The organism is Actinomyces qiguomingii (assembly GCF_004102025.1).
GTDB lineage: Bacteria > Actinomycetota > Actinomycetes > Actinomycetales > Actinomycetaceae > Actinomyces > Actinomyces qiguomingii.
This window is the reverse complement of sequence record NZ_CP025228.1, coordinates 980,416-1,037,565: the sequence shown is the minus strand read 5'-3', so window position 1 is coordinate 1,037,565 and position 57,150 is coordinate 980,416. Positions and strand designations below refer to the sequence as shown.

General features: G+C 67.3%; 52 protein-coding genes and 2 pseudogenes (2 of these 54 cut by a window edge). 19 read left to right on the top strand and 35 right to left on the bottom strand.

Going from position 1 to position 57,150, the window contains the following annotated elements:
• Positions 1-197, top strand: partial view of a DUF4256 domain-containing protein gene (locus CWT10_RS04220; protein WP_199176349.1) — the final stretch only. It extends 325 nt beyond the left edge of the window; the window shows 197 of its 522 coding nt (coding positions 326-522); the start codon falls outside the window, past its left edge; the stop codon is at positions 195-197.
• Between the two features lie 21 nt (positions 198-218).
• Here the strand turns inward: CWT10_RS04220 and CWT10_RS04215 are convergent, their stop codons facing one another.
• From CWT10_RS04215 to CWT10_RS04205, 3 genes are all read right to left on the bottom strand, one after another.
• Positions 219-509 carry a type II toxin-antitoxin system RelE/ParE family toxin gene (locus CWT10_RS04215; RefSeq protein WP_103063423.1) on the bottom strand — a complete coding sequence of 97 codons (291 nt, stop codon included), beginning with the start codon at positions 507-509 and terminating at the stop codon, positions 219-221.
• Entirely contained in the window at positions 506-748 is a 243-nt protein-coding gene (locus CWT10_RS04210) for a type II toxin-antitoxin system ParD family antitoxin (RefSeq protein WP_103063422.1), read from the bottom strand. The genes CWT10_RS04215 and CWT10_RS04210 overlap by 4 nt, the downstream gene beginning before the upstream one ends.
• A 65-nt stretch (positions 749-813) precedes the next feature.
• Positions 814-1,740 carry a hypothetical protein gene (locus tag CWT10_RS04205; protein ID WP_128683284.1) on the bottom strand — a complete coding sequence of 309 codons (927 nt, stop codon included), beginning with the start codon at positions 1,738-1,740 and terminating at the stop codon, positions 814-816.
• 33 nt (positions 1,741-1,773) lie between these two features.
• Here CWT10_RS04205 and arfB point away from each other — a divergent pair, with 33 nt between their 5' ends.
• Positions 1,774-2,214, top strand: coding sequence for an alternative ribosome rescue aminoacyl-tRNA hydrolase ArfB (gene arfB, locus CWT10_RS04200; protein WP_103063420.1), 441 nt, complete (start codon positions 1,774-1,776; stop codon positions 2,212-2,214).
• A gap of 41 nt (positions 2,215-2,255) precedes the next feature.
• On the opposite strand, the gene CWT10_RS04195 is transcribed toward arfB, so the two are convergent.
• From CWT10_RS04195 to CWT10_RS04170, 6 genes are all read right to left on the bottom strand, one after another.
• Positions 2,256-2,690, bottom strand: coding sequence for a GNAT family N-acetyltransferase (locus CWT10_RS04195; protein WP_103063419.1), 435 nt, complete (start codon positions 2,688-2,690; stop codon positions 2,256-2,258).
• A gap of 144 nt (positions 2,691-2,834) precedes the next feature.
• Positions 2,835-3,572, bottom strand: a complete 738-nt coding sequence (locus tag CWT10_RS04190; RefSeq protein ID WP_103063418.1) for a B3/B4 domain-containing protein — start codon at positions 3,570-3,572, stop codon at positions 2,835-2,837.
• 599 nt (positions 3,573-4,171) lie between these two features.
• Positions 4,172-4,486, bottom strand: coding sequence for a GyrI-like domain-containing protein (locus CWT10_RS17765; protein ID WP_332881191.1), 315 nt, complete (start codon positions 4,484-4,486; stop codon positions 4,172-4,174).
• A gap of 131 nt (positions 4,487-4,617) precedes the next feature.
• Positions 4,618-5,427, bottom strand: coding sequence for a PH domain-containing protein (locus CWT10_RS04180; RefSeq protein WP_158247662.1), 810 nt, complete (start codon positions 5,425-5,427; stop codon positions 4,618-4,620).
• Positions 5,428-5,584: 157 nt separating this feature from the next.
• Entirely contained in the window at positions 5,585-6,433 is an 849-nt protein-coding gene (locus tag CWT10_RS04175; RefSeq protein WP_103063415.1) for an alpha/beta fold hydrolase, read from the bottom strand.
• On the bottom strand, positions 6,430-7,434 hold the full coding sequence (locus CWT10_RS04170) for an NADP-dependent oxidoreductase (RefSeq protein ID WP_103063414.1): 1,005 nt from the start codon (positions 7,432-7,434) through the stop codon (positions 6,430-6,432). The genes CWT10_RS04175 and CWT10_RS04170 overlap by 4 nt, the downstream gene beginning before the upstream one ends.
• A 398-nt stretch (positions 7,435-7,832) precedes the next feature.
• On the opposite strand from CWT10_RS04170, the gene CWT10_RS04165 reads away from it, so the two are divergent.
• The gene (locus tag CWT10_RS04165; protein WP_103063554.1) at positions 7,833-8,333 is read left to right on the top strand and encodes a winged helix-turn-helix transcriptional regulator; all 501 of its coding nucleotides are present in this window, start codon (positions 7,833-7,835) and stop codon (positions 8,331-8,333) included.
• On the opposite strand, the gene CWT10_RS04160 is transcribed toward CWT10_RS04165, so the two are convergent.
• The 4 genes from CWT10_RS04160 to ychF form a co-directional block, all read right to left on the bottom strand.
• A complete protein-coding gene (locus tag CWT10_RS04160) occupies positions 8,320-8,772 on the bottom strand; it encodes a GNAT family N-acetyltransferase (RefSeq protein WP_103063413.1) in 453 nt (150 codons plus the stop codon). The two genes, CWT10_RS04165 and CWT10_RS04160, sit on opposite strands and share 14 nt — an antisense overlap.
• Positions 8,773-8,996: 224 nt before the next feature.
• A complete protein-coding gene (locus CWT10_RS04155; protein ID WP_128683283.1) occupies positions 8,997-9,377 on the bottom strand; it encodes a restriction endonuclease subunit S domain-containing protein in 381 nt (126 codons plus the stop codon).
• Between the two features lie 70 nt (positions 9,378-9,447).
• The gene (locus CWT10_RS04150) at positions 9,448-11,553 is read right to left on the bottom strand and encodes a type I restriction-modification system subunit M (RefSeq protein WP_103063411.1); all 2,106 of its coding nucleotides are present in this window, start codon (positions 11,551-11,553) and stop codon (positions 9,448-9,450) included.
• Entirely contained in the window at positions 11,550-12,653 is a 1,104-nt protein-coding gene (ychF, locus tag CWT10_RS04145; protein ID WP_103063553.1) for a redox-regulated ATPase YchF, read from the bottom strand. The genes CWT10_RS04150 and ychF overlap by 4 nt, the downstream gene beginning before the upstream one ends.
• Positions 12,654-12,765: 112 nt before the next feature.
• Here ychF and CWT10_RS04140 point away from each other — a divergent pair, with 112 nt between their 5' ends.
• A complete protein-coding gene (locus tag CWT10_RS04140) occupies positions 12,766-14,001 on the top strand; it encodes a DNA recombination protein RmuC (protein ID WP_103063410.1) in 1,236 nt (411 codons plus the stop codon).
• A 194-nt stretch (positions 14,002-14,195) separates the two neighbouring features.
• Positions 14,196-14,873, top strand: a complete 678-nt coding sequence (locus tag CWT10_RS04135) for a hypothetical protein (RefSeq protein ID WP_174721932.1) — start codon at positions 14,196-14,198, stop codon at positions 14,871-14,873.
• A 49-nt stretch (positions 14,874-14,922) separates the two neighbouring features.
• On the opposite strand, the gene CWT10_RS04130 is transcribed toward CWT10_RS04135, so the two are convergent.
• Positions 14,923-15,975, bottom strand: a complete 1,053-nt coding sequence (locus CWT10_RS04130) for a 4-hydroxy-3-methylbut-2-enyl diphosphate reductase (protein ID WP_103063552.1) — start codon at positions 15,973-15,975, stop codon at positions 14,923-14,925.
• Between the two features lie 73 nt (positions 15,976-16,048).
• On the opposite strand from CWT10_RS04130, the gene xseA reads away from it, so the two are divergent.
• On the top strand, positions 16,049-17,392 hold the full coding sequence (gene xseA, locus CWT10_RS04125) for an exodeoxyribonuclease VII large subunit (protein WP_103063551.1): 1,344 nt from the start codon (positions 16,049-16,051) through the stop codon (positions 17,390-17,392).
• Positions 17,393-17,472: 80 nt separating this feature from the next.
• Here xseA and CWT10_RS04120 read toward each other — a convergent pair whose 3' ends face one another.
• The 5 genes from CWT10_RS04120 to CWT10_RS04100 all read right to left on the bottom strand — a co-directional run bounded on the left by CWT10_RS04120 (position 17,473) and on the right by CWT10_RS04100 (position 23,969).
• Positions 17,473-18,498 (bottom strand): LacI family DNA-binding transcriptional regulator, encoded by a 1,026-nt coding sequence (locus tag CWT10_RS04120; protein WP_158247661.1) that lies wholly within the window; start codon positions 18,496-18,498, stop codon positions 17,473-17,475.
• Between the two features lie 151 nt (positions 18,499-18,649).
• Positions 18,650-20,293, bottom strand: a complete 1,644-nt coding sequence (locus CWT10_RS04115; RefSeq protein WP_103063408.1) for a glycoside hydrolase family 32 protein — start codon at positions 20,291-20,293, stop codon at positions 18,650-18,652.
• Positions 20,290-22,032 carry an extracellular solute-binding protein gene (locus CWT10_RS04110; RefSeq protein WP_233188189.1) on the bottom strand — a complete coding sequence of 581 codons (1,743 nt, stop codon included), beginning with the start codon at positions 22,030-22,032 and terminating at the stop codon, positions 20,290-20,292. Before CWT10_RS04110 ends, CWT10_RS04115 begins: the two co-directional genes overlap by 4 nt.
• Before the next feature lie 11 nt (positions 22,033-22,043).
• Positions 22,044-22,997 carry a carbohydrate ABC transporter permease gene (locus tag CWT10_RS04105; protein WP_103063407.1) on the bottom strand — a complete coding sequence of 318 codons (954 nt, stop codon included), beginning with the start codon at positions 22,995-22,997 and terminating at the stop codon, positions 22,044-22,046.
• 30 nt (positions 22,998-23,027) lie between these two features.
• Complete coding sequence (locus CWT10_RS04100; protein WP_233188188.1) at positions 23,028-23,969, bottom strand: ABC transporter permease; 942 nt, start codon at positions 23,967-23,969, stop codon at positions 23,028-23,030.
• Positions 23,970-24,168: 199 nt separating this feature from the next.
• Here CWT10_RS04100 and CWT10_RS04095 point away from each other — a divergent pair, with 199 nt between their 5' ends.
• Positions 24,169-24,462, top strand: a complete 294-nt coding sequence (locus tag CWT10_RS04095) for an exodeoxyribonuclease VII small subunit (protein WP_103063406.1) — start codon at positions 24,169-24,171, stop codon at positions 24,460-24,462.
• 62 nt (positions 24,463-24,524) lie between these two features.
• Positions 24,525-25,487, top strand: a complete 963-nt coding sequence (locus CWT10_RS04090; RefSeq protein WP_103063405.1) for a carbohydrate kinase family protein — start codon at positions 24,525-24,527, stop codon at positions 25,485-25,487.
• Positions 25,488-25,596: 109 nt separating this feature from the next.
• On the opposite strand, the gene CWT10_RS04085 is transcribed toward CWT10_RS04090, so the two are convergent.
• On the bottom strand, positions 25,597-26,928 hold the full coding sequence (locus CWT10_RS04085) for a PhoH family protein (protein ID WP_103063404.1): 1,332 nt from the start codon (positions 26,926-26,928) through the stop codon (positions 25,597-25,599).
• A gap of 213 nt (positions 26,929-27,141) precedes the next feature.
• Positions 27,142-27,972: an isoprenyl transferase gene (locus CWT10_RS04080; protein WP_103063403.1), complete on the bottom strand. Its 831-nt coding sequence runs from the start codon at positions 27,970-27,972 to the stop codon at positions 27,142-27,144.
• 194 nt (positions 27,973-28,166) lie between these two features.
• Between CWT10_RS04080 and trhA the strand changes: the two genes are divergently transcribed.
• The 3 genes from trhA (at position 28,167) to msrA (ending at position 30,563) form a co-directional block, all read left to right on the top strand.
• Positions 28,167-28,862 (top strand): PAQR family membrane homeostasis protein TrhA, encoded by a 696-nt coding sequence (gene trhA / locus CWT10_RS04075; RefSeq protein ID WP_233188201.1) that lies wholly within the window; start codon positions 28,167-28,169, stop codon positions 28,860-28,862.
• Between the two features lie 287 nt (positions 28,863-29,149).
• The gene (locus CWT10_RS04070; protein WP_103063401.1) at positions 29,150-29,644 is read left to right on the top strand and encodes a GreA/GreB family elongation factor; all 495 of its coding nucleotides are present in this window, start codon (positions 29,150-29,152) and stop codon (positions 29,642-29,644) included.
• A 196-nt stretch (positions 29,645-29,840) separates the two neighbouring features.
• Entirely contained in the window at positions 29,841-30,563 is a 723-nt protein-coding gene (gene msrA, locus CWT10_RS04065) for a peptide-methionine (S)-S-oxide reductase MsrA (RefSeq protein WP_128683649.1), read from the top strand.
• A 125-nt stretch (positions 30,564-30,688) separates the two neighbouring features.
• Here the strand turns inward: msrA and CWT10_RS04060 are convergent, their stop codons facing one another.
• Positions 30,689-31,336 (bottom strand): LysE/ArgO family amino acid transporter, encoded by a 648-nt coding sequence (locus tag CWT10_RS04060; RefSeq protein ID WP_103063400.1) that lies wholly within the window; start codon positions 31,334-31,336, stop codon positions 30,689-30,691.
• Here CWT10_RS04060 and CWT10_RS17885 point away from each other — a divergent pair.
• A pseudogene (locus CWT10_RS17885) lies at positions 31,230-32,363 on the top strand (ABC-ATPase domain-containing protein); the annotation flags it as partial. The gene CWT10_RS04060 and the pseudogene CWT10_RS17885 overlap by 107 nt on opposite strands.
• A 123-nt stretch (positions 32,364-32,486) precedes the next feature.
• Positions 32,487-34,127: a P-loop domain-containing protein gene (locus CWT10_RS17880; RefSeq protein WP_416171715.1), complete on the top strand. Its 1,641-nt coding sequence runs from the start codon at positions 32,487-32,489 to the stop codon at positions 34,125-34,127.
• A gap of 287 nt (positions 34,128-34,414) precedes the next feature.
• Here CWT10_RS17880 and CWT10_RS04045 read toward each other — a convergent pair whose 3' ends face one another.
• Complete coding sequence (locus CWT10_RS04045; protein WP_103063399.1) at positions 34,415-34,972, bottom strand: NADPH-dependent FMN reductase; 558 nt, start codon at positions 34,970-34,972, stop codon at positions 34,415-34,417.
• A gap of 164 nt (positions 34,973-35,136) precedes the next feature.
• On the opposite strand from CWT10_RS04045, the gene ilvA reads away from it, so the two are divergent.
• A complete protein-coding gene (ilvA, locus tag CWT10_RS04040; protein ID WP_103063398.1) occupies positions 35,137-36,711 on the top strand; it encodes a threonine ammonia-lyase, biosynthetic in 1,575 nt (524 codons plus the stop codon).
• 9 nt (positions 36,712-36,720) lie between these two features.
• Here the strand turns inward: ilvA and ilvD are convergent, their stop codons facing one another.
• Positions 36,721-38,616, bottom strand: coding sequence for a dihydroxy-acid dehydratase (gene ilvD, locus CWT10_RS04035; protein ID WP_103063397.1), 1,896 nt, complete (start codon positions 38,614-38,616; stop codon positions 36,721-36,723).
• A gap of 224 nt (positions 38,617-38,840) precedes the next feature.
• On the opposite strand from ilvD, the gene CWT10_RS04030 reads away from it, so the two are divergent.
• The gene (locus CWT10_RS04030) at positions 38,841-40,208 is read left to right on the top strand and encodes an amidase (RefSeq protein ID WP_158247660.1); all 1,368 of its coding nucleotides are present in this window, start codon (positions 38,841-38,843) and stop codon (positions 40,206-40,208) included.
• Positions 40,209-40,300: 92 nt separating this feature from the next.
• Here CWT10_RS04030 and CWT10_RS04025 read toward each other — a convergent pair whose 3' ends face one another.
• Both CWT10_RS04025 and CWT10_RS04020 read right to left on the bottom strand, forming a co-directional pair.
• Positions 40,301-40,708 (bottom strand): FKBP-type peptidyl-prolyl cis-trans isomerase, encoded by a 408-nt coding sequence (locus tag CWT10_RS04025; protein WP_103063395.1) that lies wholly within the window; start codon positions 40,706-40,708, stop codon positions 40,301-40,303.
• 236 nt (positions 40,709-40,944) lie between these two features.
• Positions 40,945-41,904, bottom strand: a complete 960-nt coding sequence (locus CWT10_RS04020; protein WP_103063394.1) for a Bax inhibitor-1/YccA family protein — start codon at positions 41,902-41,904, stop codon at positions 40,945-40,947.
• Between the two features lie 387 nt (positions 41,905-42,291).
• Between CWT10_RS04020 and CWT10_RS04015 the strand changes: the two genes are divergently transcribed.
• The 4 genes from CWT10_RS04015 to CWT10_RS04000 all read left to right on the top strand — a co-directional run bounded on the left by CWT10_RS04015 (position 42,292) and on the right by CWT10_RS04000 (position 46,555).
• Positions 42,292-43,215 (top strand): ABC transporter ATP-binding protein, encoded by a 924-nt coding sequence (locus tag CWT10_RS04015; protein WP_103063393.1) that lies wholly within the window; start codon positions 42,292-42,294, stop codon positions 43,213-43,215.
• A 60-nt stretch (positions 43,216-43,275) separates the two neighbouring features.
• Positions 43,276-44,199 (top strand): ABC transporter permease subunit, encoded by a 924-nt coding sequence (locus CWT10_RS04010; protein ID WP_103063392.1) that lies wholly within the window; start codon positions 43,276-43,278, stop codon positions 44,197-44,199.
• 80 nt (positions 44,200-44,279) lie between these two features.
• Positions 44,280-45,821, top strand: a complete 1,542-nt coding sequence (locus CWT10_RS04005; protein WP_103063391.1) for a sensor histidine kinase — start codon at positions 44,280-44,282, stop codon at positions 45,819-45,821.
• Positions 45,803-46,555, top strand: a complete 753-nt coding sequence (locus CWT10_RS04000; protein WP_103063390.1) for a response regulator — start codon at positions 45,803-45,805, stop codon at positions 46,553-46,555. Before CWT10_RS04005 ends, CWT10_RS04000 begins: the two co-directional genes overlap by 19 nt.
• Positions 46,556-46,634: 79 nt before the next feature.
• On the opposite strand, the gene pth is transcribed toward CWT10_RS04000, so the two are convergent.
• From pth to CWT10_RS03960, 9 genes and pseudogenes are all read right to left on the bottom strand, one after another.
• The gene (gene pth, locus CWT10_RS03995; RefSeq protein WP_103063389.1) at positions 46,635-47,231 is read right to left on the bottom strand and encodes an aminoacyl-tRNA hydrolase; all 597 of its coding nucleotides are present in this window, start codon (positions 47,229-47,231) and stop codon (positions 46,635-46,637) included.
• A gap of 58 nt (positions 47,232-47,289) precedes the next feature.
• Complete coding sequence (locus CWT10_RS03990; RefSeq protein WP_103063388.1) at positions 47,290-47,901, bottom strand: 50S ribosomal protein L25/general stress protein Ctc; 612 nt, start codon at positions 47,899-47,901, stop codon at positions 47,290-47,292.
• Positions 47,902-48,213: 312 nt separating this feature from the next.
• Positions 48,214-49,347, bottom strand: a complete 1,134-nt coding sequence (locus CWT10_RS03985) for a type I 3-dehydroquinate dehydratase (protein ID WP_103063387.1) — start codon at positions 49,345-49,347, stop codon at positions 48,214-48,216.
• A complete protein-coding gene (locus CWT10_RS03980; protein ID WP_103063386.1) occupies positions 49,344-50,351 on the bottom strand; it encodes a Ppx/GppA phosphatase family protein in 1,008 nt (335 codons plus the stop codon). Before CWT10_RS03980 ends, CWT10_RS03985 begins: the two co-directional genes overlap by 4 nt.
• Positions 50,352-50,420: 69 nt before the next feature.
• On the bottom strand, positions 50,421-50,912 hold the full coding sequence (locus CWT10_RS03975) for a DUF501 domain-containing protein (protein WP_103063385.1): 492 nt from the start codon (positions 50,910-50,912) through the stop codon (positions 50,421-50,423).
• Entirely contained in the window at positions 50,909-51,400 is a 492-nt protein-coding gene (locus CWT10_RS03970) for an FtsB family cell division protein (RefSeq protein WP_233188186.1), read from the bottom strand. The genes CWT10_RS03975 and CWT10_RS03970 overlap by 4 nt, the downstream gene beginning before the upstream one ends.
• Positions 51,401-52,154: 754 nt before the next feature.
• Positions 52,155-53,441 (bottom strand): phosphopyruvate hydratase, encoded by a 1,287-nt coding sequence (gene eno, locus CWT10_RS03965; protein ID WP_103062108.1) that lies wholly within the window; start codon positions 53,439-53,441, stop codon positions 52,155-52,157.
• Positions 53,442-53,804: 363 nt separating this feature from the next.
• Positions 53,805-53,942, bottom strand: a pseudogene (locus CWT10_RS17875) (DUF5979 domain-containing protein); the annotation flags it as partial.
• A 647-nt stretch (positions 53,943-54,589) separates the two neighbouring features.
• Positions 54,590-57,150 carry the 3' portion of a DUF5979 domain-containing protein gene (locus CWT10_RS03960; protein WP_233188023.1) on the bottom strand. The gene runs 991 nt beyond the window's last position, so the window shows 2,561 of its 3,552 coding nt (coding positions 992-3,552); its start codon lies beyond the right edge, outside the window; the stop codon is at positions 54,590-54,592.

Below are 57,150 nucleotides of genomic sequence, written 5' to 3'. Positions count from 1 at the left end.
AGGCGGAGTACCACCACCTGCAGAGCCTGGGGGAGTTCGACTTGAAGACCTCGACCTGGCTGGCGACGCCGGCGGACGTGCGCGCCCTGGGCGGGGCGCTGTTCGGCGACCGGCGCTTCGGCCGGGTCTTCGTCTACCACAACGGTGCCGAGTCCTACTATGGGGCGCGCGGCTGGCGCGGCGTCCTACGGGTGTAGCAGTTGGCGGTTGTGACGAAACTACAGATGCCTGGCAGGATCCACGCGTTGAGGGAGGACACGGATGACGTCGACGCCGTCCGCCTGTTCCATATAAAAGATGACATGGCGTCCGACCGGGTAGCTCAGGAACCCGGGACGCACCTCATCACGAGCATGCCCCCGGCGCGGATCATCTGCTAGACGTTCCAGCCCTGCCTGCAACTTACGCACATACGTCTCGGCCTGCAACGGTCCCCACCGCTCTTCGGTGTAATCCCAGATCGCCGACAGGTCGCGACGCGCCGCCGGGGTCAGCCGATAGATGCTCATGTCGTCTTTGAGGTTTTGGCGGCGATGAAGGCATCGAAGTCGAAGGGCTCAGCAGGACCACTCGCCTCGCCTTCCGCAAGCGCTTCACGTAACGCCGCCAGTTCCGTCTCCCGGTCCTCCAACAGGCGCAGGCCAGCGCGGACGACCTCGCTTGCGGACCGGTAACGTCCAGATCCGACCTGGTGCGCAATGAATCCGGTGAAGTGATCGTCGAGGCTGACGGAGGTATTCGTTGCCATGACCCCATTCTACCAATAATTGGTACCCACTACGTTGTGACCCCTCGCCGAACAAGAAAGGCGAGTCAGGAGCGGCGTGAACCCGCCGAACGGTGCACTATCTTGATCGCCTGCGGATCGTCGGGCAGGGCCACGAGCCCGTCGGTGGCTCCATCCCAGTGCAGGGGCAGGGAGAAACCGGCACGTGCGAGTGCCGCCCGGATGGCGGCGGCGCGGGGGTGGGCGATGACGGGCGGGTGGGCGACCCCGGGATTGACGACGTCCAGATCGGCGACGGCGGCGTGCAGGCGCGCCAGGCGGGCGCGACGGCGGGAGAGTTCGGCATTGAACTCCGGCAGGGCGAGCCGTACGCGGTAAGTGCCCGGCATGGGTGCTGGGGCCCAGGCGATGTCGAGCAGGTCCTCGACGGCGTCCTTGAGCGCGGGCACACCGGGGCGGCGTTCGGCGATCTCGGCGACGGCGGTCAGGTCCGCGTTAAGGGGGTCGCCGGCAAGCTCGGGCGGACTGGCGAGCCCGCGAACCACGCCACCGAGCGGGATGGGCAGTAGCTTGCGCAGGCTGGCGACCAGGTAGTCGGCGTCGGGGTGGTGCGTAGTTCCGGCGTCCGCCAGCAGTTCGTCGGCGCGTTCCAGCGCCGTGTGGGTGGCGTCAACGACGATACGCGCCCCGCTGCGGCGGGCGGCCGCGAGCGCGGTGCGGAGTTCGCCGTCGGCCCGGTTGCCGAAGGTCTCGGCGTGCAGGATGAGCGGCGGGCGCGTGCAGGCCGCGAGCGCGGCGGTGAGCGGGCCGGGGTCGAGCAGGCCGGTGGGGCCGCACTCGACGTTGTTGACGCGCAGGCCCTCGAGTTCGAAGGGGATGGTCATGGCGGTGCACCGCACGCGGGGTGCGAGGACTTCGCGGACGCCGTCGGCGCGGGCCTCGCGGGCCACCAGGGCGAACGCATGCCGGCCCGCGACGGTGAATACGGTCTGGGGCTGCTGGGCCGGAAGCATGCGCCCAGGGTAGGCCCGGCGCACACTGGTCACATGAAGGACCTGTTGATCCCGCCCGGCCCCGGCTGTCCGCGGGGGCTGACGGTGCCGGCGGCGGAACTGAGCGAGCAGTTCACGCACACCTCCGGCCCCGGCGGCCAGGGCGTCAACACCGCCGACTCCCGCGTCCAGTTGAGCCTGGACCTGGCGACGACGACGGCGCTTGACGAGCGGCAGCGCCAGCGAGCCCTGCAGAACCTGAGCGAGCGCCTGACCGGGACGGTGCTCACGGTTGCTGCGGCCGAACACCGCTCCCAGTACCGCAATCGGATGGCGGCGCGGGAGCGCCTGGCAGGGTTGCTGCGGGGTGCGCTCGCACCGCCGGTGACGCGCCGGGCGACCAAGCCCACCCGCGGTTCCCAGCGTCGTCGTCTGGCGGCCAAGCGACGGCGCGCGGAACTCAAGACCCTGCGGCGCAGACCGCCCGCCGAGTAGAGCCGCAGGCGCTTGCCGAGGCAGGGATGCGGGCGAGCGGTCTAGAGATCCGCGGGCGTCCTTGCCGTTTCCCCGCCCGTAATCGCGCGGGGATTGCGCAGGCCCGCGCCGGCCAGGCGTGCGAAGCCGAGCCTCTCGTAGTACGGCAGCATTTCCGGATCGCAGCACAGGTCGACGGCGTACATGTCGCCGAGCTGGGTGAGCAGTCGACGCACCAGTTCCGTGCCGACTCCCCGGCCCTGGTAGTCGGGGTGGACCTCGAGCCAGGGGATGAAGGCGTTGAGCACGCCGTCGCTGATGGCGTTGATGTAGCCGACGACGCGATCGCCATCCAGTGCCCAGACGCGCCGGTGGCTGCCGTCCATGACTGCCACGAGTTGCTGCGGGCTGGGCGGGCTCGGCCAGCCGACGAACATGCCGTCGATCTGTTCGGGCACGACGGCGCCGCGGCCGGTGAGGTAAGTCAGCTCGTCCATGCTTTGGAGCCTAGCGGTTTGCTCATCCTGATCACGTCCCTCCATCGGGCAATCGCAGAACCCGTCCCGGGGGGAATCGAGCCACATGTAGTCCCGGCCCGAGCCCGCCCGCGACGCCGCGGGCCGCCAGCTACTGGCGCCCGGCTAGCCGCCGGAGATCATTCGCCGCGTCGAACGGACGTCGGTTCCGAGGGTGGTTAGTGCCCGGGTCAGGGCGTCGCCCGCGGCGGACAACTCGTCGTCGGTCACGGGATCGAGTGCGTCGAGGATGAAGAAGGCCGTCGTTGTGTCATCGGTCAGGGCGGTGCGGCGGCACTGCCGCCAATTCCAGCGCCGGCAGGTCACACCGTCCTCGTCACGCCAGACAACCTCACCCGGTTCCGGATGTTCGATGACCGGCTCGCCGTGCGCAACGGTGTCATACGGCTCCTCCCCGCTCGCGCGAATCAGCCGGGCGGGGCCGCGGTACCGGCTGAAGTCCTCGCCTCCCAGCGGCAGCTGATGCAGCACCGAGATCGCGTTGTAGATGTCGGTTAAGGCGTTAACCCGCGGTAGTCCACCACCCGCGCGCCGGAGCAGGGCCTCCAGGCTGTTGCGGGTGCGCTGCGGCTTCGCACCGAAGGCCCGATAGGCCTCCCGCCATGCCGCCACGTGGGGCAGTTCGGTGACGGGGGACTCGGCGAGCAGCGCCTGGGAGCGTTCCTCGGCCCGAGTAATCAGGTCGTCAGCCACTACGGCGCTCTGTGCCGGCAACTCATGCAGCTCCAGGCCCTCGACGACGATGAGCAGGCTGCGATAGTCGGGACGCAGCTCGCGCACGTCCGGAGAAACCGTGCAGGCGTTCAGGAAGCTACTGGCGGACAGGTTCTGGGTCTGGGGCATCTCAATCCTGTTTCTTCGATCGCTTGTACATACACCTTATCGCCAGGGCTGCCGCGTGGTGTGCGGCGAGTTATCTCGGCGGTCGTTGGGATATCAACGTCTCGCCAGGCACCACCAGGGGCGAGAGGCGTTTGGCATCGATTTTGACAGCCGCGCCGCGCGACGCCTCGGCTCATCCTTAGCCTACCCCAACCCGAATAGCATCCCGTCGTCAGGGCGACCAGGACCGGGACACCCCGGATGTGCCTCAAGTTGAGTTCCACAACAGGCTTCACACCGAGCTGCACCACATGGCCTCGGCCGCCAGCACTGGATTCGAGTCAGGGTTCGTGCGGCCATGCTTACGAATCTCGACCCTGGGGTGTGTTTCACGACCCCGGGGTGGCCGTGAAATACACCCCAGGGTCGTAAAACGACAATCAGCATTCGCCCTGCCAGCGGCTCTCCACTCATGTCGGTCCGAGTGATCAGGTCATCGGCGACCACGGCGCTCCGCCCCGGCAGTGCATGCAGCTCCAGGCCCGTGCCGACCTGGAGCGTCGGGAGTCGCCGTCCACGGCCTGCCCCGACGGCTCCAGGAGGGGCGCCGGAACCGACAATTACTCCTTAATGATCGGGAGGCAGGCATCCGTCACCCATGTGGAGGGGTCGGGGTTGTGCGCCGGGCCGACCCGGTAGATGTTGAGCATGGGTCCCGTGCGAAGGTTGTGGGCGGCGATGTAACCGCCAAGCGCGGCGGTGACCTCCGGCATGCCGTCATATCCGCCATGTAGCGTGGCGGCCACGACGTCGCGCGCAGGCACCTCACGGCATTCCAGTGGCGCTACCGGTGTGAACGGTTCCTCTGACTCGCACCACTTTTGGTGACGGCGCGCCAGGACTGAAGGCCTCCGGGAAATACAGGAGACCGCCAACCAACGTTACAAGAAGTCAGGTGGCCTAGCAGACTACTCACCTCAGGCGGATCCCCCCCATTAGGCCACCGACACAGGCGCACCGGACTCGGACGGCACCACCCTCAAACCGGAAGAACTCGGCACCCTGTCTACATCCGCGCCAGAATCTCAGCCTTCTTCGCCGCGAACTCTTCGTCCGTCAGGACTCCACTTGCGTGAAGCTGCGCCAACCCATTGAGTTGCTCGACAGGACTAGCATCAACCGGCTGAGCCAGTTGCTGAACAATCTGGACGGGCTGATCTGCGGCCGCCTGAACCTCGCGAATAGCCCGAGCCAACTCTTCCGCACGCCCGGACGAGAGGTTAGAGACCTTGATAGCAGATCCACTGACCGTGAATTCCATGGTTTCGTTGCCAAGCCACCGCCCAGCGCTGATGCTCGTGATCTGGCGTGGGTTGATCTCACGCGTTGCTTGTGCGCCTAGGGTACGATCCTTTAACAGCAGGCGCTTGTCAGTCAGTACGAGGAGTCCGACACTGCCATCAAGAGCACACGAAACGAGCATCTTCACTCGCTCATCAGGACGAAGATCATCCTGCAACGTGCGAAGCTCAGCCTTACTAAAGAACCGCTCCGACTTATGCATGTGCGCCGTCGCGTCAGCAAGACCCTGATCATCAACTATGCCCTCAGGCAGAAGAGCGAAGATCTCCTGGCTAAACGCGCGCTGATTACTGCCCGCCCCGTCGACGTGAATGGTAACGACTCCCTGCTCAACCGACACCTCAGCTGCCATCGCCCACCGGTTTCGGAGCATGTTGCGCTTTCGTTCCACTCGGATCGGCCGACCGGCATCAACAATCGTGCAGTCCTGGATGCGAGCGATCCCCTGAACGAGGATCGCGTGAACTTGAGGATCGGGCGCGAGGACGCGCCGTGAGACTACAATGGTAGGCATTGGGCTACCTTTCAAGATTAGTTGCCGAAGCATGCCAGTCGATCGCAACTCTACCGAGAAGCGCGCCCTGGTGCTCTGGACCGCGCTGACAGACTCCGAACCTGTGTCTGGCAGGCAGAGCGGAGCCGTTTATACGGCCATGGGCAGCGGAGCCCCGTCAGTCCAGGAAGGCGCGAACCTGCGAGGCGAAAAGGTCCGGCTCCTGGAAGATGGCGCCGTGGCCGGCACCGGGGTAGAGATCTTCGAGCCTGGCGGCGGGCAGACGCCGGCCCAGGTCCAAGGTGTTGGAGCTGGGGACCATGAGGTCGTTGTCGCCGTTCACCACCAGGGCCGGGTGATCGATCCGGGACAGGTCCTGCGGCTCCTGCAGACCCCAGCTGCGCACGGCCTTGAGCTGGCGCAGGAGGCCGGGCACCCGCGCGGCCCTGTCGGGATGCTTGAAGGCAGCCACACGGCCCAGGAACTCATCCGCCCTGTCCCAGGCAGCCACGGGGAAGAACAGGTAGTGACGGGCGTCCTTGCGGGTCACGGCCGCCTGCGCCATGGCGCGGAAGGTCAGGCCGGGCACCCGGGTGATGCCGACGCCTCCCGCCGGGCCTGTGCCGGCCAGCACGGCCCTGCGGAACCGTTCCGGGTGGGTCAGCAGTAGCTGCTGGGTGACGAAGCCGCCCAGCGAGAGCCCGAGGACGTCTACCTGTTCCAGCCCTGCAGCATCGAGGAACTCGATCACGCCGTCGGCCATCCCCGCAACGGTGGTGGGCGCCGAGCCGGACGAGCCGCCCATGCCGCGGTAATCCACCGCTACTACCGGGCGGTCCTGCGCCAACTGGTCGACCAGCCGCGGGTCCCAGCCGTCGAGGGTGGCCGCCAGGTGATTCAGGAGCAGCAGGGGCACCCCGCCGTCGGAGCCGACCGCCCGGTACGCGAAGTACGCCCCTTGGGGTGCGGCCATGCGTTCGACCGGCGCGTCCGCATATGAGCCATTGAAGTACTTCACGGTGCTCACTCTCCGGCCTCCACCACGATCTTGCCCGGGGCGGCCTTCCCGGAGGCGGACAACTTCATGGCCTGTTCCAGTTCGTCCAGCCCGAAGGTGTGCCCCACCAGCGGCTTGATGCTGCCGTCCTCAATGGCGGGGGTGAGCTGCGCCAGGCGGCTGCCGTCGGCGCGCATGAAGAGGAACTTGTACCCGGCCCCTTGCTGTTTTGCGGCGCGGCGCACCCTGCGGCTCATCAGCCACATGACCGGCTTCAGGATCGGCTTGCCCAGTTGTGCCGCGAACTCGGAGTCAGGCGCGCCGACCACCGAGACCATGACGCCCCCCGGCCGAAGCACCTTCATGGATCGCAAGGTCTCGCCCTTTCCCAAGGTGTCCAGGACGACGTCGTAGTCCTTGACATGGTCCTCGTACCGCTGGGTCCGGTAGTCCACGACGACGTCGGCCCCCAGTTCGCGGGCCAGGTCAACGTTCTTGGTGCTCACAGTGGTTGCCACTGTGGCGCCGAGATGCTTGGCCAGCTGAATGGCGATTGAGCCGAGGCCCCCGGTGCCTCCCTGGATGAAGACCTTGTCCCCCGGCTTGACTCGCGCTTTCTCCATGAAGGCCTGCGCGGCCGTGAGCAGCACCAGCGGCAGTGAGGCCGCCTCGGCGAAGCCGAGTCCGGCGGGCATGGGGGCCAGGTCGTCGGCGTCGACTGCGATGGACTGCGTGAAGGCGCCGATCCGGTTGATGTCCGGACGCCCGAACACGTGATCGCCCACCGCGAAGTTCTCCACGCCGGGGCCGACCTCGGTGACCACGCCGGCGAGCTCCTGCCCCAGCACTTGCGGCAGCCGGTAGGGAATCAGCTGCCGGAACTGCCCGGCCGCGATCATGCGGTCCAGCGGATTGAGGCCCGCCGCACGAATCTCAACCACCACCTGCCCCGGGCCGGCCACAGGCTCGGGTACGTCCAGCCACTCGAGCGTCCCACCGTTGCGGTAAGAGGTGAGCGCGTAGGCCTTCATCACATGTGCTCCTGTCCCGGTCATGCTCCCGGCGAGGAAATCGCCAAGAAGGCGCAGACCATCTAAGTTCGGAAACCGAACCTAGCCTGTGCCAACTTCACTGTCAACCGGACAGTCCAGCCATACCTCCCAGCCATACCTCCTTCCTCATGCGCTGCCTTCACATCCTGGTCGCGAGCCGCGAACCTCGGTGCTACGATCGTTAGGTATCAAGAACGAACTCAGGGTTGCGTAGGCTTCGTCGGCGAGCGCGCACGGGTGCGGCTGCGCCTGCGGGCGAGCCGATGAACTTATTCCGCCGCATTGAGGCCGCACATCCGCACGTCGCGGGCACCGCGTGCACGCGAGGCACCGCGGCGCCGTCGACAGCCGCAACGGATCAGGGAGTGTCAGACACCATGACGGGACCGCAAACCACCTGCCCCATCGCGGCCAGCCTGGAACTGTTGGGCGAGAAGTGGACTCTGCTGATCCTTCGCGATGTTTTCCGGGGCATACACCGGTTCAGCGATCTGGAGGAGAGCCTCGGGTGCCCGCGCTCGATCCTGTCGGCACGGCTCAGGAAGCTCGTGGAGCATGGCGTGCTGGAGGTCGAGCCCTACCAGGAGCCGGGACTAAGGCAACGGCACGCCTACACTCTCAGCGCCAAGGGACGCGACCTCGCCCTCGTGCTGGCGGCGCTGCAGCAATGGGGGCTCAAGCATCTGCCGAACGTGGCACCGATTGCGCCAGATCCGGTGCACGTGGACTGCGGCAGTCCCGTCGAGGCCCGCCTCGCCTGCCGTCGGGGGCACTACGTCGAGGCCGATGCCATCGGCCCTCCGGAGCGGTCGGAAGCAGATGGACGGCATGCCCTCCATCCCGAGGCCCCGTCCACCAGTCCGCCTACAGTTCTTTGAAGTACCTGGCCACGGGCCAACGCACGTAGCCAGCCGCCTCATAGGCGGCCCGCGCCGGGGCGTGCCCCGCGTCGTCGCCGGTCTCAACCATGACCATCCGCATACCCGCGTCGTGCGCCCTTGCATGCGCATGCCTGAGCAGCGCCGCACCCACTCCCCGACGCTGATACTCGGGGTCGACACACAGCATGTATACCTCCCCCATTGAATCCTCCGCGTGGATGCGCGTGCATACCCACCCCGCGAGCTCCCCACCGACCAGGGCGACGTCGCAGCAATCGGCCTCTCGGGCAAGCACCTGCGCAAGATCCTCGCGCTGGCGCACCTCCCAGCCGTCCAGATAGAAGTTGTCGTACACGAACCGAGGCACATATCCGGTCTCGAGGTCTGCACGCATGGCGGCGTCGTACGCCACCACCCTGACGCCATCGGTACTCATGGGGCCTGGATGGGCTTGATGGCGTCGAGCTGATGCAGCTTCCGGTTTGCCGTCCGGTGAATCCGTGGGTCGATCCGCCGGGCCGGTTCACGCAGCGACACGCGCTCCGTGTCCCGGTCGCCGAATGACCTGTTCACTCGCCTAGAGTAACACACATGACGTGGCGCATCAATAACGTCACACGTTGAACCTGAACTCGACCCCGAGTTCAGGCGATATCTGAACTACTGGTTCAGGATACCGAAGCCGTACCCCGCCTCGTCGCCGAGCAGCTCGAGGTCCCCTTCCACCTTCGGCGCGACCTTCTGGACGGCCTGCCACGAAAGCTCGGAGGCCTCGCGCCGCAACAGGATCGCCTTCTTCACTGAGTCGGTGATCTCCTTGCACCGCTTGGAGTCCTTAGGCACCGGCAGGACCAGCTCAGCCCAGCGACTACCCAGGGTGTCGATGATGTCCTGCGTGAAGCGCTTGGCGAAGATCTGAGACTTGACCACAGGTGACGACAGCAGAGCGAGCAGCATATGGGGGTCCATCCTGCTCTCGTCGAGGACCTTGAACTTGAGGATGTGGCTCTGGTAGACGATCTTCCAGTCCAGGTCAGTCACGATGGCACAGGTGCCGACGAGGTAGGTGCCGTCCCGGACCATGAGGATGTCGCCAGGGGCGACATTTTGCTTATCCGCCAGCGACTCGTATAGAGCTTCTGAGGCCGTGCTTGGGGTCGCCCTTGATTTGCCAGTTTGCAATGTCGCTGGTGCGGATGAACGGGATCGAGCCCGTGCCGTAGGCCAGCTTGCCCACCTCGTCGCCGGTCGAGACTGACAGCACGCCTTGGGTGACCAGATCACCCAGGCGCACGAGGTCATGGGTCTTCGATAGGCGCTCAACCGACTCGCGGACCTCGGGGTTGTAGTACTTGGGGAGGTAGATCATGTCCGTGATCTGCGCGGAGTCAACGACGAAGCCGAGGTGGTCGAAGTCCAGCGCCTCACCGTCCGCATACTTCTCCCAGCGTTCGACGATCTTGGGCAGGTCGTCGAACGGGATTGAGTGGCCTCGTGAATCGTGCCCGCACCAGCGGGCGACGGCCATGAACACGTCGTGCGACTCGCCAGCTGGCTCAGCACCCTTCTCCAAGAGCACGACGGCGGTCTTGGCGTGGGTGTACGGCTGGAAGAGGTTCTCGTGCACGGAAATGACCGCGTGGATCGTCGCCCGGCTCAGTACGTACTGCATGATGTAGCGGTGAGACGGATTGCACAGCATCGACTCCGGCAGGACGATGCCCATGCGGCCGCCATCCTTGAGCAGGTCGAGACAGCGCTCAATGAAGAGGATCTGCGGGGTCTGCGAGTCCGCGACTTTATCCGTCTTCTCGTAGCCGACACCACCCTTGGCCTTGCGCCACTTGGAGCCGAGGTCGTACTGGGCCAGGGTCGTGCGTTCGGTAACCTTGAGTTTCTGACCGAACGGCGGGTTAGTCATGATGACGTCGAACTCGCCGACGGAGACTTCCTGGCGAGCCTTGAGCCCCCAGTCCCTCATCGGCACCAGCGAGTTCTCACAGAAGATCCCACCGCGACCATCACCGAGTAGCGCCATGTAGGCCTTGGCCACCTTGCTGAGGAACTCATCCTTGTCGATCCCCCGCAGCTGGCGGATTGCGACCTTCTGCTTCTCGCTCTCGCGCTCGCTGTCAGGCCACTGCAGCTCGTCGGCACGGTCATCGACGAGGTCCCACAGGCCACGCAGGGCCTCGACGAGGAAGCCGCCCGAGCCGCAGGCTGGGTCGAGCACCATGTCCTGGATCTTCGGGCGCACAAGTGCCCGCACCAGGTGCGTGACATTGCGCGGCGTGAAGAACTGCCCCTGGCCGCCCTTGAGGGAGGGTCCGATGAACGTCTCGAAGGCATCGCCGACGACGTCGCGTTCGCACTCGATCAGGCAGTACTGCTGGAGCTCGCCTACAACGTAGGCGATGGAGCGGTCGTCGAGTTCGATCTTGTCCGTGTCGTCGAAGACATCGCTGTACTGCTTGACCACGTGAGCGAAGGACTCCTTCACGCGCGCCGCCACGTCGGCAACGGGTTCGTCCACGCCCGCCCGGAAGGTGACGACAGCGTCGCGTCGCGTGAATCGCTCGTCGTAGATCTTGCAGAAGATGAGGTTCATGATCTGCTGAGCTAGGGGCTCGTCGCGCGTCATGCCGACGGCGTTCGCCGCCAGGTAGTTACGGATCGAGCGGAAGACGGCCTTGAGGTTATGGGTCGGTCGTAGATCCTCGCGCTTGAACAGGCCGATGTCCTCGACGCGCTGCCCGTAGCGCGGGATGTTAGGGATCTCGTCGAAGGTGACCTTACCGTTGGCCTCACGCTTTCGTAGGAAGAGGCGCTCGTCCCCATTGGTCCAGACGCCGAGGTAAGCGCGGGAGAGGCGGAGGTAGTCCTCCAACTGGTCCCGGCCATCGCGGCGGTCCGGCTTCTTGCACTCGACCACGAGGAACAAGTCTTCGTCGCGATGCTGGTCGCCGCTAAAGACGGCGATGTCGACCGGATAAGTCTTCGCCCGGTCCGACGGGCGCGCCTTCACGTGCCACTGGGGCCTTGTGCGGATGTGCACCTTGGGGTAGCCGTAGTCCTCGACGAGTTGGCGGGCGAACGGCTGGACCGCGAGCAGCTCTTCAGGCTTGGCAGGCACCTGGATGCCGGAGATATAGTCGACGACCTTGCCGTCCGGCGCTTCGTCGTCGCTGGGGACTGTCACTGCGGCCTGCTCGCTCACTTCTTACTCCCAGACGTAAGTCCCGTGCGGAACTCGACCACGTCGCCGTCGGCCATGACGTAGTCCTTGCCCTCCATGCGGACCCGCCCGTGGGCACGGACCTCGGCCAGGGAGCCGTACTCCATGAGGTCGTCGTAGGAGACGATCTCCGCCTTGATGAAGCCCTTCTCGAAGTCGGTGTGGATCACGCCCGCCGCCTGCGGCGCGGTCCAGCCCTTGTGGATCGTCCAGGCGCGCGACTCCTTCTCCCCCGCCGTCAGGAAGGTCTGCAGACCGAGCGTGTCGAAACCCACCCGCGCCAGCTTGTCCAGACCGGACTCCTCCTGACCGTTCTCACGCAGCATCTCAGCGGCCTCTTCGGGCTCCAGCTCCACCAGCTCCGCCTCGAACTGGGCGTCCAGGAACACCGCCTCCGCGGGCGCCACCAGCGCACCCAGCTCCTGCTGGCGGGAGGCGTCGTGCATGCCGGCGTCGTCCAGGTTGAACACGTAGATGAAGGGCTTGGTGGTCATGAGCTGGAACTCGCGCAGGATCTCGGCGTCCAGCGCCTTGCCCGCCGCGGCGGCCGAGAGCAGCTCACCCGCTTCCAGCACCTTCAGCGCAGCCTGCGCGGTCTCCAGCACGGCGGCGTCGGTCTTCTTGCCCCGCACCTCCTTCTCCAGGCGCGGGACCGTCTTCTCCAGGGTCTGCATGTCGGCCAGGATCAGCTCGGTGGTGATGGTCTCGATATCCGAGGCGGGGTCCACCTTCCCGGCTACGTGGACCACGTCGGGGTCGTCGAAGGCGCGGGTAACGATGCAGATGGCGTCGGCCTCACGGATGTTGGCGAGGAACTGGTTGCCCAGCCCCTCCCCCTCGCTGGCGCCGCGCACGATCCCGGCGATGTCCACGAAGGAGACGGTGGCGGGCACGATCTTCTGGGAGTTGAACATCTGCGCCAACGCGTCCAGCCGCGGATCCGGCAGGGGGACGACGCCGACGTTCGGCTCGATCGTGGCGAAGGGGTAGTTCGCCGCGAGGACGGTCGCCCGGGTCAGGGCGTTGAACAGGGTCGACTTGCCGACGTTGGGCAGTCCAACGATTCCGATAGTGAGTGCCACGGGGCGAGTGTAGATGAGTCCTCCCGGCACGACGGCGTCACCGGGCCCTGGTGCCTCGCCCGCCGACTAAGCGTGTGGAATTCGTGTCGGTGGCCCGTGCCATGGTGGTTCCATGGCTACCGCACTACCCATCCTGCTCCTGTTTATCGGCCTGCTCGTCGGCACCGTCGCCGGCTATGCCCTGGCCGTGGCCCGCGCGGCTACCGCCAGGGCCGGCGGTCGCGACGAGGTCGCCGCCCTGCGCACCGAGGCGGCCCAGTGGCGCGCCCGCGCCGAAGAGCTCTCGGCACGCACCACAGTGGCCGAGGAGCGTGCCGAACGCGACGGCTCCGTACTGCGCGCCCTCGCCCCGGTCCGCGCCCAGCTGGAGCAGGTGGGCGCCCGCGTGGAGCAGATGGAGAAACAACGCGCCGCCGAGCACGCCACGTTGACCGAGCAATTGCGCGCGGGGGCCGAGTCCGATCGGGAACTTCGCCGCACCACGACGGCGTTGGAGGGCGCCCTGCGCTCACGCACCTCCCGTGGCGTGTGGGGAGAGGTCGAGCTCGCCCGTATCCTCGAGGCATCCGGGATGATGCAGCACATAGACTTCACCGAGCAGCGTTCTGTGGCCTCGGTGCTCGGTCGCCGATCCGGAGTCGAAGGCGCGGGCGTCGGCGCCAAGTCGCGGCCCGACGTCGTCGTGAAGCTGCCGGGGCAAGGGTACCTGGCGCTGGATGCCAAGGTCCCATTGGACTCCTATCTGAAGGCCTGCGCCGTCGGCTCGGACCGCGAGGCCGCCGGGGCGGCAGAACTGGAGCCACAGCAGCTTCGTGCCAAGCTGCTGGGCGCGCACGCCAAGGCGCTGCGCGGTCACGTCGACGCACTGGCCGATCGTCACTACGCGCGCACGCTCCAGGACTCCCCAGAACTGGTGGTGCTATTCGTCCCGGCCGAGCCCATCCTGGCAGCAGCACTGGAGGCTGATCCCACGCTGATGGAGCATGCGCTCGACCGCGGAGTGGCGCTGACCACTCCCGCGTCACTCCTGGCACTCCTGCGGACCTGCGCATCCGCATGGGCCCGCACCGCCGTCAACGACGACGCCCGCGAGCTGGTCGCCCTAGGACGCACGCTCTACGAGCGTCTGGGCATGGTCGCCAAGCACCTGGACGCTCTGGGGACCGCCCTGGCGCGTTCGGTAACCGCGTACAACAAGGCCGTCGGGTCACTGGAGTCGCGGCTGCTGGTCACTGCCCGATCCTTCGAGACGCTCGGCAATGACCTGGACACTCCGGCGCCTCTCGCCCCGGATGACGCCCAAATCAGGCAGTTCACCAGCGCTGAGCTGACGCCCGCACCCGAGTAGGTGCCGCACCTGCGGCCCCGCATGCGGCACCCGGCTGGACAAGCGCAACATCCCGCGAATCACAACGGCCAGGTTACGTACGCGCTATCTTCCACATAAACTGGTCGCGTGCGAAATTTCGCAGCAACCTCCCAGGTGCGCCCCGTAGCGTACCTGGCACCTTCTGACCGCAATATGTGGAGGTCCACCGTCCTATGGCAGCCGCAACCACCAGCAGCCCCTCGTCCCACGCCGACGCCGTCCACGGCCCGGGTGCACCCCCGCGGTCCGGCACGGATGATCCCGTCGACGTACTCAGCCATCTGAACGCGCTGGCCTCCAGGCAGCAACAACTGCAGGACCAGCTCAACACCTTGCGCTACCAGCGCGACGACCTCATCCTGCGCGGACTGGCCAGTGGCTTGAGCTCAGCCGAACTGGCGGAGAAGGCCCACCTGACCGGTGCGCGCGTACGCGCCATCGCCGACGCCGCGGCAGACTCCTCGGCCCGTGAGCGCGTCTCACAGGCGATGACCAAGCTGATCGATTACAAACCCGCGATCTGCACCACCTATGGCGCCCTCGCTGAGGCCGTCGGGATCGGCTCGGCGAAGGGGGTTGCCTCCTCGCTGGCCACCAACCCGGAGGTGCCGGCACGCGCCGGCGCCCGCGTTCTCCTTCTGCGCTGGGCCAACCCGGCACTGGGTGGTTACATCATCCCCTCCGAGGAGCCCTCATGGCAGACGCAGGGTGATGACACCGCCTCGCGCCTGGAGTGCCTGCAGGCTGAGCAACTGGTCGTGCAGGTCACCGGCACCAACGGCCCAGTGTGGGTGGTTCCCTTCGACCGGGTGGTGGCCGACGCAGAGATCCTGGCCGACATTATTGGCTGATTCGCCGTCCTCGCCGCGGCCGGAACAGCGGCCGCCCGCCGCATCGAGCTCAGCAGGTGTGATTCTGGGCCGGGCGGCGGCTTCGTTCCGGGGCGCATCCACCGGCGGCGGCTTTCAGGTCGGCCCGCAGGTTCTTGGGCAGGGAGAAGGCAATCTTCTCCGTGGCGGTACGCACCTGCTCGACGTCGGTGAAGCCCATCTCCCCCAGCCTCTCAATGACCTCGCGCACCAGGATCTCCGGCACCGAGGCCCCGGAGGTCAAGCCCACGGTGTTCACGCCGTCGAACCAAGAGGCTTCCAGTTCGCTGGCGTAGTCCACCCGGTAGGCGGCGGGCGCGCCGGCCTCCAGGGCGACCTCCTTGAGCCGCACGGAGTTGGAGGAGTTGCCGGAACCGACCACGATCATCACCTCCACCTGCGGCGCGATGGCCTTGACGGCGCCCTGCCGATTCTGGGTGGCGTAGCAGATGTCGTCACCGGGAGGATCACTCAGGTGCGGGAAGCGCTTGCGCAAGCGCCGCACCGTCTCCATGGTCTCGTCTACAGACAGCGTGGTCTGGCTGATCCACACCACCTTGTTGGGGTCACGCACCTGCACGGAGTCAACCTCCTTAGGACCGTTGACCACCTGGATGTGGTCGGGAGCCTCCCCTTGGGTGCCCTCGACCTCCTCGTGGCCGGTGTGACCGACCAGGATGATGTCGTAGTCTTCCTTGGCGAAACGGATCGCCTGCTTGTGCACCTTGGTCACCAGCGGGCAGGTCGCATCAATGGTCTGCAAGTGCCGGGCGGCCGCCTGAGCGTGAACGGCCGGGGACACCCCGTGGGCGGAGAAGACCACGCGCGCCCCCTGCGGCACCTGGTCGGTCTCCGACACGAATACCGCCCCCCGCTTAGAGAGCGCCTCCACCACGTACTTGTTGTGGACGATCTCCTTGCGCACGTAAATCGGCGCCCCGTAGTGGGCCAGGGCCTGCTCCACGGCGTCGACGGCGCGGTCCACCCCGGCGCAGTAGCCGCGTGGCGCGGCCAGCAGAATGCGCTTGCCCGCACCAGGAGCCGGCTGCCCGGAACTGACGTTTGTTGTTTCGCTCGCGGTCACGCCCACAACTGTGCCACAGTAGTGCGTCCGGCGAACACGGCCGACGGGCGTTTAACGTGGCACAGTGGAGGGCGTGACCGAGCCATCGCCCCACCGCCCGCCCACAGCGGGCACTGAGAACCCAGCCGCCGTACCCGTACAGCCGCAGACGAACCGGCCGTTGGCACGCCTGGCCCGGGAGACCACTGCGGACAACCCCTGGCCGCTGCGCCTACTGTCCACCAAGATCGACGAGTACATCAACAAGATGACCTTCGTGTGGGTCGAGGGGCAGATCGTCCAGTTCAATCGCCGCCCCGGCTCGGGCATGCAGTACTTGACACTGCGGGACACGGAGGCAGACATGTCCATGTCGGTCTCGGTGTTCACCCGCGAGCTCGCCGCCATTGAACAGGCCACCGGCACGCAGGTGGCCGAGGGCGCCCGCGTCGTGGTCCATGCCCGGCCGCGCTTCTGGACCAAGCGCGGCAGCCTGGAACTGCGCGCCGACGACATCCGCCCGGTAGGCATCGGGGACTTGCTGGCCCGAATCGAACAGTTGCGGCGCGTCCTGGCCTCCGAGGGCCTGTTCGACGCCGACCGCAAGCGTCCGCTGCCATTCCTCCCCCGCAAGGTGGGGCTGGTGTGCGGTCGCAATGCCAAGGCGAAAGACGACGTCGTCGTCAACGCCCGCCTGCGCTGGGCGGCGTTGCCCTTCGAGATCCGCGAAGTCGCCGTCCAGGGAGCGCAGGCGGTGCGGGAGGTCACCGCCGCCATCCGGGAGCTCGACGCCGACCCTAATGTCGACGTCATTGTCGTGGCGCGCGGAGGCGGTGCCGTAGAGGACCTCCTGCCCTTCTCCGACGAGGGCCTGGTGCGCGTCGCCGCTGCCGCACGCACCCCGATCGTATCCGCGATCGGGCATGAGACCGACTGTCCGTTGCTGGACCTGGTGGCCGACTACCGGGCCTCCACACCTACGGACGCGGCCCGCCGCATTGTGCCGGATCTGGCGGAGGAGACCATGGGCCTAGACCAGGCCCGCGAACGCATACGCACCGTGCTGAGGTCCCGCCTGGACGCCGAGCAGCGGGGGCTGGATCAGGTGCTGGCCCGCCCGGTGATGGCCGACCCGACACTGATCGTGAGGGACCGCGTCATCGAACTCGACCAGTCCCGTGAGCGCATGCGCCGGGCCCTGTCCACGACCCTTTCGCTGGCCGATGCCGAGTTGCGCGCCGACCACGCCCGCCTACGGGCCCTGTCCCCCCAGGGAGTGCTCGATCGGGGCTATGCGATTATGCGAACCCCCTCCGGTGAGGTCGTCACCTCCGCTCAGCAGTTGAAGAAGGGCGACCTGATCGAGGGTGTGCTGGCCCAGGGCCGTCTGGTGGCGCAGGTCGTGGGCACCACCAAGCCCAATGTCACCGTGTCTTGAACCATGCACAGTCGACTAGGGCGGTATCGGCGCAATGAAAGCGGATAGGCCACGGGCAGCACATGTCCCGGTTTTGGCTGTCAGCCGCCCTGCCGAGCAACCGACTCCCGTTCCACCACCCGTCCCACAATTCGCAGGTTCTGAGCCGGCGTAGTCGGCGCGTCCAACAACTCGTAGAGCCGCTCCACTGCCCAGGCGGCCATCTCCGCATGCGGCAGGGCGATCGAGGTCAGCGGTGGTGAGAGGGACTCGTTGATCAGCACCATGTCGTCGAATCCGACCACTGACAGGTCCTGAGGAATGCGCAGTCCCAGTTCGGCGGCGGCAGCGTACACGCCCATACCCATGGTGTCGGAGAAGCAGAACACTCCAGTGGGACGCTCGGCAGGTTGGGCGTCAAGCAGCCGTGCAGCCGCGTCGTGGGCGGCACGACCGGTCGGCGGGCAGGCGAGGACCAACGGCTCCAGGCCGCTGTCCCGACAGCGGGCAACGAACCCCTCTTCCCGCCGATGGGCGGCGGGAATGTCGTCATGATTGTTTATCATCGCAACACGCCGATGACCGCAGGCAAGCAGCACCTCGGCACCCGCACGCCCACCCATGAACTCGTCGGGAACCACCCAGGAGTAACGCGCATCGTGGGTGTAGGCATTGACCACAACCGTGGGCAGACTCGCCAACGCCGTCGGCACGGTGAGCTCCTGGTGGTAGAGGGCACCCAGAATGACGCCGTCGACCTGGTGGTCGATTAGTGTGCTGATTACTCCCTCTTCGTCGTCGGAGGTGTCGGCCACGATGAGCAGGCCGCCGCGTGAGCGAACTGCTTCCTGGGCGCCGCGCACCATGCGTCCCAGGTGCTCGGTGGTGGCCAGATCTCTACCAACCAGGGCGATGGTGTCGGTGCGGCGAGTGCGCAGTGCCCGGGCGGAGGGGTTTGCGCGGTAGCCGAGGGCCGTCGCGACGGTTCGGACATGCGCCCGGGTCTCCTCCGATACGCGCGAACCCTCCGGATTGTTCAGGGCATGGGAAACCGTGGTGACGGACACACCGGCCTCCCGGGCCACATCCTTGATGGTGACCCGGTCAATAGAGCGACCAGGACTCATCGGCCATCCCCTCTCATGCAAGCGTTCGGACAGGCCGTCAGTATCCCCCATGCACCTTGCCACCAGCCGGACGCGGCGTGAGGTATGCCCGTATCGGACCCGGTCCAGCTGGGGCTCGCCCCAGCCACTTCAACCGAACTCGATGGTTATATCAGCCGAACTCGATGGAAGAGGGGGTGAGTCTTTTGGAGTAGGCGTCCGACATGGTCCAGGCTTGCAGGCGCGCATCGGTGAGCGAGCCGAGGACGACGCGCAGGCCGCCGTCGCCCGGCTCCGTCCCCAGACGCGCGGACAGTGGTTGACCGTTCACAAATACTTCCAGACTGGAGCGATCCAGCAGTATCCGCAGTTCCACCTCACCGTTGGGCCCGAGTGGCACGGGCCCGGCCAGCTCCCGGCGGTCGGGCGCCTCCCAGGGGGAACCAGGGGTAGCGGAGGCGGAGCGGTCCAGGCGCAGCCATCCCGTCCAGGCATCCTGCCCCGTCCGTCCGCTGGGGACGCGGCGGGACAGCAGCAGGCGGGTGCGGCGAGCGCCGTCGGAGGATGCCGCCAGGTCGACGCTCACCTCCTGCGTCCCGCACAGGCGTCCGGTCAGCACCAGGTCCAGGCTGTCACCGTGCAGATCCGCAGCGGCCGCGGCAACCTCCCGTGCACCGGCGGCGTCGGCCAGGGCCCGGGCCCGAAGGGAGTCGACCTCGGCGATGGGGTGGAAGCGGAGGGTCGCATCCGGGGCGAGAGTGATCTCCCGGGGCACGGACATGGAGCCGGCCCAGCCCGCTGCCAGACGCTGTGCGTGCGTGGCATTGGGCTGCATCCAGCCGATGGCTACGCGGCGTCCGTCCGGCAGCAGCACGGACTGGGGGGCGTAGAAGTAGTTCTCCCCCAGGTCGCAGCGGCCGACCGCATCAATGCGCATACGGGTGCCGGTGCGCCTCCCACGCATCCACATCGAACGCAGGGTGCGCGAGGCGTGCCAGGCGGAGACGAACAGGATGTCGGTCTCCCCCAGGCGCACCAGCTCCGGGCACTCCCAGACGGTTCCGGTGGCACTGACATCGCCGTCGCCGACAGCCAGCGGGCCCTCATAGCTCCAGTCGCGCAGATCCTTGCTGGAGAAGCACAGAGCCGCACCTGCCTGCGCGCCCCCGCTTCCGGCTCCCGGCAGCCCGGCCCCCATCACCTGGTACCAGCGCCCATCCTCACGCCACACCGAGTGGTCACGCATCTCCGGCACCACCAGCCCGGCGGTGGAGGCGGGGGCGGCGTCAATCACCGGGTTGCCCGGGTGCTTGACCCAACGGACCAGCAGGGGATCGCCGGGGACGGCGGTGGCCAGGCAGGCGGTCTGAGTGGCCCGCTCCGAGGCGCCGGAGTAGACCATGGTGGGCACGGTGATGCGGGTGCCGTCCGCCGCCACGCGCTCATCGGCCACCACAACCCCGGACCAGCAGCCGTATGCGTCCGGGTCGCCGACGCCGGGGCGGACGGCGGTGGGCAGGTCGTGCCAGTGCACCAGGTCGGCTGAGTACTGGTGGCCCCACTCGATGTGCTCGTGCACCGGGGCATGAGGATTGTGCTGGTAGAACAGGTGCACCAGGGCCTCACCGTCCGGCCCGGGCCACACGCTCAGGCCGTTGGGGTCGTTCATCCACCCCCAGGGCGCGGTGGCGTGCCAGCGGGGACGGGCCGGGTCCGCCTGGGCGCGGCCCGCCTGCTCGGCCGGCGCCAGTTCCAGGCGGTCCTCCGAACTGACAAGCCAGGGCCGCGCAGGGGCGGTGGTGGAGGCGGTAGTCATGAGCGTGCGTCCAGCTCCTCGTAGTAGCGATCCAGTGCCGCCTGGTAGATCTCCATCAGCCTGGTCAGCCCCGTGGTTTCGAGATCCTTGAGATATCCGTTCCAGTCGGCGTCGATGCCGCCACCCACCACCCACTGGGCGAACTTCTGCTTGACAAGAGTCGAGACGTCCGCATCAATCAGCGACAGGTCGTCCAGTTCGGCGTTGGTGAACACCACGGGCGGGAAGGCGTCATTGGCGGCCCATTCGGCGTACTCGGCGGTCACCTGCTCCTGGCGCAGGGAGGCCCGCGGCTCAGGGAGCACGACCTCCTCGAAGTCCTTGGCGGTGGTGGATTTGGGGCCGCCGGGAGCGACCTTCTGTCTCCGCTCCCCCTCCGACTCACCCTCGGCGGCCGGGATCTGGGACAGCATCCCGGCGTCGTCGTACTCCAGGGTCACGCCGATGGGCCCCCAGCTGTTCTGTGCGGACATAACCGGGTCGTACATGCGGTCCACCCAGCGCATAACCGCCGCCTGGTAGCGGCAGGTGCGGGTCATGGCGAAGGCGCCGCGGGAGATCTCCTGGTTGTTGGACACCGAGGCGCGGCGCACACCGTCCACTCCTGCCAGCACCGGGCACAGCTCGTAGTGGCCCTCACGGTCCTCCCCTACGAACTCGGTGGCCTCCCACCAGTAGAAGGCGGCCAGCGACTCCTGCTCCGTCTTGCCCTTGGCCAGGTAGGCGGTGTCGTCCTGGGAGAAGGACTCGGAATCGATCAGTCCCTCGGCGTACCAGGTATGCAACTGTTTGACGCCCTCCTTCCACTGCTCGGTGGCGGCGGTGAACACGGCCTTGCGGTCGATCACTATGCGGTGGTCGTTGTTGTCGGCCTGTCCGCCGTAAGCGGCGATGATGTCCCAGGGGTTGGCGCAGAAGGAGCCCGGGATGAATGACAGCGGCAGCAGCTTGCCGGTTCCGGAGGGGTCCTGCTCCTTGAAGTCCAGCAGCGTGTCGTGCAGCTCCTCAATCGTGGTGGGCATTTCCCTGCCGACGGCGTCCAACCAGTCGGTGTTCAGGTACAAGAAGTTCGGGAAGGGCACCAGCCCGAGCTCCTCCACGCTGGGAAGGGTGTAGATGTGCCCGTCCTCGCTGGTGATGGCGGAGCGGATATCGGGGCGGGACTCCAGCAGCGCGGAGATATTGGGGCAGTTGTCGGCGAAAAACTCATCCAGCGGCACCAGGGTGTGGTTGGCGGAGTAGGTGGCCACCTCCGCGTCGGTCAGCCCGGTGTTCCACAAAATGTCCGGCAGATCCCCGGAGGCCAGCAGCAGGTTCTTCTTCTCCGCGTACACGTCCTCGGTGAGGATGTTCCACTGCACCGCGATGTTGGTCTCCTGCTCCCACTGCTGGGTGAGCTCCATCTGGCCGTAGGGCACGGACAGGGCCGTGCGCGAGCCGGTGGCGGTGATGGTGATCGGACTGGAAACGATCGGCAGGGAGTCCGGCGCCTCGGCCAGTCCAGCGGAGGCGGACTCGTCGGGGACGCGGTAGTCGGCGTCGCTCTTCTTAGTCGAGCAGGCAGCCAGGGCGAGCAGTCCCGCGCCGGCCAGCGAGCCGCGCAACAGCAGGCGCCGGCTGAGCGGGCGCTGGGCGAGGCCGCCGGGCGGTGGGAGGGCGAGTGCACGGGCGGTGGAGGGCATAACCGGGGTGACGGACAAGGGGTCGGAGGCGGTGGTAGTGACGTTGCGGGGGCGCATTTGGGGACCTCTCAGCTCTTCACGGCGCCGATGAGGGCACCCTGGGCGAAATACTTCTGGGTGAAGGGCAGTATGGACAGCAGCGGGAAGGTGGACACGACGATCATCCCGTACTTCATCAGCTCGGCTATGCGCTGGGACTCGGCGTAGGAGTCCATGCCGGTGGCGGAGACGCCGGAGCCGGACACATCGGACTGGATGAGGATGTTGCGCAGCACCAACTGCAGGGGGTACTTGGTGTCATCGTTTAGGTAGATCAGGGCGTCGAAGAAGGAGTTCCAGTAGGCCACCGCGTGCGTGATCACCAGCAGCATGATCAGCGCCTTGGAAAGCGGCAGCACGATGCGGAAGAAGTAGCGCCATTCGCCGGCGCCGTCGAGGGCGGCGGCCTCATGCAGCTCCTCGGGGATGGTCGTCTCGAAGAAGGTGCGGGCAATGATCAGGTTGGTCACGCCAATGGCACCGGGCAGGACCACGGCCCACATGGTGTCGAGCATCCCCAGGTCGCGCACCACCAGGTAGCGGGCGATCATGCCGCCGTCGAAGAACATGGTGACGATGAACGCCGCCATGAACAAGTTGCGGCCGGGCAGGGACTTGCGGGATAGGGCGTAGCCGGCGCCCAGGATCGAGCAGACCGACACGGCGGTCCCCACCGCCGTGTACAGCAGCGAGTTGCCGAAGCCGCGCAGCACGGTGGAGGTGGAGAAGATGCGCTGGTACCCCTCAAGAGTGATGTTCTTGGGCCACAGCCACACATTGCCCTCATAGACCTGGTTGGGGTCGGAGACAGAGGCGATGACGACGAAGTACAGCGGGTAGATGATCGCTATCACGGCGCCGCCAAGCAGGAGGACGACGAACAGCGTGTAGAGCGGGTCGGCGATCCGCTCCGCCAGGCGGCGTGGGCCGGAGGTGCGGAAGGTGGGTGCGGCGTCTAGCACGGACGCGGATGCGGTGGTCATAGGGGTTCCTCGGGTGGTTCGCGGGCGGGATCAGAACAGGCTCGATTGACCCGCGCGCTTGGCGACCTGGTTGAACACCAGCAGCAGGATCATGTTGAGGACTGAGTTGAACAGGGAGATGGCGGCCGAGTAGGAGAACTGGGCGCTCTTGAGCCCCACGTCGTAGACGTAGGTCTGGATGATCTGCGAAGCGCCCAGGTTCAGATCGGTCTGCATCAGCAGCGCCTTCTCGAAGCCCAGGTTGAGCAGGTTGCCTACCGCCAGGATCAGCATGATTGAGATGATTGGGCGGATGCCGGGCAGGTCGATATGCCACAGGCGCTGCCAGCGGTTGGCGCCGTCCACGCGCGCGGCCTCGTGCAAACTGGGGTCGATGCTCGCCAACGCCGCCAGGTAGATGATCATGGAGAAGCCGGCGTTCTGCCAGATGTCGCTCATGACGTAGATGGGCCGGAACCAGCCCTCCTCATTCATGAAGTTGATCGGCTGTCCGCCGGTCAGGGTAATCACGTTGTTGACCAGCCCGGAGCGGGGCGACAGCAACACGAACAGCATGCCGACCACCACCACGGTGGAGATGAAGGCCGGGGAGAACAGCACCGTCTGGATGAAGGACTTCAGCTTGCGGGAGGCCAGCTGGTTGATCAGCAGCGCCAGGATGATCGGCACCGGGAAGCCGAAGATGAGTCCCAGGACGTTGATGGCGATGGTGTTGAAGAAGATCCGGGTGAACTGGAAAGAGTGCAGGAAGCGGCTGATGTGCTCCAGCCCCACCCACTCACTGCCCAGGAAGCCGTCGATGGGGTTGTAGTTGCGGAAGGCGATCTGGACGCCATACATGGGCCAGTACTTGAACAGAATCAGGTAGATCACCGCCGGTGCCAGCAGCAGGTACAGCTGCCAGTGGCGGGCGATGCGCATCCACAACGACGTGGGGCGTCGCTTCAGCGCGGAGGAAGTGGGACTAGACAACGTTGTCCTCCATATGGGCGGGCACAGAGCGCTGTCCACTCCAAGCGGTGCAATACGAGCGCTCCAAACGATTTGGCACGTATATGGTGCACCCATCCGAGCCGGCTGTCAAGACGTTTTTGCAACTCGGACGGCTCCGTTCCCGATTGGCCGCGCGGACTGCCCTCGCATCCGCCGCCCGCGTGCAACAATCGGGACTATGAGTGCACCCTCCCCCACCGAACCGGTCAGTCCTGCCGACGCCAACGCCGACGTCGCCGCCCTGCCCTACGAACAGGCGCGGGAACAGCTCGTGGGTGTCGTTCAGCGGCTGGAGGCCGGCCAGGTGCCCCTGGAGGAGGCCCTCAAACTGTGGGAGCGCGGCGAGGCCCTGGCCGCGCGCTGTCAGTCCTGGCTGGATGACGCCCGTGCCCGCCTGGCTGCCGTCGCCGACGCCGGCAGTACCGGAAGCGATTCCGGCAATTCCGGCAATGACGCCTCCAGCACCTTGTGAACCCGACGACCCTCCGATCCGCATTCACCCCGCCACCGCAACCATCCATGAGGAGCCCGAAAATGTCCGCACCCGGCCCCGCAGGCACCGCCCTCGTCATCGGCGAGGCACTCGTCGACGTCGTCATCCACCCGGGCCAAGAAGCCCAGGACATCCCCGGCGGCTCGCCCGCCAACGTCGCCCTGGGGCTGAGCCGCCTGGGACGCGACGCCGAACTCGACTGCTGGATCGGCACCGATCCGCGTGGCCAGGCGGTGCGGGAGCACCTTGAGGCCTCCGGCGTCCGGCTGACGCCGGGTTCCGACGGCGCCGAACGCACCTCAACCGCACAGGCCACCATCGGCGCGGACCGGGCCGCCACCTATGTCTTCGACCTGGACTGGAACCCGCCCTACCCGCAGCGCGCGGAGGGCACGGCGGCGCCACTGCTGGTGCACACCGGCTCCATCGCAGCGATCCTCCAACCCGGTGCCGCCACGGTTGAGCGGGTACTGTCGGACTACCGGGCCACTTCCACGATCTGCTACGACCCCAACGCCCGCCCGCAGCTGATGGGCACACCGGAGCAGGCGCGCGCGCAAGTGGAGCGGCTGATTAGCCTGGCCGACGTAGTCAAGTGCTCCGATGAGGACATCGCCTGGTTCTACGGCGAGGACGCCGATGTCGAGGCTGTTTCGCGCGACTGGTTGGACCGGGGTGCGGCCATCGTGGTGGTCACCCGCGGCAAGCAGGGCTCCCTGGCACTGACGGCCTCCGGGCTGCGCATGGAGGTGCCGGCGGACCCCACCGTGGTGGTTTCCGACACCGTCGGCGCGGGCGACTCCTTTATGGGAGGGCTGGAGGACGGCATCTGGTCCGAAGGACTGGTGGGGGCCGAGCGGCGCGAGGCCCTGCGCAGCATCGACGCCGCCACCCTGGAACGCGTGCTGCGGCACGCGGCCGCCATTGCCGACATCACGGTCTCCCGCGCCGGTGCCAACCCGCCCACCCGCGCCGAACTGGCACCCTCCACCGAAATCGGCTGAAATAACCACCGAGATCGGTCGAAATAACCACCGAGACCGGTCGAAATAACCACCGAGACCGGTCGAAGTTGCAGACGTCTGCGGATTTCGGCACCAACGCCGGCAAGCGTTAGTACAGCGGCGCCTCGTCGAGCATGCGCGTGACCAGCTCAGCGATTTCGCTGCGCTCGGTACGCACCAGGTCCACGTGCGCAAACAGGTCCCGATCCTTCAGGGACTCCACCACACTGACCACGCCGTCCCAGCGGCCCACACGCAGATTGTCCCGCTGAGCGACGTCATGGGTGAGCACCACCTTCGCGTTCTGACCGATCCGGGACAGCACGGTCAGCAGCACGTTGCGCTCTAGAGACTGCGCCTCGTCCACAATCACGAAGGCGTCGTGCAGGGAACGGCCGCGCACATGCGTCAAGGGCAGCACCTCGAGTTGGCCGGCGGCGACGATCCGCTCAATCCGGTCCGCGGGCACCACGGAACCGAGGGTATCGAACACCGCGTCACCCCAGGGGTTCATCTTCTCCGCGGAGTCACCGGGCAGGAAGCCGAGCGTCTGCCCACCCACGGCGTAAAGGGGCCGGAACACCATCACCTTGCGGTGCTCTCGGCGGTTGATCACGGCATCCAGACCGGCGCTCAGCGCCAGGGCCGACTTGCCGGTGCCGGCGCGCCCACCGAGCGAGACGATGCCGATGGCGGGGTTGATCAGGTGGTCAATGGCGATGCGCTGTTCAGCGCTGCGCCCGCGCACGCCGAACACCTCGCGGGCGCCGTCCACCAGGTGCAGGGTCCCGCCCACCACGGTAGCCAGCGCCGATCCGCGCGGGGAGCTGACAACCACGCCGGTGTGGGTCGGCTGAGCAGCCAGGTCTGCGGCCACAGCCCGATCCGCCATTGCAGCCAGATCCAACGCGCCATCCTCCCACAGCCCGGAGATCTCCTGCTCGGTGACGGTCACCGCGGTCATGCCCGAGTAGATGTCTTCGCTGGCGAGCTCGGCCCGATACTCCTGAGCGGTCAATCCCACGACTGCCGCCTTGATGCGCATAGGCAGGTCCTTGGATACGACCACGACCTCGCCGTCGTACCCGCCCTGCTCGGCGCGGCGGGCCAGAGTCACCGCCACCGACAGGATGCGGGAGTCATTGTCCCCCAACCGCATGGCGGCCGGCAGCACGCGGTCGTCCGCACCGTTGAGTTCAACCCGCACCGTGCCGCCATGCTCACCCACGGGAACGGGCCGGTCGAGCCGGCCATGCCGCTCGCGCAGGGAGTCGAGCAGCCGCAGCGCAGAGCGGGCGAAGTAGCCGAGCTCGGGGTGATGGCGCTTACCCTCCAACTCGGTGACCACCGTCACCGGCAGCACGACGGCGTGTTCGTCGAAGCGCAGCATGGCACGCGGATCGGATAGAAGGACCGAGGTGTCCAGGACATAGGTTCGCATGGCAGTCTCCGTCTGTATGCGGCGGACAGCACCGGAGGTCCGGAATAATCCGCCTGTGATACCGCTCACCATACCCGCTGCCACCGCGTGAGCGCCGAGCCCGCTAGGACGAGGCGGCGCGCATATGCGGCATCTGCCGGACCACCGCCGATGCGGGCCCGTACACCGCGCGCCCTATGCCGCGATGCCGCGCGTTCTATACCGCGCGCCCGATCACCTGCCCAGGCGACGCTCGCGCTGGCCGTAATCGCGCAGGGCGCGCAGGAAGTCGATCCGGCGAAAAGCCGGCCAGTACACCTCACAGAAGTAGTACTCGGAGTGGACCGACTGCCACAGCAAAAAACCGGAAAGACGCTGCTCCCCGGAGGTGCGGATGACCAGTTCGGGATCGGGCTGCCCCTTGGTGTACAGGTGCGCGGTGATGTCCTCCTCGGACAGCGAGCCGGCGACCTCCTCCAGCGTGGCCCCGGCCGCGGCGCGCTCACACAGTAGGGAGCGGACGGCGTCAGCGATCTCCTGTCGACCGCCGTAACCGACCGCCACATTGACCTGCATGCGCGTATCCGGTTTCAAGGGCACCTCCCCCGCAGCCCCGGGAGCGCCGTCGCCGGGAGCGCCGTCGTCGGGAGCGGCGACGACGGTGGAGGCGACGGCGGTGCGCAGCCGGCCGGCCACCGGAACGGGCAGCAGGTCGACGGCGCCGACCAGACGTAGTCGCCAGCGGCCGGTGGCCGCCAGCTCGTCGACGGCGTGCGCGATGATGTCCAGCAGCGGTGACAGTTCCGCGGGGTCGCGGGAGAGATTGTCCGTGCTCAGCAGCCACAGAGTCACTACCGCGACGCCGGCGTCCTCCGCCCATCCAAGGAATTCCTCGATCTTGTCAGCACCGCGTTTGTGTCCCTGAGCGGTGCCGATGCCCATAGCCCTGGCCCAGCGGCGGTTGCCGTCGAGGATGACACCCACATGCTGGGGCACCCGGTCGGGTTTGACCTGGGCGGCCAGGCGGCGCTCGTAGAGGTTGTAGAGGAGGTTGTCGCCCGCCATGAATCAGCTCTTTCCTGAATGCGCCGTCTGCCCTGGCGCCCGCGGCAACAGGGTCGGCGGGCGCACCCAGGTCAGAGCGTAACGCGTGCCTATTACTCTGCACACTTTCCCAGGGAACCTACGGGAACGTAAGTTACGGTAGCGTAGGTTCTATTGGGACACCCCTCGTGAGGAGACCGGTGATGCGCACAACCATGCAGTCGCGCGGCGCGGCCGCCATCAGTGCCGCGAATGACCTCGCCCGTGCAGTCAAGCCCAAGCTGCGCGGATGGATCCACGCCGGCACCGCACCCCTGGCCCTTGCGGCCTGCATGGTGCTGACAGTGCTGGCACCGGGCTTGGCGCTGAGATGGGCCTGCGCGGCCTACCTGGTCTGCTCCCTGTTGCTGTTCGCCAACTCCGGCCTGTACCACACCTCCAAGGGCTACCTGCCCCGCACCGTCTCTATTGTCCTGCAGCGATTCGACCACGCCAATATCTACCTGCTGATTGCAGGGACCTACACGCCGTTGTCGGTCGCGCTGCTGGACGCCGGCACCGCGCGCCTGATCCTAGGGATCGTGTGGGGCGGGGCCCTGCTAGGCATTTTGCAGGCGGTGCTGTGGCCGACGGCGCCGCGTTGGCTGGGCACGCTGCTGTACATCCTGCTCGGCTGGGTGGCACTGTGGTTCCTGCCCCACTTCTGGACTACCGGCGGCCCGGCGATCTTCTGGTTACTGGTGGCGGGCGGCGTGGTCTACACGGTCGGCGGCATCATTTACGCCCGCAAGCGCCCCGACCCGTTCCCCCGCTGGTTCGGCTTCCACGAGATCTTCCACGTCTGCACGGTAGCCGCCTGGATCTGCCACTGTGTGGCCTGCTACCTGGCGGTACTGGGCAAAGCGGCCTGATACCGGAGACGATCGCAAGTCATAGCCCGCCGGGGCGCCAATGCGCCCGGGGAGTCGCTCCCCGTTGCTCACAGCAGTAAGCGGGTACGTGGGCGGCAGCGCCGCCGCTCCGCGGGGGATGGCTCGACGTGAAGAGGCCCGTTGCAGGGACGGAATCAGGCGGACACGGACCGTGCACACAGTCATCAAAGTCACTACCGCAGCACGATCCGGCGGGAGCGTATAGACTCGTCCTTTATACCCGAACAGCACCTGAGGGCTGCATGGCCCTTTTTTGAGGAGAAACCATGGCCGATGAGACCACCGATCAGCCGGGCACCTGGCTCACCCATAAGGCGTACGACCGTCTCACCGAGGAACTCGAACACCGCAAGGGCGCCGAGCGCAAGGCCATTGCTCAGCGTGTCGAGGCCGCCCGTCAGGAGGGCGACCTACGGGAGAACGCCGGCTACCACGCGGCTCGGGAGGAAGCCTCGCTCAACGAGGCGCGCATCGCCACAATCACCGAAATGCTGGAGAACGCACAGGTCGGAGCCCCGGACTTCGACGGATCCGTCACTGCGGGCACGATTGTCTCCGCTAAGGTCGCCGGAAGCGAGCAGACCTTCGCCCTGGGAGGCCAGGAGATCACCGCTGATGTTCCCGACGGCGTGAAGGTCTTCTCCCCCGACGCCCCTCTGGGCCGAGCCCTCATGGGTCACCGCGCGGGCGACACGGTCAGCTACAACGCCCCGAACGGCAGACAGATCACCGCCGAGATCCTCGACGTAAAGGCGCTGTGATCCCAGGTGGCCGACCGCACCCTAATTCCCGTCCGTGCGGCGGGAACGGGGCGCGGCCGCATCCGTTGTTCCGCACCCGCCCTACAACTGGGGGCTAACGGCGCCTACGCCCCAGGCGTACTCTCACGGATCGCCCTTAACGCGGCCAGCTGCCCCGAGTAGCGTCGTGCCCATGACAGCAGCTATGCAGTCCGCTATGTCGGCCGCTACCACCACGACGCCGCACCATCCTTCCCGCAACACCACACTTCCCGGCCGGGAAGTCACCGTCCTACCTGATCCCGGTGAGCATGTAGTTCTGGGCACACCCCTGAACGGACCCTGGCCAGATGGTACGCAAGTCATCTACCTGGCGGGAGGCTGCTTCTGGGGTGTGGAGCGCTTCCTGTGGCGCCAGCCCGGCGTGGTGTCCACCGCCGTGGGCTACATGGGCGGCACCACCCCCAATGCCACCTACCAAGAGGTTTGTACCGGTTTCACCGGTCACGCCGAGACGGTGCGTGTGGCTTATGACCCGGCCGTGTGCGGGCAGGGCGGGGAGAGCCTGCTGCGCACCTTCTGGGAGAACCACGACTCCACCCAGCTGAACCGGCACGGCAATGACATCGGCACCCAGTACCGCTCGGCGGTGTGGACCACGACGTCGGCGCAGGCCAACGCTGCGCTAGCGATCCGCACCGCCTTCCAGGGCGAGCTGACCCGCCTGGGGCGCGGCACCTGCGTGACCACGATCGCCCCGACCACAGAGCTGTATGACAAGTTCGGCGGGCCGTTCTACCTGGCGGAGGACTACCACCAGGGCTATCTGCACAAGAACCCGAACGGCTACTGCAACCACGGCCCTAACGGCATCACCTGCCCGGTGGGGATTGCCAACGTGCCCGCACAGATGCAGGTGCTGCCGCCGGAGGCGGTGTAAGCGCTCAAGTCGGTCGCACATAGTCGGCGCGGGTCGGCCGGAGGCGCTGGAGGTCTCCGGCCGGCCCGCGGCCTACCCGTACGGGTGCGTCACTAGTGCCGGTCTCGGTGAAGTAGGCCGTTCCTTCAGAAGCCCAGCGCCAGATTCAGCGCCACCCCCAGCATGACCAGGCCCACCAGCAGGTCCACCACCCGCCAGGTGCGCGGGCTGGACAGCGGCCCGGACAGGGCCCGCGCGCCCAGGCCCAGCGCCGTGAACCACAGGATCGACGCCGTCCCGGCGCCGGCCGCAGCCACCCAGCGCGCCTGCCCGAAGCCGTTGGTCACCGTGCCGAGCATGAGCACGGTATCAAGGTAGACGTGCGGATTCAGCCAGGTCAGCGCCAGCGTAGTCAGCGCCACCGAGGACGCCGGGCGTGCCTGCGCCTGCTCAAGCGCACCCGGCCGCGCCGCCGAGCGGAAGCTAGAGATCGCAAAGCCGATCAGATACAGCACCCCGCCCCAGCGCAGCACCTCCAGCGCCCACGGCGCCAGGCGTGCAACCACACCGATCCCGCCGGTGCCCACGGCAATGAGAACCAGGTCGCTGAGCGCGCAGATGGCGATCACCACCCCAACGTGCTCACGCCGCACACCCTGTCGCAGCACCCAGGCGTTTTGTGCACCGATGGCCACGATGAGCCCGATTCCGGTGGCGAATCCCGTGACGGCAGGCGCCAGGCCCGAGGCGGCGGTCGGCGCAGTCGCGCAAAGCCCGGTCAGAGCGGGGATCATGCGACAAACACCACGTGGGGCCGATACGACGGGGCGTTCATGGGGATCGTCATGGAAGGACCCTACGTGCACCGGCGGCTTGCCGGTAAGTCGGCACCCACCACATGCCACAACTCGCCATCGGCGGGCGGCGCGTCCGGATTCACTCCGGAAATGTGCCAATATTCAGGGCATGACTGAGCGCAGTGACTACACAGACGGCCGCGGCTACGGCGATCGCGGCAACCGTCGCGACCGCTATGACCGAGGGAACGACCGCGGGGGGCGTCGCGACCGCGACGACTATCGCGGCTCCGGCCGCAACGACCGCGGCTACCGCGGCGGCTACCGCGATGACGGCAGAGGCGGCTACGACCGCGCGGACCGCGGCGGCCGCGGCTATGACCGCAACCGCGGGCATGACCGGGACCGCGGGCATGACCGGGACCGCGACTTCAACGACCGACGCGGCGGCTACGACCGGGGAAACCGGGGCGACCACGGCTATGACCGCAACCGCGGTTACCGGGATAACCGTACGGGGTACGGTTACCGGGAGGACCGGGGCTACGGCGACCGGCGCGAAGGCGGGCGCGAAGGGCGATACGACCGGGGCTATGGCCGAGACCGCCGCGACCAGGGCTATAGCCGCGACGGTCGCAGCCGCGACTACCGCCACGAGGGCCGCCGCTATGAGAAGGGTCCGCGTGAGGGAACCATCAGCGACCTGGTGGATTACCTGCACGTGCTGGACAACCGCCCCTACGGCGCCTACCGAGACACGATCGGGCACTACCGTGCCATAGAGGGCTGGATGCTGCATGTCGACTACGTCCAGCCCGATCCCTACGCCCCGCCCACACGTATCCGCATTGAGGCTCCGGCCGACCTTCCAGGCCTGAAACTGCTGCAGGAGGCGGAGCTGCTGTCCACCCGGGATCGGCGGATCGCGGTGGCCGATTTCCTCACCCGCGAGCTGCACCGCGGCTTCCGCGGCACCAACCTGTCGATCGCCTCCCCCGGGCAGGAGATCCTCGAGCGCTGCTCGGTGATCGTCTCCTCCCCGGCCAGTCCCGAGGCCGATTCCGAAGGTGACGCCGACCCGGCGGCCGCGGACGGCTCACAGACCTTCAATGAGCCGGACGGCGCAACCCTGGACCTGTTCACGGTACTGACCGAGACCGACGGCGACGCCGATGAGAGCGGGGACGTCACCGCGGACTCCGCCACGGTCGAGGCGACCGACGCCTCCGCGGCGGACGCATTCGCCGCCGCCATAGGTTCAAGCGAGCCTGCCGACCTCACCGGCAAGGCCGATCCCGAGGCGGATTCCGAGCCACAGGATTCCAACGCCGCGCCCTCCGCGGAGGGCGCGGCCGAGGACTCGGCGCCCTCAACCGCATCCGGCGGCGCCGACGCGGATACTGATGCCGCCGCCGATGTCGGGCCCGCAGCGCAGACCTCCGACGAGCACCACAAGGCCCCGGCGAGTTCCGGGATCGTCATCGAGATCCGCGCCCGGGTAGCGCTGCCGGCCCGGGGACGCTCCATCCGTGGGCGTGAGGCCGCCAACATCTTCAGCCACGACCTGACCCGAGAGGTCAATGCCGCCCTGGACCTGACCGGTGAGCGGGGCAAGCGTCTGCTGGCGCATGTGGCCGCATTGGAGGACCACCGGGCCCTGACCCAGGCCGTGCTCGATAACGGTTGGGTGTCCTTCCTGGCCGACGGCTCGATTCTGCCCCGCCGTTCCGGCGTCAGCGACGCCCCCATGGAGGAGGGCGCCATCGCGTTGCGAGCCCCCGATTCACTGGCCGCAACCGTGACCCTGCCGCACGCCGGCGAGGTGCGCGGCACCGCGATCGGTTCCGGCGTAACGCTCATCGTCGGCGGCGGATACCACGGAAAGTCCACGCTGCTCAGCGCGATCGAGCGCGGTGTCTACCCGCATGTGCCTGACGACGGGCGTGAGCTGGTGGCCACGGTACCCGACGCCGTCAAGGTGCGGGCCGCCGATGGGCGGGCCGTGACCGGCGTCGACCTGACCCCCTTCATCTCCCACCTGCCCGGAAATCGGGACACGGCCGCCTTCACCACCACCAACGCCTCGGGCTCGACCTCACAGGCGGCCTCGATCGTGGAGTCGATCGAGGCCGGCACCTCGGCGCTGCTGCTGGATGAGGACACCTCCGCCACGAACCTGCTGATCCGCGATGCCCGCATGCGCACGCTGGTGGCCGACGACCAGGAACCCATCACCCCATTTGTGGACCGGGTGGGAGCGCTAGCGGAGGCCGGGGTGTCCACGGTGCTGGTGATGGGCGGGTCCGGGGACTACCTGGATGTGGCCGACCGGGTCCTGCTGTTGGATTCCTACGTCCTGTACGACGCCACCGAGCGCGCGGCCGAGGTAGCTGCGTCCCAGCCGCGGGACACGACAGCGCTGGCGGACTTCCCCATGCAGGCTCCGCGCGTGCCACTGCCCTCGCAGCGCACCCAGCGTGGCCCGGTGCGCACTCGCTCCCGGGGCACCGACTCCCTCATCCTGGACCGGGAGGACATCGACATCTCCGACGTGGCCGGCGTCGTCGAGTCCGGGCAGGCGGAGGCGGTGGCCTATGCGTTGCGGGCGCTGCTGGAGCAACGCTTCGACGGAGACTCCACGCTCGCCCAGTGCTTGGAGGACCTGGACGCCCTGCTGGACGATGAGGGCCTGGACGCCCTGGACCGCCGCCCGGCCTTCCTAGTGCGTCCGCGCATGGTGGATGTGGCGGCCGCCGTTAACCGGTACCGCAAGCTCAAGCTGGCCTGAGGCGTGCGGCGCGGCGTCAGGCGACCTCGCGCCGCACGCTAACGTTCGAGTGAGCTCAGAGAAAACCGCGTAACCAAGCGGTTTGACTGATTATCTCGAAATGGATAAGGGGCTTCCCGTGTGCGTCAACGGCAGCGGCGCACACGGGAAGCCCCTATCTCTTCATTGACTTGTACCGGCGAGTCGCCACTTTCTACTGCTATTGCAGCGATTAGTGGCGATCGGCGCGACTGGGCTCGAGGGGCCTAAGCGTGCGGCGCGCGACCTGGCCGCGCACCCGGCCGGTCTCAGCGCAGCGCGGCCAACGCCCGGTCCTGGGCGACGATGGCCTGGACCATCACGGGGACCTCCGCATCGTGATAGGCGGCGGGGGCGTAGTCGCTCAGGTTCTCGAAGTCGGAGGCCAGGTGCAAATTGACCTGCGCTCCGACGACCCCGGTGGTGAAGTTCGCCAGGATCAGGCGCAGTGCCTCGATCGGACGGTGTCCGGCGGAGAAGGAGTAGCCGACCAAGCCGATCGCCTTGTTGGCGAGCACGGAGGGGGTGATGAAGTCGATCGCGTTCTTCAGCGCGCCCGGAACGGAGTGGTTGTACTCCGGGGTAACGAAGATGTAGGCGTCGTAAGCGGCCAGGGTCTCGTTCCACTTCACCGCGGCCGGATCCTTGGCGGGGGCCATCATCGGGGGCAGCTCCTCGGCGAAGACCGGCAGTGCGAAGGAGGCGAGGTCCACCACGGTGGCCTCGACGCCCTCGACGGTGTTGGCCTTCTCGGCGACCCACTGAGCCACGGGCCCACCAACAGAGTTCGGGCGGACGGAACCGGTGATCACGGCGATCTTGGTCATATTGCACTCCTTGAAAGCACAGTTGGAAGCAAATCGAGCAGCCCGACTCTAGGCCATAAGTCCCGAACAACCTACGGTTCCAACAATGAGCTTACTCATATCTATTAGCTTTAGCGCTGGATGGCTGCGCAAACCCGGAGAGTGCCCACGGCTAGGCTGAGAACGTGAGCGATGCCGGAAGCAACGGAAACCATGCGGACCACGACTCCCCCTGGGAAGGCGCCCGCTACCTGCGGGAGATCCTGCGCGCCCCCGTCTACGAGGCCGCCGAGCACACCCCCCTGCAGACCATGCCGTCCCTCTCAGCCCGCCTGGGCAACACGGTCCAGGTCAAGCGGGAAGATCTGCAAGCGGTCCACTCCTTCAAAATCCGCGGTGCCTACAACGCCATGCGCTCCCTGTCCGAGGCCGCACGCGAGCGGGGCGTGGTAACCGCCTCCGCAGGCAACCACGCCCAGGGGGTGGCGCGCTCCGCCGCCCTGCTGGGGGTGCACGCGCTGATCGTCATGCCCACCGTCACCCCTCGCATCAAGGTCGACGCCGTGCGCGCCCTGGGTGGCGAAGTACAGCTCAGTGGCGACAACTTCGATGCCGCTAAAACCGAGGCACTACGCCTGGCCGAGGCCGACGGGCGGAGCTACATCGCTCCCTTCGACGATCCGCGCGTAATCGCCGGTCAGGGCACCATCGGATTGGAGATGATCCAGCAGGACGCCGACCTGGACCGGGTCTTCGTGCCCGTGGGAGGCGGCGGCCTGGTCTCCGGCATCGCCGTGCTGATCAAGCAGCTACTGCCGCAGGTGCAGGTCATCGGTGTGGAACATGAGGAGTCCGCCTGCCTGAGCGCCGCCCTGGCCGCGGGCGAGCCGGTCACGCTGGAGCACGTCGGGCTATTCGCCGAGGGTGTGGCGGTGCGGCGCATCGGGGATGAGACCTTCCGCCTGTGTGAACAGCTGCTCGACGACGTTGTCACCGTCTCCTCCGACGAGGTCTCCGCCGCCGTGCGCGACCTGTTCGAGGACCTGCGCGCCGTGCCGGAGCCGAGCGGCGCCGTTGCCCTGGCGGGGCTGAAGCAGTACGTGGCCACGCATAAGCTGTCCGGCGAGCGCCTGGCGTGTGTGCTGTCGGGGGCGAATCTGAACTTTCACCAGCTGCGCTACATCTCCGAGCGCGCCGAGATCGGCGAGCAGCGCGAGGCCATCCTAGGGGTGACCATCCCGGAGGTGCAGGGCGAGTTCCTGCGCTTCGCCTCGATTCTTGGGGGCCGGGCGGTGACCGAGTTCAACTACCGGGTCTCCGCCTCGGCGCCCGCGGGCGCGCCGGCCCGGATCTTTGTGGGCGTTCGGCTCACCCGCGGCCGGGAGGAGCGCCGCGGGATCGTCGCCGACTTGGAGGCCGCCGGCTACGGCGTGGTGGACCTGACCGAGGACGAGCTCGCCAAGGTGCATGTGCGCTCCATGATTGGTGGGCGCGCCCCCGAGGGCCTGATGGAGCGACTGTTCAGCTTCGAGTTCCCCGAGTCACCGGGTGCGCTGATGAGGTTCCTGGAGATCCTGGGGACCCGCTGGAACATCACCCTGTTCCACTATCGCACCGACGGCGCCGACTACGGGCGCATCCTGACCGCCTTCGAGGCCGGACCGGACGACGCCGAACTGACCGAGCACATGGACCGGCTCGGCTACGCCTACCACGAGGAGACGGACAACCCCTCTGCCCGCTTCTTCCTGGCCCGTTGAATCCGGCTTTCAGCGAACACGGACCAGGTTGAGGTCGCGCACGGCGCCGAGGTCGGCACTGGTGGCAAGCATGCCGTAGGCGCGCAGCGCCGCCGACACGTGGCGGGGCCGCGGGTTGTGCGGCGTCCACGCCTCCTCCCCACGGGCCTCCTCCTCGGCGCGACGCCGGGCGATCTCCGCCTCCTCCACATCCAGCTCGATCGAACGGTTCGGGATGTCGATGACGATACGGTCGCCGGTGCGCACCAGCCCTATGAGTCCTCCCGCGGCGGCCTCCGGGGAGACGTGCCCAATGGACAGTCCGGAGGTGCCGCCGGAGAAGCGCCCGTCGGTGAGCAGCGCGCACTCCTTGCCCAGGTGCATGGACTTAATGTAGGTAGTCGGGTAGAGCATCTCCTGCATGCCCGGGCCGCCGCGCGGCCCCTCGTGGGAGATGATCACCACGTCGCCCGCCTTCACCTTGCCGCCGAGGATGCCGTCCACCGCCTCATCCTGGGACTCGAAGACGACGGCGGGCCCGGAGAAGGTCAGGATGGAGGCGTCCACCCCGGCGGTCTTGACGATGCAGCCCTTCTCCGCGATGTTCCCGAACAGTACGGCCAGGCCGCCGTCGGCGGAGTAGGCGTGGGCGATGTCGCGGATGGCGCCGGCCTCGCGGTCGACGTCCAGCGTCTCCCAGCGGGAGGCCTGGGAGAACATTTCGGTGGTGCGCACGCCCGCGGGGGCGGCCAGGTAGCGGGTGCGGACCGCCTCATCCACCCGGCTCGCCTGCGGGTCGCGCAGGCCGTCGGGGCCGGGGCGGCCGATGTCGTATTGATCGAGCTCGTCGGCCAGGGTGCCGCGCAGCACCGTGCGAGTGGTGGTGTCCAGCAGGCCGCCGCGGTCGAGTTCGCCGAGAATCCCCATGATGCCGCCGGCGCGGTGGACGTCCTCCACGTGCACAAGGTTGGTGGAGGGGGCCACCTTGCACAGATGCGGCACCTTGCGGGAGAGGCGGTCGATGTCGGCCATCTTGAAGTCGACCTCCGCCTCCTGGGCGGCGGCCAGCAGGTGCAGCACCGTGTTGGTGGACCCGCCCATGGCAATGTCCAGGCTCATGGCGTTCTCGAAGGCGGGCTTGGTGGCGATCGAGCGCGGCAGGACGGAGGCGTCGTCCTCCTCGTAGTAGGCCTTGGTGATCTGAACGATCTGGTGGCCGGCCTCCTGGAACAGGGCCTTGCGGTCGGCGTGCGTGGCCAGGAGCGATCCGTTGGTCGGCAGCGCCATGCCCAGGGCCTCGGTCAGGCAGTTCATGGAGTTGGCGGTGAACATGCCGGAGCAGGAGCCGCAGGTGGGGCAGGCCAGGCGCTCAATGGCGGAAATGGTCTCGTCGGGGACGGTGGGGTCGGCGGCGTCCATCATGGCGTCGATCAGGTCGAGCTTGCGGGTGGTGCCATCGGCGGCGACCATCTTGCCGGACTCCATGGGACCGCCGGAGACGAAGATCGTGGGGATGTTCAGGCGCAGCGAGGCCATGAGCATGCCGGGGGTGATCTTGTCACAGTTGGAGATGCACACCAGGGCGTCGGCGCAGTGGGCGTTCGCCATGTACTCCACCGAGTCGGCGATCAGTTCGCGGCTGGGCAGGGAGTAGAGCATGCCATCGTGCCCCATGGCGATGCCGTCGTCGACGGCGATCGTGTTGAACTCCTTGGCGATGCCGCCGGCGGCCTCGACCTGTTCGGCGACCACCCGACCCACATCCCGCAGGCCCACGTGCCCGGGGACGAACTCGGTGAAGGAGTTGGCGATGGCGATAATGGGTTTGCCGAAGTCCGAGTCCTTCACACCGGTGGCGCGCCACAGGGCGCGGGCACCGGCCATGTTGCGGCCAGTGGTGGAGGTAGCACTGCGATAGCGGGGCATGAGCCTCTCCTTGTAGCGGACTGGGTCGGAACAGTTGAATGGGGCTCAGCGTAGTTGTCGCCGTGCCGGCCGGCCTGGTGCAACCAATCAGTGAAACAACATATTTCCGCAGTATCATGCCGTTCAATCGGATGTGCGGGCCGCCCGCCCAGGGCGATATCGCTCACGGGCGCGCGGGGAATAAACGAACACCCGCCTCACGCCCTATTCCCAGGGGGACTCGCATGGATGAACTGACCGACGCCGTCGGCATAGCGCGCGCGGTCCGCGCCGGCCGTCTCACCGCCGGCGCCGCCGTCGCCGCCGCACTGGACCGAATCGACGCACTCGCCCCCGAACTCAACGCCTTCACCCTGGTGCGCCATGAGGCGGCCCGCCGGGAGGCGGCGGCTCTCGACCGGCTCCTCAATGCTGTCGGCCCCGAGGCGGCCGGCCCACTCGCGGGCGTACCGGTGGCCGTCAAAGAGGAGTACGACGTGGCCGGGGAGGTCACCACGCTCGGAGGCCGGGGCAACAGTTCCGCAGCACGTGCGGACTGCGCCGTCGTGCGCCGCCTGCGAAGGGCCGGCGCCATCCTTGTCGGTCGCACGAATATGCCGGAGTTCGGCCAGTTCCCGGTGGGCGAATCGGCGTTTCACGGCGACTGCCTGAACCCCTGGGACAACGAGCGCTCCCCCGGCGGCTCCTCGGCCGGGTCCGCGGTAGCCGTCGCCACCGGCGCGGTCCCGATTGCACTGGGCGCCGACGGCGGGGGCTCGTTGCGCATTCCGGCCTCCGCCTGCGGGGTGCTGGGGCTCAAGCCGACGCGGGGGCGGGTCAGTTCGGCACCGTTGTCCGAGCACTGGTTCGGTCTGGCGGGCTTCGGTGCGATCACCCGCACGGCCCGCGACATGGCCGCGGTCATGGACGTCATCAGCGGCAACGAGGCGGTGGACCGGTGGCGGCTCGACTCCCCCGAACGGCGGTTCAGCGACGCCGTGACAGCGAGGCCCCGACGGCTGCGCATACTGTTGGCAACCAATCCGGTGATGCCGGGGGCCCGGACGACGCCGCCCGTTGCCCGGGCCATGCGCGACTTCACGGCAGCGCTGCGCCGGGCGGGACACGACGTGCGCCAGGCCCGGGTGGCCTGGCCCGTACCGACCATGCCGTTCCTCACCCTGTACTTCGCGGGCATGCGCGCCGAGGCGCAGCAGGTCGAACACCCTGACCGCCTGGAGCCGCGCACCGGCACCTCAGTACGCCTCGGTTCGCTCATTCCGCAGCCGGTGGTGCGTGCGGCGCTGCGCCACGCCGAACGCGTGCGCGATGGCGTCGAGGCCGCCTTCGGACGGGCCGACCTGCTATTGCTTCCCACGCTGCTGGATCTGCCCGGTGGAGCTCACGATCTGCATGGAAGAAGCTGGTTGTCGGCGATGCTCGCCTCGACGCCCGCGGTTTCCAACACGGCGATTTTCAACGTTTCGGGGCATCCGGCATTGTCGGTGCCGGCGGGGGTCTCACACGGCCTCCCGGTAGGTGCGCAGCTCGTTGCCCGCACGGGGCGAGAGGACCTGCTGCTGGCGGTGGCGGCGCAGTTGCATACCCACTAGGTGGCGACGAGGCCCTCCGGACGAAGCCGACTCGTCCCCGCCAGCTGCATCCGGTCCCCCACCTGTACGACGGCGCCGCAGGAAGGCCCGCGTCACATGGTGCCGAGGATCTCGGTTACGAATACCAGGGTGTCACCGCCCTTGATGCCGGCCTGCGGGACGCCACGCGAACCGTAGCCGAGCTCGGAGGGGATGGACAGAATTACGCGACTGCCCACGCGCTGGCCAACAAGCCCGTCGTCCCAACCGCGGATGACCATGCCGACGCCGACCTGGAAGTTCAGCGGCTGGCCGCGGTCGTAGGAGTTGTCGAAGACGCGCCCATTCCAGACCTGGCCGAGGTAGTGGCACACGACGGTGTCGCCCGCCTCGATCACCTTGCCGTCGCCGGCGTCAAGCACCTGCACCTGCAGGCCCTCGGGGGCGTCGGGCCCGGGGAAGGCCAGGGTGGGCTTGGCGCCCTTGGCGCCGTCAACGGTGGGCATGCTGGTGTTGATCATGCGGGCCAGGCTACGGCAGGGCGCACAGTTTCGCCCAACCGGCCCGCCCGATGCTCCTTCCCGACAACTCGCCCGACGACGTCGGCACCCCGACCGGGCGCGGCGGCTCGTACCGCAACCGCCTGCCGGAACGCTGACGCCATCATCCTCAGAAAACACGGTGCCCGCCATCCCGGATGGGGTGGCGGGCACCGTCAACGCCGCTGGTGGCGTCAGTCGGAGTCGGGCGCGACGCGTCAGTTGTCACGCAGTATGGCGAGAATGCGCAGGAACTCCACGTACAGCCATACCAGGGTGACCACCAGGCCGAAGGCGCCGGACCAGGCGTACCGGGTGGGCACGCCTTGCTCCACCCCACGCTGGATGAAGTCGAAGTCCATGATGAGGCTGGCGGCCGCCATCACCACTGCCACCAGACCGATGATCAGCCCGAGCGGGATTCCCATGACCTCCATGCCGCGCAGACCCCACGGGTTGGAGGCCACGCCGGTGAGCCTGAGCCCGAAGTTGATAATGCTGAACAGCAGATAGCCGCCCATAGCGGCCAGCAGAATGCGCTGCGCCTTGGGAGCCAGGCGGAATCCGGCGAACTTGTATGCCGCAAGGACCACGCCGAAGGTCGCCCCGGTGGCGAGCACCGCCTGCAAGACGATGCCGTCGTAACGGTATTCCAATACGCCTGAGAAGGCGCCCAACATGGCGCCCTCGCACACGGCGTAGGCCATGATCAGCGTGGGGCTGGGCTCGCGCTTGACGGAGTTGACCACTCCCAGGATCAGGGCACCGATGGCGCCGCCGATCATAGCGAGCATACCGATCCCCGCGGTGTCCCGGTTGACCGCCAGCGTCCAGCTGACGACACCCACGGCGATGATCACAGCGAAGATGCCGAAGGTGCGCACGATCACGTCGTCATAGGTCATGCGTCCACGGTCGACATTGCTGGCAGAGGGTGCGCCGTACTGGGCCTCCAGGTCGGAGAGCTGCTGTGGGGAAACACTGCCGTAGGCGGGCGAGTTGCCGTAGGGCTGCCCGCCCTGGTAACCATAGCCGGGCTGCTGGCCGTAAGACTGGCCTGCCTGACCGGGACGGTATCCGGGCATGGTCGGGTAGCCATTGGGGGTGCGCTGCGCGGACGACGCCGGAGCGGCGCTCCCGTTGAAGACGGAGCTGCGGGAGAAGTACGGGTTACTCATCGCAACGATTATTGCCGATCTTCCTGAAGAAGTCCTGTGTGCAAGCGGCAACAAAAACGCCGGCACCAGCACGCCGATTGGCCGACGGCGACCGCACCGACCTCCGAGGGCGACCGCACCGACCTCCAACGCAAGCTCGATGCGCGCCACGCCTACGAAGTGCAGGCAACCGGGCACCCCCACTAACCGCCCGCCGTACTGGCTGCGGCTCCTCCTCAAGGACGACCCCGCTCCTCCATCGTGCCCACTGCCGCCTTCAACGGATTCCCCAACCGGGTCGATAAGTGGCGCAGCTGCGACTTCTAGCCTGGTGGCGTTCGGGCGCGCACCGGTCAAGCTCCGACCGGGGCCGCCGCGAAACCGAGAACCCCGAAAGAGTTGATCCCGTTGATCGAAGCTGTCGATCTGACCAAGCGATACGGCTCCAAGACCGCCGTCGACCACATCTCCTTCACGGTCGAGCCCGGCACCGTGACCGGATTCCTGGGCCCCAATGGTGCCGGAAAGTCCACCACCATGCGCCTGATCATGGGCCTGGACAAGCCCACCGAGGGAACCGTAAAGGTCAACGGCCGTACCTACCGGGAACTGCCTGCACCCTTGTGCCAAGTAGGCGCGCTCCTGGACGCCAAGGGCCTGCACGGATCCCGCAGCGCCCGCGCCCACCTGAGCCAGCTGGCCGTATCCAATGGCATTCCCATCCGCCGCGTCGACGAAGTGCTCGAACTGACCGGACTCACACAGGTGGCCAAGAAGCGTGTCAAGGGCTTCAGTCTGGGCATGGGCCAGCGCCTGGGCATCGCCGCCGCCCTGCTGGGCGATCCGCAGGTGCTCATCTTCGATGAACCTGTCAATGGTCTCGACCCCGAAGGTGTGAAGTGGGTGCGTGAAACCTGTCGGCACCTGGCCGATCAGGGCCGCACCGTGTTCATCTCCTCCCATCTCATGAGCGAGATGGCACAGACCGCTGACCACCTGCTGGTAATCGGCCGCGGCCGCATCCTGACCTCGGGCCCCGTCGATGAGGTGATCGCCTCCGCCACCAGTGACGTGGTACGCGTCACCTCACCGCAGGTCGAGGATCTGGCCGTCGCGCTGAACACCGCCGGCATCGACACCGCCTCCCCCAAGCCCGGCGTCCTGACCACCACGACGGCGCCCGCCGCCAAAATCGGGGAGATCGCCGCCGCCAACGGCATCGTCCTGCACGAGTTGGCCACCCAGCGCGCCTCCCTTGAGGACGCCTACCTGGAACTGACCGGCAACGACGCCGAGTACACCACCGGCGCGCCGGCGCCGCTGGCCGCCTGAAGCCGATCTCCCAGCCACCCCGGCACCCACCCCCCACCCGCGTATGTGAAGGAAGACCCCATGTCCACCGCCACGTCAACCGCCAGGTCAACCAACGTTCCTCCCGTATCCGACCACTCCCGGGCCGAAACTCCCAATTCTCAATCCGATCAGCCCACTCGCTCGAGTTCCGACCTGACGCCCGCAGTCGACCGATCGTCGTGTCGGCAGACCTTCGGTCGGGCCGTGCACGCCGAATGGATCAAGGTCTGTTCCCTGCGTTCTACCTGGATCATCTCTCTGATCGCCGTCGCCATCACCGTGCTGTTGGGCGCTGGTGCCGCCATCGGTTTCGCCGGGTCCCCGGAGCTGGCGCAGGAGGCCAAGGACATGATCGGCACCGGCTCCGCCTTCGGCCAGATCGTGGTGGCGGTGCTGGGCGCACTCATAATCACCGGCGAGTACACCTCCGGGCAGATCCGCTCCTCCCTGGCGGCCGTCCCATTGCGCGGCCGTGTATTGGTCGCCAAGGCGTTCGTCGCCAGTGTCTTCGCCTTCTGCGTCGGGGCGGTGTCCGTGCTGCTCGCATGGGCGGTGTCCGCGCCCTTCATGCACGGACACGCCGGTTCCCTAACCGACATGCACTACCTCGGCTACGTGTGGGGCACGGGCCTGAGCTTCGTGATCATCACCCTGATGGCGCTCGGGCTGGGTTTCCTCATGCGCTCAACAGCCGGCTCCATCACCGTGGTGGTGTCCCTGATGTTCGTATTGAGCGTGCCCTTGTCGCTCGTGGCGCTCAAGTGGGAGTGGGCCGCAAGGCTCATCGACCTGCTGCCCCTCCAGGTCGCCACGGCCGTCTCCGATCCCTTCTGCCTCAGCAACTCCTGGAGCGCCGCCAGCGACGCATTCCTGACTCACACCCAGGCGGTCCTGGTCTTCGTCGCCTGGGCGATCGTGCCACTGGCACTGGGCTGGCTGCTGTTCACCCGTCGCGACGCCTGAGCCGCAACCGTGCCCCGGCGGTGACCGGCGCCGGGGCACAATGTAACCATCGACATAAGGGAGGAGAGGGCAGCCACGCGATGAGTACGTCAACCACCACCCACCTGCTGCGTTGGCAGAACGCACATCCCTACCTGGCAGATACCGCCATCGCCGTCGTCGTGCTGATCCTCAACGTGTTCATGGGGCTGTGGCCCTTGCGGGACGTGGAGATCCCCTCGCTGCACTCCTGGCTGCCGTTCACGCTGGTGCTGTGCCTGGTATGTGCCCTGGCCCTGGTCTTCCGCCGCCGCCATCTGGCCGTCGCCTGGGCGACACTGACCTTCCTGCCAGTCATCCACGAGGCGGTGATCACGCACGTCTTCGACGAGATGGACTTCATCACGATTCTCTTCGTGGCCGACACGCTGCGCGCGTTCACTCTCCTGGGCGTGCCCTTCACCCTGACCACACTCGCCCTGCGCCACCGCGCCGCCTGGGTGTGGACGGCATGCGCAATATCCACACTTACCACCGCGATCGGCCAGGCCCTGCTCGGTGGCTACACGATCGACACCCTCGGCGAGCTGCTCATGCCCTACGGGCTGATCAATATCATCGGAGTGCTGGTCGGTCTGGTCATCCGCACCCAGGCCGCCCAGCTGCGGGAGGCTGAAGCGCGCTCGTCCCGCCTGATGCTGGCACGCGAGCAGGAGGCCGCGCTCGCCGCCGCCAATGAGCGCAGCCGTATCGCCCGCGAAATGCACGACGTCGTCGCCCATTCGCTCGCGGTGATGATCACCCTGGCCGACGGCGCAGCCGCCGCCGTCGACCGCAACCCCGCCATGGCTAAGCAGGCGCTGAACACGCTCGCCGATACCGGCCGCTCCGCCCTGGCGGACACGCGTCGGCTGGTGGGCGTCCTGCGGGAGGACCCGGTCCCCTCCCCCGCGCCGGCGGACGACGCCGTAGGCTCAGGGGCTGCCTCCCCCGGTGGCGGGCGGGTGGCTGCCCCGAAGCGACGGGAGGGCGCCGTAATGGCCGGCGGGCCAGCTGCGGACCAGGCCGCAATACGTGACCTGCCGGTGCCCGAGTTTGCGCCGCCAGGCATAGTTGCACCCGTTGAACCGAGTCGGGAGATCGCCGATCTGCGTCGACAGGCGACCGACGCGCAGGCCGACGCCTCCCGCGGTCAGACGCCGCTAGCCCCCGCCCCCGAACAGGCAGACCTGGAAGTCCTGGTCGAGCGTTTCCGCACCGCGGGCGTGCCTGTCACCTACCAGTGGACCGGCCGCAGGCTGCCCGAGGACAAGGGCCTGCAACTGACCATGTTCCGCATCGCCCAGGAAGCCCTGACCAACGTTCTGCGCTATGCGCCCACCACGCGCGCCGTCGCCGTCGCCGTCGACCGGCACTCGGGCACGGCAGTCCTGACCATAGACAACGAATCCGCACCCGGCTCCACGCCGCTGCACGGCTCGGGCAAGGGGCTGATCGGCATGCGGGAGCGTGCCGCGGTCTATGGTGGCACTGTGCAGGCAGGCCCTACCGCCACCGGTTGGCGGGTGCGTGCCGTACTGCACTGGGATGAGAGCCTGGATGAAGACGACGAAGGGACATCGCCGTGGCAGATGCCGCAGTGAATGATGCAGCCGACCCGACCAAGACCGCCGCTCCTGTGCCGCCCGAGGAGGAGAGCTCCTCCCCTCCCAAGCGGCCCATAACAGTGGTGTTGGCCGATGACCAGGCCCTAATGCGCATGGGCTTCCGCATGGTGCTGGACCCAGCGGAGGACATCGAGATCGTTGGGGAAGCCTCCGACGGCGCCACCGCTGTGGCACAGGCGCGCGCCCTGAAACCCGATGTGATCCTCATGGACGTGCGCATGCCGGGGATGAACGGGATTGATGCGACCGCCGCAATCACGCAGCAGTTCCCACAGATCAAGATCCTCATCCTTACCACCTTCGACGTGGATGAGTACGCCTTCGCAGGCCTGCGCGCGGGGGCGAGTGGATTTCTGCTCAAGGACACGCGTCCGGGCGAGTTGGCCGAGGCCATTCGCACGGTCGCCTCCGGCGAGGCCGTGGTCAGTCCGCGCATCACCCGGAGAATGCTGGAGATGTTCGCCTCCCACCTGCCCGAGGACGGCGGTTCGTTCACCCAGGAGGACGCGCGCATCGCCTCGCTCACCCCGCGGGAACGCGAGATTCTGACGCTTATGGCACAAGGGCTGAGCAACTCCGAAATCGCCGACCACCTGGTGGTATCGGCCACGACCGTGAAGACCCACGTGGGCAATGTGTTGGCCAAGCTGGACGTGCGCGACCGCGTGCAGGCCGTCGTCGTCGCCTACGAGACCGGCCTCATGCGCTGACCCTAACCCCACCCGCCGAGTTCGGTCGAAATAACCACCGAGTTCGGTCGAAATGGCGTAATCGATTCCGGCCGACAGCTCAAGCGGTGTGCAACCGCTGCTGGGCGGCCGTGAAACCGTCCGTGACCACCTGCTCGACGGCGTCGGCTGCTTGCTCCAAGGTGACAGCCAGTTCCTCCCGTTCCCGCCCAGGAAAGTCACTAAGCACGAAGTCGGCCGGGTCCTGACTACCCGGAGGACGCCCTACACCGATGCGCAGGCGCGCGTAATCCCGGGTACCGAGCGCCCGGGAGATCGAACGCAGACCGTTGTGTCCACCCTCGCCCCTGCCATGCTTGAGTCGCAGCATATTGGGTGGCAGATCGAGATCGTCGTGGATGACCAGCAGGCCTGTGACCGGGTCCACGTCGTAAAAGCGACACACCTCCTTCACCGGGCCACCGGACTCATTCATGTAGCCGGTGGTCCGAGCCAGGATCACACGTGGCCCCGGGACGCCACCGGGCAGGAAGCCCAGACGCACCTCGGCGACCTGCGCGCGAGTCTTGTGGCTGGAAAGGCGGGACCCGGTGCGCCCAGCCAGCACGTCGAGCACCATATGGCCGACGTTGTGGCGGTTGTGGGCGTACCGAGCCCCGGGATTCCCCAGTCCGACGACGAGCCAAGGGCCGTTCACGGACGGAGAGTCACCTGATCGACTCATCGATCACTTTTCTGTAATCGCCGGTGCGTATTCACTCAGCCTCAGCGGCGGACGCTTCAGCCTGGGCGGTCTCAGCCGGAGTCTCCTCAGCAGCCGCAATGCCCTCCAGAGTGATGTTGACGACGTCGGTGTCGGCCTCGGTGACTGCCTCGACGTCCTCGGGCAGAGTCAGGTCCGATACATGGATAGCCGTTCCAGCCTCAACACCGGTGATGTCCACGTCAATGCCTTCCGGGATGGCGATGGCCGGGGCGGACACAAGCACGTGGGACAGTTCAATGATGTGCATGGTGCCGGGCGTGGGAACACCGGTCACGACGATGGGGACCTCGACATCAACCTTCTCATTGCGGTTGACCAGGAGGAAGTCGACGTGCTGCACGCCCGGACGAATCGGATGGCGCTGCACATCCTTGGCGATGGCAAGCAGGGACTCTCCGCCCACATTCAGCTCCACCAGGGCGTTCTCGTTGCCGCGCAGTGCCAGACGAGTGGCGTGCTCGTCCAGCAGGAAGTGACGGGGCTCGGTGCCGTGGCCGTAGACGACGGCGGGCACCTGGCCGGCACGGCGGGCACGGCGGGAGGAGCCCTTGCCGAACTCGGTGCGGTCAGTGGCGTCAAGCGCGATGGCGTTGGCGGGCATGCATTCTCCTCGGTTGTGGCGGGGAGCTGGCCCCGCGGCTTCGGTGGCCCGGCGATGGCACGACGACGTGCAGCACCTTCCGGCGCCACCACGTCGATCACGGATGCGGGTGCATCCCTCGCCGGGGCAATGCGGTGATTTTACGCGATGAAACTGGGGCTCTGCTGCCGCAGCATCGGTGACTCTGCCCACCTCGGGACCGTTCTAACCGAACTCGATGGTTATATCGACCGAACTCGTTGGTTATATCGACCGAACTCGTTGGTTATATCGACCGAACTCGTTGGTTATATCGACCGAACTCGGGAAAAGTCAGGGATGCAGTGCTGACCGGGCGGCGCGCACCCGCGCTATGGGCAACTGGCCCGGTGCGGAGGCGGCGCTTCCGGCCGTGGCAAAGGTCAATGCCGAACCGAACACCCCGCCGGCCAGCCGACTCACGGCCCCGGCCCAGCCCATGGCTATGACCACCACCGGGATGTCCAGTTCCCCCCGGGCGCGGGCCGCCGCCCCCAATACCCGTTCAGCCTCCGTCGTATCCGCCGGAGTGACGGCGATCTTGGCCACGGCTGCCCCGGCATCCTGCATGGCATGCAGCCGGCGCATCAACTCCTGGTCATCCGGGGCGGCGGCGAAGTCGTGACTGGAGGCCACCACATCAATTCCGGCGCGGCGCGCCAGTTGCACCAGCGCCGGCAGCTCGCCGCGTGCGAGTTCAACATCAATTGCGGCGACGGCCCCACCGTTCTGAGTCTGCGCCGCTTCGTCCGCCGTCGTATCGGCGCGCCCTCGCCGGTTCATCGTCTGCGTACCGCAGCCCGCTTCTGTTTTCGAATCCCGAGCGGCGCGCTCACGGGCGAGCATGGCGACCACGTCCATTAGCGCGGCACGGTAGGCGACGTCATCGAAGTCGAAGCCACCCCCTTCTTTGGCGGTGCGAACCGTGAACAGTACCGGCATGCCGGAGCCGCGCAGCACTTCCCCGACGGCGCGGGCAGCCACCAACCAGGCCCGGACCAGTTCACGCGGCGCATGCAACGGCGTCTCCCCCTGCTCCGACACACTCCCAGATACACCTTCCGGCGAGGTCAACAGATCGGCGCGCAGCTCGACCAGATCCGCACCGGCCCGGCGGGCGGCCGCCGCCTGAGCGGCGCATGCAGTAGCGTCGGTTCCGGTGGTGGCCACCGCTATCGCGGGCCTTTCCCCGCCCAGCGTCGCCCCGCCCCATGTGGCCGGCCGCGAGCACGCCGGTGAGCCGGGCGCTGCGAGACCGCGCGCCCGCAGACGATCTCGGATCTCCTCCACGTGCTGCACCACAGGATCGATTCCGTCCACGACGGCATCGACCGCGGGCCGCACCGCCTGGCCAGATTCAGCGGCTCGCTGCGACGCCGCGCCCGCCGACACTGCGGGCACCCCGCCCCGCGCGCCGTCCCGGATCACGTCGGCTCCCCGGCGGCGACCAGCGAGACGGCGATTCCGTCAAGTATGTCCGACAGGCTGGTGACGGTAGCGGTCAGTGGGTGCCCTGCGGCGGCGGTATCGGCCGTCACCCGCGCCACCACCTCGCTCCACACCAGTGCTCCGGCGGCGATGACGTCACGGCGCCCGGGCAGCAGGTACCCCCACGACTTCCGCTCGGAGGCGGTGGAGTGCACGATCGCGTCGCACGAGGCCAGCACGCGGTCCAGGCTCAGTTCGGCGCCGTCGATGGCATCATGGTCGAAGACGTCCAGACCGAGCGCATGCGCCGTAACCGTGGAGATGGTGCCGGCCAGACCGACTAGCCGGGTGGCGGCCCCGAAGTCCACGGCGTCGGCGGCCCGGTCAAGCAAGGCGCGCACCTCCGCGCGCGCCGCCCGTTCGGCGTCAGGGGTGACGCCGTCGGCAAGGTGCCGCTCGGTTATACGCACCGAACCGGTGTTCATCGAGTAGGCGGCCTGGGGAGCGGTGACACCGAGTACGAGCTCCGTGGAGCCTCCCCCCAGGTCTACGACGAGCCGCGGCCCCGGTGGAGCGTCGTCGTCCCCTCCCGGCCGGTCGCCGGTGCCCAGCAGGGAACCAGCGAATGACAGGCGCGCCTCCTCCTGACCGGAGACGACCTCGGGAACGATGCCGAGGGCGGCGTGCACCCCACCCGTGAACTCCTCCCGGTTCTCGGCGTCGCGGGTGGCGGAGGTGGCGACGAAGCGGGCATGGTCGGCATCGAGGGGGACGTTCAGTGTGGCACAGGTGTCGGCGTATTCGCGTACAACTCGCAGCGTGCGCTCGAGCGCCTCGGCGTCCAGACGGCCAGTGCGGTCCACGCCCTGGCCCAGCCGAACGATCGTGCTCGAGCGGTGCACGGGGCGCAGGTTGACGCCGCCGGTGTGCGGGTCCGGCAGGGCGTCGGCGACGAGCAGGCGGATGGTGTTGGTGCCGCAGTCGATAGCGGCTACGCGGGTCATGGACAGATTCCCCCTAGGTGACTGTGCCGGCGGCCTCACCGCAAACTCTACGGCGGCGGACGGCGACGTTCAGCACGAGCAGCGCGCGGGATCCCAGAGTTCGCGCTCGCGCAGCACCTCCAGAGTCAGGTCGCCGATCGGGTTGACACCGCGGCCGACGGCGAGGGTATGGGCGAGCAGCGCATGCAAGCATTTGACCCGGGCGGGCATGCCCCCGGCAGACACGCCGGCGATCTCCTCCGGGCTTCCAAGCTCGGCGCGGCGGTCCAGGTAGTCGGCGTGGGCGGCCGCGTATGCGGCGGCCAGTTCGGAGTCCTGCGCCAGACGTCGGTTGAAGTCCTCCATCAGGTGCTCCGCCTCAAGGGTGGAGCAGCCGCGCACGGCCGCCGGGTGACTGAGGTAGAACAGGGTCGGGAAGGGCGAGCCGTCGGGCAGCCGGGGGGCGGTGCGTACCACGGTGGGCCGGCCGCATACGCAGCGGGCGGCGACGTCGACGACACCGCGTGGCGCACGCCCCAGCTGTGCACGCAGCGTCTCCAGGTCGGTGCTGTTCACGGTCATTGCTGGTCTCCCGACTCCTCCGCGGAGGTTGTGGCCGACGGCGTTGGGCTCGGCTGCGGCGTAGCCGTGGGCCGGGGTGAGGGGGTGGACCAACCCTGGCGGGCGGGGTCGTCGGATTCCTCCTCCTCGACCTGTCCGGCCACACGGGCCGACTCGCGCAGTTCCTGATACCACGGCGCGCGTTCCTCGGCGGCATTCCGAGAGGAGCCCGTAGAGTCGTCCTCCGCGAATTTGTCCGCCCCGACGACGACGTAGGTGGTCTCACCGGGCATCACATAGGACAGGCGCTCACGAGCCTGGGCCTTGACATAATCGTCATCGTGCCAGCGCGTCAACTCCTCCTCCAGAGCAGTGGAAGTGGCCCGGGCCTCCTCGATCTCATTCAGGACAGCGTCATACTGGGCGCGCTGGATCAGATAGCCGCGTAACGACGGAAATACCACCACGAATGCGAGTACCACCACTCCGGCAAGGATCAGCAGCCGCATGGGAAGCGAAAGTCCTTCGGCACCGCCGATACGAGGACCGGGCGTCTCATCCTCCCGGGCCGCTCGCTTGGCGTCACGCTGGTCGGCGTCGCCCCCTGATCCGCGAGAGTTTTTGGCCCCGCCGTCGGACCTCTTACCGTTCCTGTCAGCAGAGGCGCCACGAGAGCCGCGGGCCGTTCCGGTCCGAGCGGTCCTGCGAGAGCCGGGGCGCGCGGGTACGGGTCGGCGCGGTGTCATGGGACCGATACTGCCTCACGGACACGTCCGTGGCGAGCGTGTAGAACCGGTGCGTCGGGCCCGACACGTCACTACCCGCTCCCTCCACCGAGACCGGGCTAAGTGGGTTCCTTATCGGCTCGAGCCAGACCCCACAGCGCAAATCACCCAAAACAGCATGCCCGTGCCACCAACCCGGGGCCGACCACCCGGACGGCCTAATGCCTTGGCGGAGATACCGCCCAAACAGGTCATCCCGGGGCACGTACGCATACGCGTCCGTGCCCCGGGACGAGAACCGGGAAGAACCAGAAAGCAGAGCGATTCAGGTCACAAGCCTGGCGCCGTACCCGCCCCGAGCCTCCGCTACCGCTTCGGCTCAGACAGACCCTATGCGCCCTACCCGCCCCGAGCCTCCGCTCTCGCTTCGGCTCAGACAGGCCCTATGCGCCCTACCCGCCCCGAGCCTCCGCTCTCGCTTCGGCTCAGACAGGCCCTATGCGCCCTACCCGCCCCGAGCCTCCGCTCTCGCTTCGGCTCAGGCCTTGAAACGCGGGAAGGCGTTGGCGCCGGCGTAGACAGCGTCCTCGCCCAGGGCCTCCTCAATGCGCAGCAGCTGGTTGTACTTGTTGATGCGCTCGCCGCGGGCCGGCGCGCCAGTCTTGATCTGGCCGGAGTTGGTGGCCACCGCCAGATCCGCGATGGTGACGTCCTCGGTCTCGCCGGAGCGGTGCGAGGTCATGGTCTTGTAGCCGGCGCGGTGCGCCATCTCCACGGCCTCCAGGGTCTCGGTCAGCGAGCCGATCTGGTTGACCTTGACCAGCAGGGCATTGGCAGCACCAAGCTCGATACCCTTGGCCAGACGCTCAGGGTTGGTGACGAAGAAGTCGTCACCAACCAACTGCACCCGGTCGCCGATCTTGTCAGTCAGGGCCTTCCAGTCGTCCCACTCGTCCTCCGACAGCGGGTCCTCAATGGAGACGATCGGGAAGTCGGTGATGAGCTTCTCGTAGTAGTCGACCATGAAGTCGTTGTCGCGGGCCTCGCCCTCGAACTGGTAGGTCTTGGTCTCGGCGTCGAAAAACTCCGTGGAGGCGACGTCCATGGCCAGAGCCACGTCCTTGCCGGGCGTGTAGCCGGCCTTCTCAATGGCCTCGACGATCAGCTCGAGCGCCTCGCGGTTGGAGTCGAGGTTGGGGGCGAAACCGCCCTCGTCACCCAGACCGGTGGACAGGCCGCGGCCCTTCACGACGGCCTTGAGCGAGTGGTAGACCTCGGCACCCATGCGCAGCGCCTCACGGAAGGTGGGGGCGCCGATCGGGGCGATCATGAACTCCTGAATGTCCACGTTGGAGTCCGCGTGAGAGCCACCGTTCATGATGTTCATCATCGGAACGGGCAGCGTGTGGGCATTGGGGCCGCCGATGTACTGGTACAGGTCCAGGCCGGCGGAGTCGGCGGAGGCGGCCGCGGCGGCCAGCGACACCCCCAGGATGGCGTTGGCGCCCAGCTTGCCCTTGTTGGGGGTGCCATCCAGTTCCATCATGAGGCGGTCAAGACCACGCTGATCTGCGGCGTCGAAGCCGATGACCTCGGGGGCGATGGTGTCATTGACGTTGGCGACTGCCTTCTCGACACCCTTGCCGAGGTAGCGGTCCTTGTCGCCGTCGCGGAGCTCGACGGCCTCGAAGGCTCCGGTGGAGGCGCCGGAGGGGACGGCGGCACGGGCGGAGGAGCCGTCCTCCAGGAGGATCTCGACCTCAAGGGTCGGGTTGCCGCGAGAGTCGAGGATCTCGCGCGCGTGAACGTTCTCAATGAGGGCCACTTGATGCTCCTTGCTGAAGTTGTGTTGCCTGGGGAACAGGCACATGCAGGGCCAGCCTAGCGGCCTGCGGCCCTCACCACGAGGGCATTGGTCCTGCCAGTATCGAGGTTGTTCACGCGCGGCGAGATCCGGCCGGGACGACGGCGAGGAGCCTACCTGCCGCAGGACGCACCAATGAAGTCCCTCGCGCCGCCATCGCCTCAGCCAAAACGCCGGACCCCCCGGCACGCCGCCCCGAGCGGTTTCACAGCGCTTCCTGTTCGCGGCGTGATCACAGGAATTCGGGAGGAAGTGAGCGCAGGGCCGGGCCGATACAACAACCGACGGCTCCGGAGTCGGCTCGGCCCGCCTGGTGTAGACCTTTGTGAAGTCCAAGTCCTGCACCTGGTCCCTGGTGCTGATGGACACGGTCTGATCGTCGGGCGCGCTCAGGGTGAATCCTTCGATCTGAGCTGAGCCGAGATCCTCAGCCACCGTGCACTGCGACCCCAGCGGCAGCAACAGTCCGGCGCGGAGCCTCCGGCGGAGACGGTGATACAGCAGATGCGACGTCCTGTCTAATGGGGTTCTTCCGGTTTAAGGACGTAGTAGGTGGATGTTGGCCCGGCCGGCTGCCGGCCTCGTACTTGGACCGCGTTACTGCGCTTGGACCGTCTGAGAGTGCGTTCCAGACGGTCCATCCGCAGCCAGGCAGTCCATCCGCAGCCAGACGGTCCATCCGCAGCCAGGCAGTCCACCGGTCGACAACCAGAGGCCCGGCCTGTTCACTGCACCAGGGCGGTAGGCCAGCGGCTGAGAGCCAAAGCGTCCAGAATCGGCACGAACACCCCGCCTGTGCCGGCAGGCGCCCTCAGATTCCTTGGAACCATGCAGACCTGGTAGGCGACGCCGGGCGGGGGACCATCGTTCGTGCCGAATCCGGACACTTCCCCCACCCCGCCAGCCCCACTAACCGAACTCGATCGTCATATCTACCGAACTCGATGGTTATTTCGACCGAACTCGGCGAACACGGCTCGACCGGGTCTGGTGGTGTCCGGGAAGGAGCATGCGGGGAGGGGTTGTGCACCCTGACAAGCATGGTGCACAACCCCTCCCCCGCAATCAGCGCGCGGCACTCACAACAGCGCCGGGCAACCGCTCGCGATTCAGGCCCTGCGGCGGCGGACCAGAATCACACCACCGACAAGGCCGGCCAGCGCCAAGGCGATAGGCAGACCCACAGCGATACCGGTACGGGCCAGGGAAGGCCCGGGGGCGACAGGAGTCGCCGACGGCGTCGGCTCGGAGGGCTTCGGCGTGGGTGCGGGAATCTCGGTGTAGGCGTTGGTGAAGGTGGTGGCCACCACCTCGTCCTTCTCCGAGATCGTCACCGTCTGGGCCGCCGGGGCGGTCAGGCTGTAGCCATCAAGCTCGGCGGTGGCCTGGTCCTCGGTGATGGTGCACTGGGTGCCGGTGGGCAGCTTCGGGCCGCTCACGGACTGCCCGTCCGCCTTGGCCGTCAGCGCTCCCTTCTCATCGTTGGTGCAGCTGTAGGAGAAGGTGAACTCCTTGTCTCCGGCCTGTGCACCCGTCACCGTCTTGAGCACCGAGAAGGAGCCCGTGTGGCGCGTGTAGGTGTTGGTGAAGGACAGGGCCTTGGTGGTGTCCTTCTCGCTGATCGTCAGGCTCTGCGCCTGCGGGGTGACGACGTCGTAGCCCTCGACCTGGGCCGATGCGGACCTCTCCGTCACGGTGCACTCGGCCCCCAGCGGCAGCCGGAGTCCGGAGGCGGTGATGGTGCCGTCACCGGGAACCAGGATCTCGCCCCTGTGCTCACCCTCGACCGAGGTGCAGGTGTAATCGAAGACGAAGGACCTCTTGCTGATGGCGTCAGAGCCGTCGCCCTCCACCGCCTTGGACACGCTGAAGGTGCCACGCTCCAGGGTGTAGGTGTTGGTCGCGGAGACCGCCACGGCCGCCTCGTCACCACTGGTGACATCGAAGGTCGCGGCGTCGCCGTCGACGGCCTTGCCGTTGACGGTCAGGAGCGTGGAGACCGAGGTCCCCGCCACCGAGGCGTCCTTCTCGCTTACCTTGCACGAGCCGGTCTTCACGCCGGAGATATTCACGCTCTCACCGGCGCTTACCGTCACCTCCTCCGGACCGGTGGCTTGACCGGTGAGCTCATCGGTGCAGGTGTAGGTAAAGGTGAACTCGGCCGGTGCCAGCAGCGCACCGTCGCCCTCAACCGTCTTGGAGATGGCGAACCCGCCCGTGAGGCGTTCATAGTTGTTGGTCACCGTCACCGACGGCGTGGAGCCCTTGACCACGGTGACGGAGGTGTCGGAGTAGGACGTGGCCACCGAGTAGCCCTCCCGGGCCGCCGAGTTGGCGTCCTCCTGCAGCTTGCATTCGGTTCCCGTGGGCAGGGTCGGTCCCGAGACCGGCGTCCCGTCCATCGGCAACTCCAGTGTTCCAGAGGTGTCGGCGGGATCGTTACAGGTGTAGGAGACCTTCACCGAGTCCTCATCGGTCGGAGAGTAGTCGCCTTCCACCTTCTTGAGCACCGAGAATGAGCCGGTGTCACGCGTGTAGGTGTTGGTCACCGTCACCGCCGAGATCCGGTCCTTGCCGATGGTCACCGACTCCGGGGACAGCGATACGTCAACCGAGTAGCCTTCCCGGGCGGCGGACGCGGCGTCCTCACTCAGCGTGCACGTGGCTCCCGTGGGAATCTTGGGGGATTCCACCTCGGTGCCGTCGCCGGGGACGCTCAGCGTACCCTGCGTGCCGTCGTCACAGGTGTAGTTGATGGAGAATGAGGTTTGGCCATTCCCCTCGGGCCCGCCCTGAAGGAGCTTAACCACCGAGAATGAGCCGGTGTCACGCGTGTAGGTGTTGGTGAAGGAGGCCGTCACGGCGGGCTCCTCCTCGGTGGGCGCCGCGATGGTCACGGTCTGTGACTCCGGTGCGCTCAGCGAGTAGCCATCCACCTGGGCGGAGTCGGCGTTCTCAGTGACCTCACAGGTGGTGCCCGGAGCGAAGGTCTGGTCGGCCTGGACGGCCTGGCCGTCACCCTTGGCGGTCACGGTTCCCGACTTGCCGTCGGAGCAGGTGTAGGTGAAGGTGAAGTCCTTCTGTGAGGCCTCCGGCACGCCGTCCAGTCCGGAGATCTCCTTGCGAACCTGGAAGGTTCCCGGGATCTCCTCGGCGACGTTGTTGAGGGTGACCTGGGTGGAGGTCCGGTCGACAATGGTCAGCGTCGCGGTCTCCTGGTTGCCCACCCGGAAGATGGGGCTGCCCCAGACGTAGCCCTGCGGTTGCAGCGAGGCGCCGGCGGTGTCCTCGGACAGGGTGATGACGGTGCCCTGGGGGAAGGTCGCCGGGTAGGTGTTGGTCTTCCCGATACTCACCGACATGGTGGTGGTCCCAGTCACGCCGTCGTCATTCAATGTGCCGGGCGCATCCCAGCCGTCATAGGAGCTGGCCGGCCCGGGCAGGGTGTACGCAACAGTCACCGGCAGGGTCGTGCCGGCTACGTCAACGGCGTCCACACCGGGACCAGACAGCGTCTTGAGGATCTCAAATCCTCCAAATCCCGGATCCATCTGCACGGTCACCTTGAAGGAGTCGGTGTAGCTGCGGGTGAACTCGCCCTCGGCTCCGGAGTCGTTGAGGGAGGCCGAGTTGCCGTACTGCACTCCGGCAATCGCCTTGCCGCTCTGGG

Bases quoted from the DNA above. Each gene is read 5' to 3' on its own strand.
- CWT10_RS03970 (WP_233188186.1), bottom strand. From the start codon at position 51,400: ATGCGGCTGCTGATCCTTGCCGGAGTGGTGGTACTCGCATTCGTGGTG.
- CWT10_RS04105 (WP_103063407.1), bottom strand. From the start codon at position 22,997: ATGACCACCGCATCCGCGTCCGTGCTAGACGCCGCACCCACCTTCCGC.
- CWT10_RS04045 (WP_103063399.1), bottom strand. From the start codon at position 34,972: ATGACCAAGATCGCCGTGATCACCGGTTCCGTCCGCCCGAACTCTGTT.
- CWT10_RS04030 (WP_158247660.1), top strand. From the start codon at position 38,841: ATGGATGAACTGACCGACGCCGTCGGCATAGCGCGCGCGGTCCGCGCC.
- CWT10_RS04180 (WP_158247662.1), bottom strand. From the start codon at position 5,427: ATGCCTACCATTGTAGTCTCACGGCGCGTCCTCGCGCCCGATCCTCAA.
- CWT10_RS03990 (WP_103063388.1), bottom strand. From the start codon at position 47,901: ATGCCCGCCAACGCCATCGCGCTTGACGCCACTGACCGCACCGAGTTC.
- trhA (WP_233188201.1), top strand. From the start codon at position 28,167: ATGCAGTCGCGCGGCGCGGCCGCCATCAGTGCCGCGAATGACCTCGCC.
- CWT10_RS04005 (WP_103063391.1), top strand. From the start codon at position 44,280: ATGAGTACGTCAACCACCACCCACCTGCTGCGTTGGCAGAACGCACAT.
- CWT10_RS04160 (WP_103063413.1), bottom strand. From the start codon at position 8,772: ATGAGTACCGATGGCGTCAGGGTGGTGGCGTACGACGCCGCCATGCGT.
- arfB (WP_103063420.1), top strand. From the start codon at position 1,774: ATGAAGGACCTGTTGATCCCGCCCGGCCCCGGCTGTCCGCGGGGGCTG.
- CWT10_RS04135 (WP_174721932.1), top strand. From the start codon at position 14,196: ATGGCAGCCGCAACCACCAGCAGCCCCTCGTCCCACGCCGACGCCGTC.
- CWT10_RS04195 (WP_103063419.1), bottom strand. From the start codon at position 2,690: ATGGACGAGCTGACTTACCTCACCGGCCGCGGCGCCGTCGTGCCCGAA.
- CWT10_RS04205 (WP_128683284.1), bottom strand. From the start codon at position 1,740: ATGCTTCCGGCCCAGCAGCCCCAGACCGTATTCACCGTCGCGGGCCGG.
- CWT10_RS04110 (WP_233188189.1), bottom strand. From the start codon at position 22,032: ATGCGCCCCCGCAACGTCACTACCACCGCCTCCGACCCCTTGTCCGTC.
- CWT10_RS03980 (WP_103063386.1), bottom strand. From the start codon at position 50,351: ATGACCCGCGTAGCCGCTATCGACTGCGGCACCAACACCATCCGCCTG.
- CWT10_RS04070 (WP_103063401.1), top strand. From the start codon at position 29,150: ATGGCCGATGAGACCACCGATCAGCCGGGCACCTGGCTCACCCATAAG.
- CWT10_RS04095 (WP_103063406.1), top strand. From the start codon at position 24,169: ATGAGTGCACCCTCCCCCACCGAACCGGTCAGTCCTGCCGACGCCAAC.
- CWT10_RS04115 (WP_103063408.1), bottom strand. From the start codon at position 20,293: ATGACTACCGCCTCCACCACCGCCCCTGCGCGGCCCTGGCTTGTCAGT.
- CWT10_RS04085 (WP_103063404.1), bottom strand. From the start codon at position 26,928: ATGCGAACCTATGTCCTGGACACCTCGGTCCTTCTATCCGATCCGCGT.
- CWT10_RS04090 (WP_103063405.1), top strand. From the start codon at position 24,525: ATGTCCGCACCCGGCCCCGCAGGCACCGCCCTCGTCATCGGCGAGGCA.
- CWT10_RS04190 (WP_103063418.1), bottom strand. From the start codon at position 3,572: ATGCCCCAGACCCAGAACCTGTCCGCCAGTAGCTTCCTGAACGCCTGC.
- CWT10_RS03975 (WP_103063385.1), bottom strand. From the start codon at position 50,912: ATGACCGTGAACAGCACCGACCTGGAGACGCTGCGTGCACAGCTGGGG.
- msrA (WP_128683649.1), top strand. From the start codon at position 29,841: ATGTCGGCCGCTACCACCACGACGCCGCACCATCCTTCCCGCAACACC.
- ilvD (WP_103063397.1), bottom strand. From the start codon at position 38,616: ATGCCCCGCTATCGCAGTGCTACCTCCACCACTGGCCGCAACATGGCC.
- CWT10_RS04080 (WP_103063403.1), bottom strand. From the start codon at position 27,972: ATGGCGGGCGACAACCTCCTCTACAACCTCTACGAGCGCCGCCTGGCC.
- CWT10_RS04025 (WP_103063395.1), bottom strand. From the start codon at position 40,708: ATGATCAACACCAGCATGCCCACCGTTGACGGCGCCAAGGGCGCCAAG.
- CWT10_RS04215 (WP_103063423.1), bottom strand. From the start codon at position 509: ATGAGCATCTATCGGCTGACCCCGGCGGCGCGTCGCGACCTGTCGGCG.
- CWT10_RS04120 (WP_158247661.1), bottom strand. From the start codon at position 18,498: ATGAGTCCTGGTCGCTCTATTGACCGGGTCACCATCAAGGATGTGGCC.
- CWT10_RS04060 (WP_103063400.1), bottom strand. From the start codon at position 31,336: ATGATCCCCGCTCTGACCGGGCTTTGCGCGACTGCGCCGACCGCCGCC.
- CWT10_RS04020 (WP_103063394.1), bottom strand. From the start codon at position 41,904: ATGAGTAACCCGTACTTCTCCCGCAGCTCCGTCTTCAACGGGAGCGCC.
- CWT10_RS04165 (WP_103063554.1), top strand. From the start codon at position 7,833: ATGACGGGACCGCAAACCACCTGCCCCATCGCGGCCAGCCTGGAACTG.
- CWT10_RS04170 (WP_103063414.1), bottom strand. From the start codon at position 7,434: ATGAAGGCCTACGCGCTCACCTCTTACCGCAACGGTGGGACGCTCGAG.
- CWT10_RS04140 (WP_103063410.1), top strand. From the start codon at position 12,766: ATGGCTACCGCACTACCCATCCTGCTCCTGTTTATCGGCCTGCTCGTC.
- CWT10_RS04010 (WP_103063392.1), top strand. From the start codon at position 43,276: ATGTCCACCGCCACGTCAACCGCCAGGTCAACCAACGTTCCTCCCGTA.
- CWT10_RS04210 (WP_103063422.1), bottom strand. From the start codon at position 748: ATGGCAACGAATACCTCCGTCAGCCTCGACGATCACTTCACCGGATTC.